This is a genomic window from Micromonospora sp. NPDC049171 (genome assembly GCF_040648275.1).
Lineage (GTDB): Bacteria > Actinomycetota > Actinomycetes > Mycobacteriales > Micromonosporaceae > Micromonospora.
The window spans coordinates 149400-207070 of sequence record NZ_JBEZDJ010000003.1 but is presented as its reverse complement, the minus strand read 5'-3'; the positions used below and the strand labels follow the sequence as shown (position 1 = coordinate 207070).

General features: G+C 75.0%; 9 protein-coding genes (1 of these 9 only partly in view). All 9 read left to right on the top strand.

Annotation, left to right across the window (positions count from 1 at the left end; translation table 11 throughout):
- Positions 1-2727, top strand: the 3' portion of a protein-coding gene (locus AB0B14_RS05460; protein WP_357521473.1) for an AAA family ATPase. It extends 120 nt beyond the left edge of the window; 2727 of the gene's 2847 nt are visible here — the last part of the coding sequence; its start codon lies off the left edge, out of view; it ends in the stop codon at positions 2725-2727.
- A gap of 127 nt (positions 2728-2854) precedes the next feature.
- Positions 2855-3253 (top strand): nuclear transport factor 2 family protein, encoded by a 399-nt coding sequence (locus AB0B14_RS05455; RefSeq protein WP_357064895.1) that lies wholly within the window; start codon positions 2855-2857, stop codon positions 3251-3253.
- Positions 3254-3405: 152 nt separating this feature from the next.
- The gene (locus AB0B14_RS05450; RefSeq protein WP_357521471.1) at positions 3406-18105 is read left to right on the top strand and encodes a type I polyketide synthase; all 14700 of its coding nucleotides are present in this window, start codon (positions 3406-3408) and stop codon (positions 18103-18105) included.
- Positions 18106-18126: 21 nt separating this feature from the next.
- Positions 18127-24408, top strand: coding sequence for a type I polyketide synthase (locus tag AB0B14_RS05445; protein ID WP_357521469.1), 6282 nt, complete (start codon positions 18127-18129; stop codon positions 24406-24408).
- Positions 24409-24410: 2 nt separating this feature from the next.
- A complete protein-coding gene (locus AB0B14_RS05440; RefSeq protein WP_357521467.1) occupies positions 24411-33764 on the top strand; it encodes a type I polyketide synthase in 9354 nt (3117 codons plus the stop codon).
- Positions 33765-33806: 42 nt separating this feature from the next.
- A complete protein-coding gene (locus tag AB0B14_RS05435; RefSeq protein WP_357064901.1) occupies positions 33807-38798 on the top strand; it encodes a type I polyketide synthase in 4992 nt (1663 codons plus the stop codon).
- 62 nt (positions 38799-38860) lie between these two features.
- Positions 38861-49744: a type I polyketide synthase gene (locus tag AB0B14_RS05430; protein WP_357521465.1), complete on the top strand. Its 10884-nt coding sequence runs from the start codon at positions 38861-38863 to the stop codon at positions 49742-49744.
- Positions 49745-49771: 27 nt separating this feature from the next.
- Positions 49772-56713: a type I polyketide synthase gene (locus AB0B14_RS05425; RefSeq protein ID WP_357521463.1), complete on the top strand. Its 6942-nt coding sequence runs from the start codon at positions 49772-49774 to the stop codon at positions 56711-56713.
- A gap of 29 nt (positions 56714-56742) precedes the next feature.
- Positions 56743-57510, top strand: coding sequence for an alpha/beta fold hydrolase (locus AB0B14_RS05420; RefSeq protein ID WP_357521461.1), 768 nt, complete (start codon positions 56743-56745; stop codon positions 57508-57510).
- Positions 57511-57671: the final 161 nt, after the last annotated feature.

The following is a 57671-nucleotide window of genomic DNA, read 5'->3' as shown; positions in this document are numbered from 1 at the left end:
GCGGTCAAGGACCGTGGCGGGGTCGAGGGCTTCGCGATCCTCCAGGCGCGCGGCAGCGAGTTCGAGACCGGATTTCCGTACGGCGTCGTCCGGCAGCTCCTGGAGTACCACCTCTCGTCGATGACCGAGGAAGAACGCGCCGCGGTGTTCACCGGCGCGGCCGCGCTCGCCGCGCCACTGTTCCACCACCAGACGACGCCCGGCCCGCACAGCGGCGAGCCGCACAGTGACGACCCGGCGCGTGAACAGTCGGTGCTGCGTGGGCTCTACCGGATGCTCGTCAACCTCGCCGACCGCCAGCCGCTGCTGCTCCTTCTCGACGACATCCACTGGGCCGACGGCCCGTCGCTGCGCTTCCTGCACTACATCGAGGGTCGGCTCGAGCAGCAGTCGATCCTGTGCGTGGCGACCACGGCATCGGTCGACCGCGGCTACAACGTCGACGTCACGCACGCGTTCGTGACGTCACCCGCCGTGCACCTGCTGCCGGTCGGCGTGCTCAGCGAGGAGGGCGTCCGCGAGGTGCTCGCCTCGGCCCTGGGTTTCCTGCCCGACGACGCCCTGGTCCGGGTCTGCCACCAGGCCACCGGCGGCAACCCGTTCTTCCTGCACGAGCTGATCAGCGAGATCCGGGCGGAGAGCGGCGCCGAGCGGCCGCTGAGTCCCGCCCTGGTGGCCCGGGCCGGCCCACGCAACGTGGCCCGGGTCGTGCACCGCTGGGTGCAGCGCGCTTCCCAGGAGCACGTGGACAACGCCACCACCCTCGCCCGTGGCCTGGCGGTGCTCGGCAACTCCGGGGACTTCGACCAGCTCGCCGGCGTGACCGGCCTGTCCCGCCACGAGGTCGCCGAGGCGGCCAGCGTGCTGATCGACATCGGCGTGGTGGAGTCCGACACCCACCTACGCTACGTGCACCCGATCGTGCGCAACGCGGTCTACGAGCACATGCCCCGCACCACCCGCTACCGAGCACATACCAGCGCGGCGCGCACGCTGGCCAGCAGCGGCGCGCCGCCCGAGCAGGTCGCCGAGCACCTGCTGCACGCTCCGCCGTCCAACGACAGCCGGGTCGCCGAGGTGCTCATCGCGGCCGGGCAACGCGCGCTGCGGCTCGGCGACTTCACGCTCGCGGTGGCGTTGTTCCGCCGGGCCGAGCAGGAGGCCGTGTCGGCCGAGATGCTGCCCCGGCTGCTCGCCCACCTCGGCGAGGCCGAACACCGCGCCCGGGACGCCGGCGCGGTCGAGCACCTGACCCAGGCCCTGGACCTGACGGTCGAGACCGCCGCCCGCGCGTCCATCGCCCTGAACCTCAGCGGCGCGCTCACCGCCGCGGTCCGCTACAAGGAGGCCCTGGACGTTCTCCAGGGCGTCCGGCTGGAGGCTCAGGACCAGCACCCCGAGCTGGCCAACCGACTGCATGCCGAGATCATCAAGATCGCCCAGCTGACCTCGGCGACCCGACCGGTCGCGGAGAGCGCGCTCGCTGAGTTCGGCGACGCGGGCGCGGACGCGGCGGTGGGCGCGCTGGCGCTGCTGCGCGCACAGCAGGCGTTCGAAGCGCTGTTCAACGGCGAACCGGCCACCAACGTCATCCCGCTCTGCGAGGACGCGTTGCTGCAGGGCCCGCTTGTCCGCGAACCCGACGGCGGCGCCCAGGCCGCCTGGTTGATCGCGTTGTGCCTGTACTGCTGCGGCCGGCTGTCGGAGGCGGGCGCGGTGCTCGACGACGCCATCCAGCGGGCCGAGGGACTGCGCCTGGGCCTGGCGTCCGACGACCTGCGATCGCTTCGCGCGTACGTGCACCTCAACCGCGGCATGCTCGCCGAGGCCGACGGTGACGCCACCGGCGTGCTGGCCGGCGCGACGCCCGACGACCTGCCGGCGCTGGGCCGCCCGTTCGCCGTGCTCGCGCTCACCGAACTGCTGTTGCTGCGCAACCAGACAAGCGGCGCGGTGGACGCGTTCAAGCGGTACGGGATGAGCGCCGAGATCCCGCACCAGGTGCTGTTCCTGCCGCTGATGTTGGCCCGCGGCCGGTTCCACATCGCGCAGAACCTGGCCGAGGCCGGCGCCCTCGACCTGCTCCGCACCCACGAGCTGCTGGAGGACTGGGGTGCCCGCTGCCCGGCGTTCAGCCCGTCGGTGCCCGCCGTCGAGGCGCTGGCCGACCTGGGCCGCCGCGACGAGGCCCGCCGCCTCGCGCACCGTCACCTGACCGCGGCGCGCGCGTTCGGTGAGGACCGGGTCATCGGCGCCGCCCTCGGCGCGTACGCCCGGACCGTCACCGACGGCCGGCAACTCGACCTGCTCGAAGAGGCGGCGACCCTGCTGGAGGGCACCGGCGCGCTGATCGACGAGTGCACGGTGCTGATCCAGCTCGGCATCGCGCTGCGTGGGGCGGGGGAGTCGCAGCGGGCCCGGGTCCGGCTGCGGACGGCGAACGACATCGCCGAGGCGACCGGCGCCCGGGTGCTTGCCAAGAAGGCCCGCCAGCAGCTCGCCACGATGGGTGTCCGGGTCCGCGAGTCGGCCCGTACCGGGCTCGCCGGCCTGAGCCCGCGCGAGCACCGGGTGGCGCTGCTCGCCGCCGAGGGCAAACGCAACCGGGAGATCGCCCGGATCCTGTTCGTCACCGTCAAGACCGTCGAGTGGCACCTCAGCCAGGCGTACCGCAAACTCGGCATCACGTCGCGCGAGGAACTGCGCGACGCGCTGGCGCGTACCTGACCCGGCCGGGCCCGGGGCCCCGGGGGCAAACCCTGGGGCCCTGGCTGGGGCCCGACCCGAGCCGCCCGAACACCGGGCCCTCCCAGACTGGCACGGACATCTCACCGACCAGATCCAGGAGGACACCGTGCCGGATGATGCTCAGCGCAAGGCGGTGGTGCTCGAATACTTCGAGCGAGTCAACGCCGGCGACATCGACGGACTGATGAAGCTCTTCTCGCCGGACGCGGTGATCGCCGACCCGGTGGGCATCCCGCTGGTCAGCGGCGAGGAAGGGCTGCGCGCCTACTTCCACCGACTGGTGCACGACTTCGGCACCAAGGACGTGCCCGGCGTGCCCACCGGCGCCCAGGACGAGCGCAGCGTCGCGATCCCGCTGACCGCCACCATCAACAACCCGCAGGGCCCGGCCGGTTCCCGGCTCTCGGTCAACGTCGTGTCCACGTTCGAGGTGGGGCGGGACGGCACCATCGAGGCCATGCACGCCTACTGGGGCGCCACCGACGTGACCCCGGTCGCCGGCTGAGCAAACCCGGGGCGACGAAGGCTGGGGTGGCGGCCGGGGGCCGTCCCCGAGGTGGTGACCGCCGCCCCAGCCCAGGATCAATGCACACCGACTCCACGCCGGCTCGGCGCTACCCGCGAGTCACCCACACCCATCGTCCGGGAGTTGCGTTCATGCCTGCCACGAGTGCCGACGAAGACAAGCTCCGCGATTACCTCAAGCGCGTCACCGCCGACCTGCGCCAGACCCGGCAGCGGCTGACCGCGTCCGAGGAGCGCCGGCGGGAGCCGATCGCGATCGTCGGCATGGGCTGCCGGTACCCCGGCGGCGTCGGCTCGCCCGAGCAGCTCTGGCAGCTGCTGGCGGACGGCGCGGAGGGCATCTCGGCGCTGCCCGGCGACCGGGGCTGGGATCTCGACGGGCTGTACGACCCGGATCCGCTGGCCGGTGGCAAGAGTTACCTGCGCGGCGGCGGCTTCCTGGACGACGCCGCCAGGTTCGACGCCGGGCTGTTCCGCATCTCGCCGCGCGAGGCACTGGCGATGGACCCGCAGCAGCGGCTGCTGCTGGAGACGTCGTGGGAGACGCTGGAGCGCGCCGGGGTGGCCCCCACCGCGCTGCACGGCGGGAACGTCGGCGTGTTCGTCGGCGCGGCCCCCCAGGAGTACGCGCCGCGGCACGGCGACCCGGCCGCCGAGGACCTCGAGGGATACCTCGCGGTCGGCAACACCACAAGCGTGCTGTCCGGCCGGATCGCGTACACCTTCGGGCTGCGCGGCCCGGCCGTGACCGTGGACACGGCCTGCTCGTCGTCGCTTGTCGCGTTGCACCTCGCGGTCCGGGCGCTGCGGCACGGCGAGTGCGAGATGGCGCTGGCCGGCGGTGTCACGGTGATGGCCGCACCGAACTGGATCGTCAGCCTGAGCCGCCAGCAGGGCCTGTCCGCCGACGGCCGATGCCGGGCCTTCGGCGACGCCGCGGACGGTTTCGGACCGGCTGAGGGCGTCGGCATGCTGCTGCTGCAACGGCTCTCCGAGGCGCGCCGGCAGGGCAACCAGGTCCTGGCCGTGATCCGCGGCTCGGCGGTCAACCAGGACGGCGCGTCGAACGGCCTGACCGCGCCGAACGACGAGGCCCAGGAGGACGTCATCCGCCGCGCGCTGGCCGACGCGGGACTCACCCCGGCGCAGGTCGACGCGGTGGAGGCGCACGGCACCGGCACCCGGCTCGGCGACCCGATCGAGGCGCAGGCGCTGCTGGCCACGTACGGGCAGGGCCGCGAGCCGGGCCGCCCGCTGTGGCTCGGGTCGGTCAAGTCGAACATCGGGCACACCCAGGCGGCCGCCGGTGTGGCCGGTGTGATCAAGATGGTCATGGCGATGCGGCACGGCACGCTCCCGCGCACGCTGCACGCCGACCCTCCGTCTTCCCATGTGGACTGGGAGTCCGGCGGCGTGTCGCTGCTGACCGAGGCGCGGTCGTGGCCGGAGACCGGCGAGCCCCGGCGATCCGGGGTCTCGTCGTTCGGCATCAGCGGCACCAACGCCCACATCGTCCTGGAGCAGGCCGATGAGCCCGCCGACGCGGAGGACCCTTCCACCCCGGCCCGCACGCCACTGCCGTTCGTGCTCAGCGCCGACAGCCCGGAGGCGCTGCTCGCGGTGGCCCGGCGGCTGCGCGATTCGACGGCGGACGCCGACCCGGCCACGGTGGCCCGGTCCCTGCTCCGTACCCGGGCCCTGCTGGGTCACCGCGCGGTCGTGGTGGCGTCGACCGGCGAGGACCTGGTCGCCGGCCTGGGCTCGATCGTGCCCGGCGACGGGGTGGCCGAGTCGGCCGCGCGTCCGGTGTTCGTGTTCCCCGGCCAGGGCGCGCAGTGGGCCGGCATGGGTCTGGAGCTGGCGTCCTCCTTCCCGGTGTTCGCGGAGTCGCTGGCCGGGTGTGCCGAGGCTCTGCGACCCGTGGTGGGCTGGGATCTGCACACCGAGCTGGCCGGGGACCTGTCGCGGGTGGAGGTGGTGCAGCCGGCGTCCTGGGCGGTCATGGTGTCCCTGGCCCGGCTGTGGGAGTCCTTCGGGGTGACCCCCGCCGCGGTCGTCGGCCACTCGCAGGGTGAGATCGCCGCCGCCGTGGTCGCCGGCGCACTGTCGCTCGCCGACGGCGCCCGGATCGTCGGCCTGCGCAGCCAGGTGATCGCGGCGCGGCTCGCCGGCCGGGGCGCGATGGCCGCGATCGGCCTGCCGGTGGACGAGGTGCGGGCCGCGCTGACCGGCGGTGTCGCGGTCGCCGCCGTCAACGGCCCCACCTCGGTGGTGATCTCCGGCGACCCGGGCGAGATCGACGCCCTGGTGACGCGTTGGGAGGCCGCGCAGGTGTGGGTGCGCCGCGTCGCGGTGGACTATGCCTCGCACTCACCGCAGGTGGAGGTGCTCCGCGACGAGCTTCTGGACGCGCTGCGGACGATCACTCCGCGCGCGTCGGCGGTGCCCTTCTACTCGACGGTGACCGGGGGTGTGCTCGACACCGAGACGATGGATGCGGCGTACTGGTACCGGAATCTGCGGCAGACCGTGGAGTTCGCGTCCACGGTCGAGGTGTTGCGGGCGGGCGGGTTCGACACGCTCATCGAGTGCAGCTCGCACCCGGTGCTGACCACCGGCATCGGCTCCCTGCGCCGCGACGACGGTGGCGCCCACCGGTTCCTGACCAGCCTGGGGGACGCCTTCGTCGCCGGGGTGCCTGTCGACTTCGCCCGGCTGATCGGCGACGGCCCGATCATCGACCTGCCCACCTACCCCTTCGGCGGGGAGCGCTACTGGCTGCGTCCCACCCCCGGCGGACCGGGCGGTGCCGGCCACCCGCTGCTCACCGCCGCCGTCCGCCTCGCCGGAGCCGACGGCGCGCTGCTCACCGGCCGGGTCTCGCTGGCCACCCACCCGTGGCTCGCCGACCACGCCGTCGACGGGCGCGTGCTGTTTCCCGGCGCCGCCTTCGTGGAACTGGCCACCCGGGCCGGCGACGAGATCGGCAGCCCGGTCGTCGAGGACCTCACCCTGCACACGCCCCTCGAGATCCCCGCCCGCGCGGGTGTCGACGTGCAGATCGCGGTGGGCGCGGCCGAATCCGGCGGCCGGCGTGCCGTCACCGTGCACGGCCGCCGCGCCGCCGACGAGACAGCGGCCTGGATCTGCTACGCCAGTGGCACCCTCATCCCGTCCACCGTCGCGCCCGGGTTCGACCTGCGCGCCTGGCCGCCGGCCGGGGCCCAGCCCGTCCCGCTCGACGACTTCTACCCCGGCCTGCTCGACCGTGGCTACCGGTACGGCCCGGCCTTCCAGGGGCTCACCGCCGCCTGGACCGACGGCGACACCGTCTACGCCGAGGCCACGCTGCCCGACGGCAACCGGCCGGACGGCTTCGGCCTGCACCCCGCGCTGCTGGACGCCGCCCTGCACACCGTGCTGCTCCCGTCCGGCGACTCGGACGGGCTGCGGCTGCCGTTCGCCTGGAGTGGTGTCACCCTGCACGCCACCGGCGCCGAGACGGTACGCGTGCACGTCACCCCGACCGGCGACGGCACCGTCACGGTGCGGCTGGCCGACGCGGACGGCGAGCCGGTGGCCACCGTGGAGTCGCTCGCGCTGCGCGCACCGGGCGCCGCACCGCAGGCGTCCGCCGGCACACTCCTGCACACCGAATGGGTGCCGGTCCCCGCGCTCACCGGCGTCGACGCGCCCAGCGTCGCGGTCCTGCCGGCCGGCGCGACCGGGCCCGCCGACGAGGGGCCCGCCGCCGACGTGGTCCTCGCCGAGATGCCCGCCGACGCCGGCCCGCACCGGGCCGCCGCCCACGCGCTGACGCTCGCCCAGAACTGGCTCGCCGACGAGCGCCACGCGCGCAGCCGGTTGACGTTCGTCACCCGCCGCGGCGACCTCGGCCACGCCGCCGTGTGGGGGCTGATCCGGTCCGCGCAGACCGAACAGCCCGGCCGGTTCGCGCTGCTGGAACTCGACGCCGGACCCGCCGATCCGAGCCTGCCCGGTATCGGGGCCGCCCTCGCCTGCGCCGAACCGCAACTGTCCGTGCGCGACGGCGTACCGCACGCCCCGCGCCTGTCGCCGGTGCCACCGGGAAGCGGTGACCCGCTCGACGTGTCCGGCACCGTGCTCGTCACCGGGGGCACCGGCACCCTCGGCGCGCTCGTCGCCCGCCACCTCGTCGACGCGCACGGCATCCGGCGCCTGCTGCTGCTCAGCCGCACCGGCCCGGACGCGCCGGGTGCCGCCGGCCTCGTCGAAGACCTGTCCGCCCGGGGTGCGCACGTCGACATCGTGGCCTGCGACGTCGCCGACCGGGACGCGCTCGCCGCCGCGCTGCGCCTGGTCGACCCGGGGCATCCGCTCACCGCCGTCGTGCACACGGCCGGCGCGCTCGACGACGGCGTCCTGCCCGCCCTGACCATCGACCGGATCACCGGTGTGCTGCGCCCCAAGGCGGACGCGGCCGCGCACCTGCACGAGCTGACCGCCGACGCGCCACTTGCCGCGTTCGTGCTGTTCTCGTCGGCGGCCGGGACGCTCGGCACCGCCGGGCAGGCGAACTACGCCGCGGCGAACGCCTACCTCGACGCCCTCGCCGCCCACCGCCGCGACCAGGGGCTGCCCGCGGTATCGATCGCCTGGGGTTACTGGGCCGAGGCCAGTGGCCTGACCAGCCACCTCGCGGAGGGCGACCGGCGCCGGTTGGCGCGTACCGGCATCGCCCCGATGTCCACGGCGGACGGCCTGGCGCTGCTCGACGCGGCGCTGACCGCCGGACCGGCGGCGGTTCTCGCCGCCCGCCTCGACCTGGCGGCGATGCGCGAGGCGGGCGACGCCGTGTCTCCGCTGCTGGCCGACCTGGTGCCGGCCGCTCGTCGCCGCGCCGCCGGGGGCCGCCGCGCCGCCGCCGACTCCGAGTTCGGCCGCCGCTTCCACGCCCTCCCGGCCGACCAGCGTGACCTCGCCGCGCTCGACCTGGTGCGCCGGCACGCGAGCACCGTCATCGGCAACGACTCCGTCGGGGCGGTGCCGCCCGACCGGTCGTTCCGGGACCTGGGCTTCGACTCGCTCGCCGCGGTCGAGCTGCGCAACAGGCTCAACGCCGCCGCCGGGATCCGGCTGGCCGCCACCACCGTCTTCGACCACCCCACCCCGGCCCGGCTGGCCGCCCACCTGGTCAACGTGCTCGGCGAGGGTTCCGCCCCGCCGGCCGGCGCCCGCGCGGTCCCGGCGGCGGCCACCGACGAGCCGATCGCGATCGTCGGCATGGCCTGCCGGTTCCCCGGCGGGGTGGGCTCGCCGGACGACCTGTGGCAGGTCGTCGCGGACGGCGCCGACGTGGTCGGCGCGTTCCCGGCAAACCGTGGGTGGGACCTCGACGCGCTGTTCGCCGCGAACGGGGGCGTCAGCACCTCGTACGTCCGGGAGGGTGGCTTCCTGCACGACGCGGCCGACTTCGACGCCGGGTTCTTCGGCATCTCCCCACGGGAGGCGCTGGCCATGGACCCGCAGCAGCGGTTGCTGCTGGAGACGTCGTGGGAAGCCGTCGAGGGGGCCGGCCTCGACCCGGCGACGCTGCACGGCACCCGTACCGGCGTGTTCGCCGGCGTGATGTACCACGACTACGCAAGCCGGGTGACCCGGCTGCCCGCGGGCGTCGAGGGCTACCTGGCGACCGGCACCTCGGCCAGCGTCGCGTCCGGCCGGGTCGCGTACACCCTGGGCCTGGAGGGCCCGGCGGTCACCGTGGACACCGCGTGCTCGTCCTCGCTCGTCGCGCTGCACCTGGCCGTCCGGTCGCTGCGGCAGGGCGAATGCGACATGGCCCTGGCCGGCGGGGTCACGGTGATGTCCAGCCCGACCGTGTTCGCCGAGTTCAGCCGCCAACAGGGGCTCGCCACGGACGGGCGCTGCAAGCCGTTCGCCGACGCGGCGGACGGCACCGGCTGGGCCGAGGGTGTCGGTGTGCTGCTGGTGGAGCGGCTTTCTGACGCGCGGCGTAACGGGCATCGGGTGTTGGCGGTGGTGCGGGGTTCGGCGGTGAACCAGGATGGTGCGTCGAACGGGTTGACCGCGCCGAACGGTCCGTCGCAGCAGCGGGTGATCCGGGAGGCGTTGGCCGATGCGGGTCTGTCCGCTGCCGAGGTGGACGCGGTGGAGGCGCACGGCACGGGTACCACGCTTGGTGACCCGATCGAGGCGCAGGCGCTGCTGGCCACGTACGGGCAGGAGCGCACCGGAGACCGCCCGCTGTACCTCGGCTCGCTCAAGTCGAACATCGGTCACGCCCAGGCCGCGGCCGGCGTCGGTGGCGTGATCAAGATGGTCATGGCGATGCGGCACGGCCAGCTGCCGCGGACGCTGCACGTGGACGCGCCCTCGTCCCGGATCGACTGGGACGCCGGGGACGTCACCCTGCTCACCGAGGCACTGCCGTGGCCGGAGACCGGCGCGCCCCGCCGTGCTGCCGTCTCCGGCTTCGGCGCCAGCGGCACAAACGCCCACGTGGTGCTGGAGTTCCCGGGCCCCGAGGCCGCCCGTCCGGCGCCCGCCGGTCCGCCGGCGATCGGCGACGGCGTGCTGCCGTGGGTGCTGTCCGCCCGCGACCCACAGGCCCTGCGCGCCCAGGCCGCCCGGCTGCGGGCGCACGCCACCGAGCTCGACCCGGCCGCCGTCGGCGCGTCGCTCGTCCGTACCCGGGCCGCGCTGGAACACCGCGCGGTGGTGGTCGGCGCCACCCCGACCGAGCTGCTCGCCGGCCTGGCGGCGATCGAGGCCGGCACCCCGAGCGTGTCGGGGGTGGTGCACGCGGCCTCGCCGGGCCGTCCGGTGTTCGTGTTCCCCGGTCAGGGCGCGCAGTGGGCCGGGATGGGCGTGGAACTGGCCGGGGTGTTCCCGGTCTTCGCGGATGCGTTGGCGGAGTGTGCCGAGGCGTTGCGGCCGGTGGTGGGTTGGGATCTGCTCACCGAGCTCGCGGGTGACCTGTCGCGGGTGGATGTGGTGCAGCCGGCGTCGTGGGCGGTGATGGTGTCCCTCGCCCGGTTGTGGGAGTCGTTCGGTGTCACACCGGCGGCGGTGGTCGGCCACTCGCAGGGGGAGATCGCCGCGGCGGTGGTCGCGGGCGCGCTGTCGCTCGAAGACGGTGCCCGGGTGGTCGGCCTGCGCAGCCAGGTGATCGCTTCCCGGTTGGCCGGCAAGGGCGCGATGGCGGCGGTGGCGTTGCCACCCGAGCGGGTGCGGACGGTGCTGCCGGAGGGTGTCGCGATCGCGGCCGTGAACGCGGCGGAATCCGTCGTGGTCTCCGGCGATCCGGCCGGAGTCGACGCGCTGGTCGCCGGTTGGGAACAGGCCGGGGTCCGGGTCTGGCCGGTCAAGGTGGACTACGCGTCGCACTCGCCGCACGTCGAGGTGCTGCGTGCCGAGCTGATCGACGCGCTCGCCGGGATCGAGCCGCAGCGGTCGCGGATCCCGTTGTACTCGACAGTCTCCGCGTCGGTGGTCGACACGTCGACCATGGACGGGGAGTACTGGTTCCAGAACCTGCGGCAGACCGTGGAGTTCGCGGGGACGGTCGAGGTGTTGCGGGCGGACGGGTTCGACACGTTCGTGGAGTGCAGCTCGCATCCGGTGCTGACCATCGGCATTCCGGAGGCGGTCGGATCGTTGCGGCGTGGTGACGGCGGAGCGCGGCGGTTCGTCACCAGTCTCGGCGAGGCGCACGCCTACGGCATCCCGGTCCGGTTCGACGCGTTGTTCGGCGGCGCACCGCAGGTGGAGCTGCCCACCTACGCCTTCCAGCGCAGCCGTTACTGGCTCCAGGCGGACGCGGCCGGCGCCGCGGTGACCGGCACCGACGAGGTGGAGGCGCGGTTCTGGGAGGCCGTCGACCGCGAGGATCTCGAATCGCTCGCCGATTCCCTACGCGCCGGGCGCGACGACCTCGAACGGGTGCTGCCGGCGCTGTCCGGGTGGCGTCGCCGCCGCCGTACGGACACCACGATCGACTCGTGGCGCTACCGCGTCGAGTGGCGGCCGGTCCCGGTCAGCGCGGTGCCGGTGCTGTCCGGCACCTGGCTGGTGCTGGTCCCCGGCAACCTCACCGACGACCTCGCCGACACGGTCACCGGCGCGATCGAGGCCCGTGGCGCGCGTACCGTCCGGCTCGTCGTCGAGGCGGCCGACACCGACCCCGACACCCTCGCCGGACGCCTGCGCGACGCCCTGACCGACGCGCCCCAGCCACACGGCGTGCTCTCCCTCTGGGCCCTCGACGAGCGCCCGCTGCCCGGCCACCCGGCCGTGCCCACCGGCCTGGCCGGTGCCCTCGCCCTCCTTCGGGCACTGCGCTCGATCGGCGCCGCCGCACCCGTCTGGGCCCTCACCCGGGGTGCGGCCGGAACCGGCGGCGACGACCATCCGACCAGCCCGGTACAGGCGCAGACCTGGGGGCTCGGACGGGTGGCCGCCCTGGAGGACACCGCACTCTGGGGCGGGCTCATCGATGTGCCCGCCACCGTGGACGGCCGCGTCACCCGGCGGATCTGCGGCATCCTCGCCGACGGCGGCGAGGACCAGGTCGCCGTCCGGGACACCGGCGTCCTCGCCCGCCGGATGGTGCGTGACCCGCTCTCCGGCGCGTCCGCCCCAGCTCGCTGGGACCCCGAGGGCACCGTCCTGATCACCGGCGGCCTCGGCGCGCTCGGCGCCCGCATCGCCCGCTGGCTCGCCCACGAGGGCGCCCGGCACCTGGTGCTCACCAGCCGCCGCGGCGGTGCCGCCCCCGGCGCCGACGACCTCCAACGCGAACTCACCGCGCTGGGTGTCCGGGTCACCGTCGCCGCCTGCGACGTCGCCGACCGCGAGTCCGTCGCCGCGCTGCTCGCCCGGCTCGACGCCGACGGCGACCCGGTCCGGACCGTCATGCACGCCGCCGTGCACGCCGAACTCGCCGCCGTCGCGGACGCCACCCCCGAGCACCTGGCCGCCGTGCTCGCCGCCAAGGCGACCGGCGCCGACCACCTCGACGCGCTGCTGCGGCACGACGGCGTCGACGCGTTCGTGCTCTTCTCGTCGATCGCGGCGCTCTGGGGCAGCGGCAACCACGCCGCGTACGCCGCCGCCAACGCCCACCTCGACGCCCTCGCCGAGCGCCGCCGGGCGGACGGCTTCCCGGCCACCTCGATCGCGTGGGGCATCTGGGACGCGTACAACGACTGGGACAGCCTCAGCGCCGCCGACCGCAAGACCATCACCGACCGGGCCCGGGCGCAGGGCCTGCCGCTGCTCGACCCGGACGCGGCCTGCGTCGCGCTGCGGCAGATCCTCGACCGCGACGAGACCAGCGTCGCCGTCGCCGACGTGGACTGGCCCACGTTCACCACGCTGTTCACCGCGTCGCGGCCCAGCCCGCTGCTGGCCGAGATCCCGGAGGCGCTGACCGAGGCCGAGCCACCGGAAGGCAACGACCGGGACACCTCCGCGCTGCTCGCCCGCCTGCGGGGCATGTCGCCGGCCGACCGCGACCGCGAGCTCACCGACCTGGTCCGCGCCCAGGCCGCGGCCGTGCTCGGTCACGGCGCCGACACCGACGTGCCGCCCGAGCGCGTCTTCCGCGACCTCGGGTTCGATTCGCTCACCTCCGTCGACCTGCGCAACCGTCTCGGCGCCGCGACCGGGCTGCGGCTGCCCGCCACCCTCACCTTCGACTACCCGACGCCGGCCGCGCTCGCCGCCCACCTGCACGAGCGCTGCTTCGGCGCCGACGGGGCCGATCAGGTCGCCGTGGCGCCGGTCACCGTGGACAGCGCAGAACCGATCGCCATCATCGGCATGGCCTGCCGGCTGCCCGGTGACGTCAGCTCCCCGGAGGAGCTGTGGCAGCTGCTCACCGAGGGTCGGGACGCGATCACCCCGTTCCCCCGCGACCGCGGCTGGGACGTGGACGGCCTCTTCGACCCCGACCCGGCTGCCACCGGCAAGACGTACTCCCGCGACGGCGGCTTCCTGGCCGACGCCGCCGGCTTCGACGCCGGATTCTTCGGTGTCGCGCCGCGCGAGGCCACCGCCATGGACCCGCAGCAGCGGCTTGTGCTGGAGGTGTCGTGGGAGGCGATGGAGCGGGCCGGCATCGCCCCGGCCACGCTGAAGGGCAGCGCCACCGGCACGTTCATCGGCTCGAACCCCTCCGACTACCGCTCCTCGGTCGGCCGTGTCCCGGACGGGTACGAGGGACACCTGCTCACCGGCGGGCACACCAGCGTCGTCTCCGGTCGGATCGCCTACACGTTCGGCCTCGAAGGCCCGGCGATCACCGTGGACACCGCCTGCTCGTCGTCGCTCGTCGCGCTGCACCTGGCCGCACAGGCGCTGCGGCACGGCGAGTGTTCGCTCGCCCTGGCCGGCGGGGTCGCCGTGATGTCCACCCCCCAGGGCATCATCGGGCTCAGCCGCCAGAGCGGGCTCTCCCGCGACGGCCGCTGCCGCACCTTCTCGTCCGACGCGGGCGGCATCGGCATGGCCGAGGGCGTCGGCGTGGTGATGCTCGAACGGCTCTCCGACGCCCGCCGCAACTCCCACCGGGTGCTCGCCGTCATCCGCGCCTCCGCCACCAACCAGGACGGCGCGTCCAACGGCCTCAGCGCCCCCAACGGGCTGTCGCAGCAGCGGGTGATCCGGCAGGCCCTGGCCAACGCCGGGCTCACCTCGGCGGACGTGGACGCGGTCGAGGCACACGGCACCGGCACCACGCTGGGCGACCCGATCGAGGCGCAGGCGCTGCTGGCCACGTACGGGCAGGATCGCGCCGCCGACCCGCTGTATCTCGGGTCGCTCAAGTCGAACATCGGCCACCCCCAGGCCGCGGCGGGCATCGCCGGAGTCATCAAGACCGTGCTCTGCCTCCAGCACGGGTGGCTGCCGCAGACGCTGCACGTCGACGAGCCGTCGCCGGAGGTGGACTGGGAGTCCGGCCGGATCGAGCTGCTGACCGCGCCCCGGCCGTGGCCGCGCACCGGCCGCCCCCGGCGCGCGGCGGTCTCCGCGTTCGGCATCAGTGGCACGAACGCGCACGTGGTGCTGGAAGCGGCGCCGATCGAGGAGCAGGCCGAGGAGTTGGACGCCGCGACGCCCGAGCCGCCGTTGGTGGCCTGGCCGGTGTCGGCCCGCTCACCGGAGGCGCTGCGCGGCCAGGTGGACCGTCTGCGCGAGGTCACCGGGCTGTCCGCCACCGACGTCGGGTTCTCGCTGGCGACGACCCGGCAGGAGTTCGCGTACCGCTCGGTCCTGGTCGGTCCCGATCGTGGTGAGGTCTCCGGCGCCGTGCCGACGGCCGGCCCGGACGGGGTGGGTTTCCTGTTCGCCGGTCAGGGTTCGGAGCGTCTCGGGATGGGCCGGTCGCTGGCGGCGACGTTCCCGGCCTTCCGGGCGGCCTGGGACGAGGCGTGCGCGGCGATGGACGCGGTGACGGGCCGGTCGACGGCCGAGGACGCGTGGGGCGACGACGCCGAAGCCCTGTCCCGCACGGACGTCGCGCAGCAGGCGTTGTTCGTCTTCGAGGTGGCGCTGTTCCGGCTGCTGGAGTCCTGGGGTGTGCGGCCTTCGGTGCTGGCCGGGCACGGTGTGGGCGAGGTCGCGGCGGCGCACGTGAGCGGGGTGCTCTCGCTTGCCGACGCCGCCCGGTTGGTCGCGTCCCAGGGCGCGGCGGCCGCGGAGCTGACCTTCCACCGTACGGCGCTTCCGGTTGTCCGCGCGGCGGCCGGCGAGTGGTCGGATCCGGCGTACTGGACCGGCCGTCAGTGGCTCACCGATGCGGCCCCGGCCCTGCCCGCGATGCGCGCCTACCTGGGGATCGCGGGCGGTGGCGGGACCACCGCCCCGCCGGATCTGGCGGTGATCGCGTTGTGCGCCGCGGACCGCGACGAGAGCGTGTCCACCCTGGAGGCGGTCGGCCAGGCGTGGACCCAGGGTGTGCCGGTGGACTGGGTCGCCGTGAACGGCGGCACCGGCCGGGTCGTGGACCTGCCGACCTATGCGTTCCAGCGCCAGCGGTACTGGCTGTCCGGGCTGCCCGGGTCGGCCGTCGGAACGGACGGCGCCGCGGCGCTCGGGCTGGACGCGGCGGGACATCCGCTGCTGGGTGCCGCGGTGACCATGGCCGGCGGTGGCGGTGCGCTGCTGACCGGGCGGGTGAGCCGGTCCGAGCAGCCGTGGCTGGCCGACCACGAGGTCTCCGGCCGGGTGCTGGTGCCGGGAACGGCGATGGTGGAGATGGCGATCCGGGCCGGTGACCAGGTGGCCGCCGGTCGGATCGACGAGCTGATGTTGCAGACGCCGATGGTGCTGCCGGACGTGGGCGGGCTGCAGGTGCAGGTGACCGTCGACGGCGAGCGGAACGTCCGCATCCATTCGCGCGCCGACGCCGGTGCCGAGCCGTGGACGCTGCACGCCACCGGCCGGATGACCACCGACACCGACGCCCCGGTCGCCGCGCCGGACCAGGCCTGGCCACCGGCCGGTGCCGAACCCGTCGACCTGACCACCTTCTACCCGGCGCTGGCCGAGCGGGGATACGCGTACGGGCCCGCGTTCCGGGGCCTGACCGCGGCGTGGCGGCACGGCGACGAGTTCCTCGCCGAGGCCGTCCTGGCCGAGACCACCGACGCGGCCGGCTTCGGCGTGCACCCGGCCCTGCTCGACGTGGCCCTGCACCCCGCCCTGCTCGGCGACCCGGCGGACGGCCGGGTGCAGTTGCCCTTCGCGTACAGCGGTGTCTCGCTGCACGCGTCCGGCGCCACGACCGTTCGGGTACGCATGACCCGGCCCCAGCCGGACACCGTGACCCTGACCCTGACCGACCCGGCCGGCATGCCGGTGCTCACCGTGGACGCCCTCACCTCCCGGCCGCTGTCCGGTGACGCCGCGTCGGAGCCGCTCTACGAGCTCGGCTGGGAACGCGTGGCCGGCGTCGACCGGCCCGGCGGGGCCCGGCCCGGCGACGAGTGGGCGGTTCTCGACCCGGGTGGCCTCGGCCTCCTGCACGACCTCAGCTCGCTCCCGGGGGTCCAGGAGTACGCCCACCTCGAGTCCCTGGCCCGGCAGGTGGCGACCGGCGGGGCGGTGCCGGCGACAGTCATCCGCACCGTGCCCGGGCACGGGCCGGACGACGCCGGGGCCGACGACGCCGTCCACCGGGTCACCCGGCAGTTGCTCGCCGACGTCCGGCAGTGGCTCGCCGAGCCCAGCTACGACGGCGCCACCCTCGTCGTCGTCACCCGCGGCGCGATCTCCACCGCCGGCGAGGACGTCACCGACCTGGCCGGTGCCGCCGCCTGGGGGCTCGTGCGCTCCGCGCAGACCGAGCACCCCGGCCGGTTCGCGCTGCTGGACACCGACGGGGACACCGCCTCCCGGGCCACCCTGGCCGCCGCGCTCGCCGCCGGTCACCCGCAGGCCGTCCTGCGCGGCGGCGCGCTGCTCACCCCGGCGCTGCACCGGGTGACCCCGGCCGCCGAGCCGGCCGGCGTCGTGCCGTTCGACCCGGAGGGCACCGTCCTGGTCACCGGCGGCACCGGCACCCTCGGCCGGCTCCTCGCCCGCCACCTGGTCACCGCCCACGGCGTACGCCGCCTGCTGCTCCTGAGCCGCACCGGCGACCCGAGCGGCGACCTCGCCGCCGAACTCCGCGACGCCGGAGCCACGCACGCCGACGTGGTGGCCTGCGACGCCGGCGACCGCACGGCCCTCGCCGCGGTGCTGACCCGGTTCTCGCCGGACAACCCGTTGACCGGTGTGGTGCACGCCGCCGGTGTGGTCGACGACGGCGTCGTGGAGGCGCTCACCCCGGACCGGCTCGACCGGGTGCTGCACGCCAAGGCCGACGCGGCGATCCACCTGCACGAGCTGACCCGGCCACTGCGCCCGGCGACGTTCGCGCTGTTCTCGTCGCTGTCCGGGATTCTCGGCAACGCCGGGCAGGCCAACTACGCCGCGGCCAACACCCTGCTGGACGGGCTGGCGGCGCACCGGCGGGCCGCCGGGCTGCCCGCCGTCTCGCTGTCCTGGGGGCTGTGGGAACCGGCCAGCGGCATCACCGGCGCCCTGGGCGCGGCCGACCTCGCCCGCGGGGCCCGCTCCGGCATCCGGCCGCTGCCCGTGCCGAACGCGCTGGCGCTGTTCGACGCGGCGGTGCGCGGGGACCGGGCGCACGTCGTCCCGGTGCGGCTCGACCTGGCGGCGCTGCGCGAGCAGACCGTGCCGGCCGTGCTGCGCGGCCTGGTGCCGACGGCCACCCGCCGGGCCACGGCCGCCGCGGCCGGATCCGAGCCGGCCCTGCCCCGGCAGCTCGCCGCGATCCCGTTCGACCGCCGGCCGGACTGGATGGTCGGCACCGTCCGCACGTACGCGGCAGGTGTCCTCGGCCACGACGCCGCGCACCGGGTGGATCCGCAGATCGGTTTCATGGAGCAGGGCTTCGACTCGCTGATGGCTGTCGAACTGCGCAACCGCATCGCCGCCGACGCCGGGCTGCGGCTGCCCGCCACCCTGATCTTCGACTTCCCGACCCCCGACGCGCTCGCCCGGCACCTGCTCGCCGAGTTGGCGCCGGCGCCGGCCACGAACGGCGACGACGAGATCCGGCGGGCGCTCGCGGACATCCCGATCGGCCGCCTCCGCGACGCCGGGGTGCTGGACACCCTGCTGCACCTGGCCGGCCGGGCCGTCACCACCACGGAACCCGCGATCACGCTCGCCGCCCGCGACCGGGTCGACGACATCAGCATCGACGACATGGACCTCGACGCCCTCGTGCAGTTCGCCGACGACCTCGAGCGCTGAGCGCCCGGAAGGAAGAGCACCGTGCCGAACGGAACCAGCCCGACGCCCGCCGCACCCGACCGGGTCGTCACCGCGCTGCGCAACGCCCTGAAGGAGAGCGACCGGCTCCGCCGCCGCAACGAGGAGCTGACCGCGGAGCCCATCGCGATCGTCGGCATGGCCTGCCGGCTGCCCGGCGGCGTCACCTCACCGGAGCAGCTGTGGGACCTCGTGGACGCCGGGCGGGACACGGCCGGCGATTTCCCCACCGACCGGGGCTGGCCACTGGACCGGCTGTTCAGCGACGACCCGGACCTGCCGGGGACCTCATACGTCCGGCAGGGCGGCTTCCTGTACGACGCCGGTGACTTCGACCCCGCGTTCTTCGGAGTGTCCCCACGGGAGGCGCTCGCCATGGACCCGCAGCAGCGGCTGCTGCTGGAGACGTCGTGGGAGGCGATGGAACGCGCCGGCATTGACCCGGGCACCCTGCGCGGCAGCCGGACCGGCGTCTACGCCGGAATCATGTACCACGACTACGGCGCCCCGATGGATCAGGTGCCGCCGGACGTCGAGGCGTTCATCGGCACCGGCAACGCGGGCAGCGTGTTCTCCGGCCGGATCGCGTACACGTTCGGTTTCGAGGGCCCGGCGGTCACCGTCGACACTGCGTGTTCGTCGTCGCTCGTCGCGCTGCACCTGGCGGCGCAGGCCCTGCGCCAGGGCGAGTGCTCGCTCGCCCTGGCCGCCGGCGTCACCGTGCTGGCCACCCCGGACGTGTTCATCGGCTTCAGCCGCCAGCGCGGGCTTGCCCCGGACGGGCGGTGCAAGGCGTTCGCCGCGGCGGCCGACGGCACCGGCTGGGCGGAGGGCGCCGCCGTGCTCCTGGTCGAGCGACTCTCCGACGCCCAGCGCAACGGGCACCGGGTGCTGGGTGTGGTACGCGGCACCGCGGTGAACCAGGACGGCGCCTCCAGTGGCCTGACCGCGCCGAACGGGCCGTCGCAGCAGCGGGTGATCCGGCAGGCGCTGGCGGCCGCTCGGCTGTCGGCGGCGGACGTGGACGCGGTGGAGGCGCACGGCACCGGCACCCGGCTGGGCGATCCGATCGAGGCGCAGGCGATCCTGGCCACCTACGGGCAGGAACGCGACGGCGACCGGCCGCTCTATCTCGGGTCGCTGAAGTCGAACATCGGCCACGCCCAGGCCGCGGCCGGCGCCGCCGGGGTGATCAAGATGGTGCTGGCCATGCGCCACGGCCGGCTGCCCCGCACCCTGCACATCGACCAGCCGACGCCCGCCGTGGACTGGGACGCCGGCCGGGTCGAGCTGCTCACCGACGCCATCGCGTGGCCGGAGACCGGGCGTGCCCGCCGCTGCGCGATCTCGTCGTTCAGCGCCAGCGGCACGAACGCCCACGTGATCCTGGAGGCCGCGCCCGACGCCGCGGACGTCCCGCCGTCCGGCCCGGAGCCGGCCGTGGTGGCGTGGCCGGTGTCGGCCCGCTCGGCGCCGGCGCTGCGCGGCCAGGTGGACCGGCTGCGCGACCACATCGCCGCCGCGGACGTCTCCGGTGTGGACGTCGGCTTCTCCCTCGCCACGACCCGCCAGGCGTTCGCGCACCGCAGCGTGCTCCTCGGGCCGGGCGGCCGGGAGATCTCCGGTGTCCTGCCCTCTACCGGCACCGGTGACGTGGGTTTCCTGTTCGCGGGTCAGGGTTCGCAGCGGCTGGGGATGGCCCGGGCGCTGGCCGGGTCGTTCCCGGCGTTCCGGGCGGCGTGGGAGCAGGCGTGCGCGGAGGTGGACGCGGTCCTGGGGCGTTCGTTGGCCGCGGTGGTGTGGGGCGACGACGCCGAGCTGCTGGCGCGTACGGAGTTCGCGCAGCCGGCGCTGTTCGTGTTCGAGGTCGCGTTGTTCCGCCTGCTGGAGTCGTGGGGCGTGCGGCCCTCGGTGCTCGTCGGTCACTCGGTGGGGGAGATCGCCGCCGCGCACGTGGCGGGCGTGCTGTCGTTGCCGGACGCGGCCCGGCTGGTGGTGTCGCGGGGTGCGTTGATGCAGGCGCTGCCCGCCGGCGGGGTGATGCTGTCGGTGGCGTTGCCGGAGGCGGAGGTGGCCCGCTTCGACGATGTGTCGGTGGCCGCGGTCAACGGTCCGTCGTCGGTGGTGCTGTCCGGTGCCGGTGACCGGCTCGCCGCCATCGAGGCGGTGCTGCGGGACGAGGGTGTGCGGGTACGCCGGCTGCGGGTGTCGCACGCGTTCCACTCGTCGTTGATGGACCCGATGCTCGACGACTTCCGGGCGGTGGTGTCGCGGCTGACGTTCGGCCCGGCGCGGATCCCGTTCGTGTCCACGGCGGCCGGTGACTGGTCGGATCCCGGGTACTGGGTCGGTCACGTCCGGCAGACGGTGCGGTTCGCCGATGCCGTGGCGGCCTTGCCGCCGCTGCGGACCTGTCTCGAGATCGGCCCCGACGCCACGTTGACCGGGCTGGCCGGGCAGTCGGATGTGGCCGCGATCGCGTTGTGCGTCAAGGACCGGGACGAGGACGTCGCGGTCGTCGAAGGTGTGGCCCGGGCGTGGACGGTCGGCGTCGCCGTCAACTGGGCGGCGGTGAACGCCGGTGGCCGGGTGGTGGATCTGCCGACGTACGCGTTCCACCGGGAGCGGTACTGGCTGCTGAACCGGACCGGCGCCGCCGATCCGGCGGATCTGGGGCTGGCCGCCGCCGGGCATCCGTTGCTGGGTGCGGCGGTGGCGATGGCCGACGGTGGCCAGGTGGTGCTCACCGGGCGGGTCAGCCGCTCCGGGCAGTCGTGGCTGGCCGACCACCGGATCGCGGGCCGACTGCTGGTGCCGGGCACGGCGCTCGTCGAGATGGCGATCCGGGCCGGCGACGAGGCCGGCGTGGGCCGGGTCGACGAGTTGACCGTGCAGGCGCCGATGGTGCTGCCCGACTCGGGTGGGCTGCAGGTGCAGGTCGGCGTGGACGCCGACGGCCACGTCCGGATTCACTCCCGGCCGGATGACGAGCAGCCCTGGACGCTGCATGCCGCCGGGACGCTCGCCGAGGACACCGGGCCGTCGCCGGCCACCGGGCAGGCATGGCCGCCGCCGGGTGCGGAGCCGGTGGACCTGGACGGGTTCTACGAGCGGCTGGACGCGGCCGGTTCGGTCTACGGCCCGGCGTTCCGAAACGTGCGGACGGCGTGGCGATCGGGCAACGAGGTGTGGGCGGAGGTCGTCGCGCCCGCCGACCTGGACCTCGCCGGGTTCGGTATCCACCCGGCCGTGCTGGATGCCGCGTTGCACCCGGTCGCGCTGACCGGCGTCGGCGCCGGCCGCCCGATGGTGCCGTTCGCGTTCGACGGTGTGCGCCTGCACGCCACCGGCGCGCGGAGCCTGCGGGTGCACCTGACGGCCACCGGCGCGGACACACTCAGCCTCACCGCGACCGACCCGGCCGGCACGCCGGTCGTCGCCGTCGACGCGTTGACCCTGCGGCCGATCGCCGACCCCGCGGCCGCGCCGGTCGCCAACCTCTACCGGGTGCGGTGGACGCCGCTCGCGGCGACCGGCGGAAACGCCCCGGTCGTCGCCGCGCTGCCGGTCGGCGCCACGGACCTGTCCGCGCTGGCCGTGGACCCGGTGCCGGACCTCGTCATCGCGTACGTCGAACAGGCGATCGACCCGCGCGCCGCGGTCAACGACGTGGCCGGCCTGGCCCGCGCCTGGCTCGCCGACGCCCGCTTCGCCGACGCCCGCCTCGCCTTCGTCATCCGCTCCGGGGACCTGGCACACGCCGCCGCGGGCGGTCTCGTCCGCTCCGCGCAGGCCGAGCACCCGGGCCGCTTCGCGCTTGTGGAGAACGACCGGGCGAAGCTCACCGCCGAGGACATCGCCGAGGCGGTCGGGCGCGGCGAGGAGCACGTCCGCATCGGCGAGGCCGAGGTGCGCGCGCCGCGGCTGACGCCGGCCGGGCAGGGCGACACCCTCGAACCGCCGGCCGAGCGGCCGTGGCGGCTGGAGAGCACCGGCGCCGGCACCCTCGACGCGCTGCACCTGGCGCCCGCCGGCGCGGACGTCACCGGCCCGCTCGCCCCGGGCCACATCCGCGTCGAGGTCCGCGCCGCCGGGGTCAACTTCCGGGACGCGTTGATCGCCCTGGGCATGTACCCGGGCGAGGCCGCGCCCTGGCTCGGTGACGAGGGCGCCGGCGTGGTCACCGAGGTCGCCCCGGACGTCACCGGTCTCGCCGCCGGTGACCGGGTGCTGGGCCTGATCCCGCGCGCGTTCGGCACCCACGCGGTCGCCGACGCCCGCATGATCGTGCCGCTGCCGGCCGGGTGGTCGTTCGAGACCGGGGCATCGGTGGGCATCGTCTTCGCCACCGCGTGGATGAGCCTGGTGGAGATCGCCGCGGTGCGTCCGGGTGATGTGGTGCTGGTGCACGCGGGCGCCGGTGGGGTGGGCATGGCGGCGGTGCAGCTGGCCCGGCACCTGGGGGCGGAGGTCTTCGCGACGGCGAGCCCCGGCAAGTGGGACGTGCTGCGCGGACTCGGGTTGGACGACACGCACATCGGGTCGTCCCGGTCGCTGGAGTTCCGGGACCGGTTTCTGGCCGCGACCGGCGGCCGGGGCGTGGATGTGGTGCTCAACGCGCTGGCCGGCGAGTACGTGGACGCGTCGCTGGACCTGCTGCCCGGCGGCGGCCGATTCGTGGAGATGGGCCGCACCGACATCCGGGACCCGGCCGTGATCGCCGCCGACCGGCCGGGTGTGACGTACCGGGCGTTCGACCTCATCGAGGCCGGCCCGGCCGCGATCGGAACCATGCTCCGCCAGGTGGTCGAGCTGGTGACCGCCGGTGCGCTGCAGGTCCTGCCGGTGGCGTCGTGGGACGTGCGGCAGGCGCCGGAGGCGTTCCGGTTCGTCGCCCAGGCCCGCCACGTCGGCAAGGTGGTGCTGCGGGTACCGCCCGCCTGGGACCCGGACGGCACGGTCCTGGTCACCGGCGGCACCGGCACCCTGGGCGCGGCTCTGGCCCGGCACCTGGTGTCCGCGCGCGGGGTCCGCCGGCTGGTGCTGGCCGGGCGGCGGGGGCCGCAGGCGCCTGGCGCACCGGAGCTGCGGGCCGAGCTGGAGGCGGCCGGCGCCGAGGTGACGATCGTTGCCTGCGACGTCGCTGATCGTGATCAGGCCGCGGCGCTGCTGGCCGGACGGCGGCTGACCGCGGTGATCCACGTCGCCGGGGTGACCGACGACGCGGTGCTCGGGTCGCTGACACCGGAGCACGTCGACCGGGTGCTGCGGGCCAAGGCGGACGCCGCGTGGCACCTGCACGAGCTGACCGCGGGCCAGGATCTCGCCGCGTTCGTGCTGTACTCGTCCGCGTCCGGCATCGTCGGCACACCCGGGCAGGGCAACTACGCCGCGGCCAACGCGTACCTCGACGCGCTCGCCGCCCACCGCCGTGCCCGCGGCCTCCCCGCCGTCTCGCTGGCCTGGGGGCTGTGGGACGCGGAAAGCACGATCACCGGCAAGCTCGGCGACGCCGACCGGGCCCGCGTGCAGCGCTCCGGCGCGCGTCCCCTCACCACGGCCGAGGGACTGTCGCTGTTCGACGCGGCGCTGCGCCTCGACGAGCCGCTGGCCGTGCCGATCGGCCTCGACCTCGGCGCCCTGCGCGCGACCGCCGCCGCCGGCAAACCCGTGCCCGCGCTGTTCCGCGCGCTCGTCCGGCCCGCCACCCGCCGCGCGACCGCCGGCTCCACGGCGGCGCCGGACGGGCGGGAGTGGTTGCGGCGGGTGGAGTCGGTGTCCGGGGAGGAACGGCTCCGGCTGGTGGTGGAGCTGGTCCGGGAGCAGGCCGTGGCGGTGCTCGGATTCGGTGACGTGACCGGGGTTCCGGTGGACCGGCCGTTCCGGGAGGTGGGGTTCGACTCGCTGACCGGCGTCGAACTGCGAAACCGGTTGAACGCGGTGACCGGTCTGCGGCTGGCGGCGACGGCGGTGTTCGACCATCCGACGCCGGGTGAGTTGTCGGCGCACGTGATCACCCACCTCGATCCGGCCGACGAGAGCCGGGCGGTGCCCCGGATCCTCAACGACCTCGGACGGCTGGAGGCGGAACTCGCCGGCCTCGTCGCCGGGGACGCCGCACGCCTCGAGATCAGCCTGCGGCTGCGCACCATCCTCGCCCGCTGGGACGACACCCCGGACCGGCCCGCCGACGCGGTCGGTGACGTGGCGACCGCCACCGACGACGAACTGTTCAGCTTGCTCGACGACGAACTTCGCACTCCTGACGCGGCCCGGGACAGGTGACCATGAGCAACGAAGAGAAGCTCCGTTCGTACCTCAAGCGGGCCACCGCCGACCTGCGGGACGCGCGCCAGCGCCTCGCCGATCTGGAGGAACGCGACCAGGAACCGGTCGCGATCGTCGGCATGGCCTGCCGCTACCCGGGCGGCATCGCGTCCCCCGAGGACCTGTGGGACCTGGTCGCCGCCGGCCGGGACGCGATCGGCGGCTTCCCGGTGAACCGCGGCTGGGACCTCGACGCGCTCTACGACCCGGACCTGCGGACACCGGGCACCTCGTACGTCCGCGAGGGTGGCTTCCTGCACGACGCGGGCGAGTTCGACGCCGGCCTGTTCGGCATCTCCCCCCGCGAGGCACTGGCGATGGACCCGCAGCAGCGGATCCTGCTGGAGAGCTCCTGGGAGGCGCTGGAACGCGCCGGGATCGACCCCGGCACGTTGCGCGGCAGCGACACCGGCGTGTTCATCGGCGCCGGCCACCCGGGGTACGGCGCCAAGTTCGGCAGCACGCCGCAGGAACTCGAGGGCTACTCGATGACCGGCAAGGCGGCCAGCGTCATCACCGGGCGGATCAGCTACACGTTCGGGCTGGAGGGTCCGGCGGTCACGGTGGACACCGCGTGCTCGTCCTCGCTTGTCGCCCTGCACCTCGCGGTCCGCGCGCTGCGCCAGGGCGAGTGCTCGCTGGCGCTGGCCGGTGGGGTCACCGTGATGCCCTCGCCGGAACTGTTCGCCGAGTTCAGCCGGCAGCGCGGGCTGGCCCCCGATGGGCGCTGCAAGCCGTTCGCGGGTGCGGCGGACGGCACCGGCTGGGCCGAGGGTGTCGGTGTGCTGCTGGTGGAGCGGCTGTCCGACGCGCGGCGTAACGGGCATCGGGTGTTGGCGGTGGTGCGGGGTTCGGCGGTGAACCAGGATGGTGCGTCGAACGGGTTGACCGCGCCGAACGGTCCGTCGCAGCAGCGGGTGATCCGGCAGGCGCTCGCCAGCGCCGGGCTCGCCTCCAACCAGGTGGACGCGGTGGAGGCGCACGGCACCGGCACGACGCTTGGCGACCCGATCGAGGCGCAGGCGTTGCTCGCGACGTACGGGCAGGGCCGCGAGCCGGACCGGCCGCTCTGGCTCGGCTCGCTCAAGTCGAACATCGGGCACGCCCAGGCGGCGGCGGGCGTCGGCGGCGTGATCAAGATGGTGCTGGCGCTCCGCCACGGCTTGCTGCCCCGCACCCTGCACGTCGACGAGCCGACGCCCCGCGTCGACTGGGCGTCCGGCGCGGTGTCCCTGTTGACCGAGGCCCGTCCCTGGCCGGCCGGTGACCGCACCCGGCGTGCCGCGGTCTCGTCGTTCGGCGTGAGCGGCACCAACGCCCACGTGATCGTGGAGGAGGCCCCCGACGAGGAGGCCCCCGAGGAGGCAGCAGTCGCACCGGCGCGGGTCGGCGGCGGGATGCTGCCCTGGGTGCTGTCCGCCCACGATCCCGAGGCGGTGCTCGCCCAGGCGCAACGACTGCGTGCGGCCGCGGCGACGGCCGCGCCGGACGCCGTGGCCCGCACCCTGGCGCGGGGCCGCGCGGTGCTCGGCCGGCGCGCGGTGGTCGTCGGATCGACCCGGGAAGAGCTGCTGTCCGGCCTGGGCACTGTCGTTCCCGGGGGTGGCATCGCGGAGGCGGCGTCGCGTCCGGTGTTCGTGTTCCCGGGTCAGGGTGCGCAGTGGGCCGGGATGGGTGTGGAGTTGGCGGAGGCGTTTCCGGTGTTCGCGGATGCGTTGGCGGAGTGTGCGGAGGCGTTGCGGCCGGTGGTGGGTTGGGATCTGCGCAGCGAGCTCGCAGGTGATCTGTCGCGGGTGGATGTGGTGCAGCCGGCGTCGTGGGCGGTGATGGTGTCGCTGGCCCGGTTGTGGGAGTCGTTCGGTGTCACACCGGCGGCGGTGATCGGTCACTCGCAGGGTGAGATCGCCGCGGCCGTGGTCGCCGGTGCGTTGTCGCTCGCCGACGGTGCCCGGGTGGTCGGCCTGCGCAGCAGGGTGATCGCTTCCCGGTTGGCCGGTAAGGGTGCGATGGCATCGGTGGCTCTGCCGGTGGATGAGGTGCGGGCGGTGCTGCCCGATGGTGTCGCGGTCGCGGCGGTGAACGCGGCGGAGTCGGTGGTGGTGTCCGGTGATCCGGCGGGTGTCGACGCTCTGGTCGCCGGTTGGGATGCCGCTGGGGTGCGGGTGCGGCGGGTCGCGGTGGATTACGCGTCGCACTCGTCGCACGTCGAGGTGCTGCGTGCGGATCTGGTCGAGGCGCTCGCCGGGATCGAGCCGCGGCGGTCGCGGGTGCCGTTCTATTCGACGGTGACCGGGGGTGTGCTCGACACGGCGACGATGGATGCCGGGTACTGGTACCGGAACCTGCGCCAGACTGTCGAGTTCGCGGCGACGGTCGAGGTGTTGCGGGCCGACGGGTTCGACACGTTCATCGAGTGCAGCTCACATCCGGTGTTGACGGTGGGTGTTCCGGAGGCGGTCGGCTCGTTGCGCCGCGACGACGGTGGTGCCCGTCGGTTCGTGACCAGCCTGGGTGAGGCGTACGTCGTCGGGGTGCCGGTGGACCTCCGGTCGTTGGTGGGGGAGGGGCCACTGGCCGAGCTGCCCACGTACGCCTTCCAGCGCCGGCACTACTGGCTCGTCCCGGCCGAGGCGGCGACGAGCGGCGGCGACGACGACGGCTTCTGGACGGCCGTCGAGAACGGGGACGTGGCCGCCCTGGCCGGCTCGCTGGCGACCGCCGAGGACGACCTGCGGCGGGTGCTGCCCGCCCTGACCGGATGGCGCCGCCGCCGGCAGGAGCAGGCCACGCTCGACTCCTGGCGCTACCGCATCGACTGGCGTCCGGTCACCGTCACCGGCCCCGGCACCCTCACCGGCGCCTGGCTTGTCGTCATCCCGGCGGGCCCCACCCAACCGTGGGCCGCGGAGGCCGTACGCGCCCTCCGCGACGCCGGTGCCGACGTCACCGAGTTGGTGCTCGACGCCGCCACCGCCGACCGCGCCGCCCTCGGCGGCGACCTCGCCGGACGGGACGGCCTGACCGGCGTCCTGTCCCTCCTCGCCCTCGACGAGCACCCGCTGCCGGACCACCCGGCCGTCACCGCCGGGTACGCCGCGAACCTCGCGCTCGCCCAGGCGATGGCCGACGCCGGCACCGGGGCCCGCCTGTGGTGCGCCACCCGGGGCGCCGTCGCCGCGACCCCCGGCGAACGACCCGCCAGCGCGTCGCAGTCCGCGCTGTGGGGGCTTGGCAGGGCCGTCGCCCTGGAACACTCCGACCTCTGGGGTGGCCTGATCGACCTGACCGCCACACCCGACGCGGACGCCCGCGACCGGCTCACCGCGGTCCTCGCCGGCCTCGGCGATGAGGACCAGGTGGCGCTGCGGCCCACCGGCGTCCTGGCCCGCCGGATGGTCCGTGCGCCGCTGCACGGCGCGACGCCGGGCCGCACCTGGCGTCCCGACGGGACCGTCCTGGTCACCGGTGGGACCGGCGCGCTCGGCGCCCATGTCGCCCGGTGGCTGGCCCGGGCCGGCGTACCGCACCTGCTGCTCCTCAGCCGCCGGGGAGCCGACGCGCCCGGCGCCGCGGAACTGCGCCGCGAACTCACCGCGCTCGGCACCGAGGTCACCCTCGCGGCCTGCGACATCACCGACCGCCACCAGCTCGCCGCGCAGCTCGACGCCATCCCGGCCGACCGCCCGCTGACCGCCGTCGTGCACACCGCCGCGGTGCTCGACGACGGCATGGTCGACGCGCTGAGCCCCGCCCGCGCCGACCGGGTGCTGCGGGTCAAGGCCCTGGGCGCCGTACACCTGCACGAGCTGACCCGGCACCTCGACCTCTCCGCCTTCGTACTCTTCTCGTCGTTCTCCGCCACCTTCGGCACGCCGGGCCTCGGCAACTACGCGCCCGGCAACGTCTTCCTCGAAACCCTCGCCGCGCAGCGCCGCGCGGACGGCCTGCCCGCCACCGCCGTCGCCTGGGGCACCTGGGCCGGCGCCGGGATGGCCGAGGGTGCCGTCGGTGACCGGGCACGGCGGCACGGCATCTTCGAGATGTCCGCCGACGCCGCCACCCGGGCTCTGCAGCAGTCCCTCGACCACGACGAGACCTGTCCGATCGTGATCGACCTGCGGTGGGACCGGTTCGCCGTGGTCTTCACCTCGGAACGGCCCAGCCGGCTGCTCGACGAGATCCCGGAGGCCCGGGCGGCGTTCACCACCGTCGAGGTGCCGGAGGCAGAAGAGACCGGGACGCTGACCCGGCGGCTGCGGACCCTGTCGCCGGAGGCGCAGACCCGCGAGCTGACCGAGCTGGTCCGGGTCAACGCCGCGCTGGTGCTCGGCCACGACGGGCCCGCCACGATCGACCCCCGGCACGCGTTCCGGCAGATCGGCTTCGACTCGCTGACCGCCGTCGAGCTGCGCAACCGGCTCAACGGCCTGACCGGGCTCCAACTGCCCGCCACCCTGGTGTTCGACTACCCGACGCCCCGGGTGCTCGCCGAGCACCTGCGGACCGCCCTGACCGGCGGCGACCACACGCCGGAGTCGGCCGCCGCCGTGCACACCGGCGCGGAGGACCCGATCGTCATCGTCGGGATGGCCTGCCGCCTGCCCGGCGGGGTCGCCTCGCCGGACGACCTGTGGCGGCTCGTCGATTCCGCGGGCGACGCGATCACCCCGATGCCCACCGGCCGCGGCTGGGACGTCGACGGCCTGTACGACCCGGACCCCGACGCGCCCGGCCGCACGTACGTCCGGGTCGGAGGTTTCCTGCACGACGCGGACCGCTTCGACAGCGACTTCTTCGGCATCTCCCCGCGCGAGGCGCTCGCCATGGACCCGCAGCAGCGGCTCCTGCTCGAGGTCGGCTGGGAGTTGTTCGAGAACGCCGGCATCGACCCGGAGACCCTGCGGGGCAGCCGGACCGGCGTGTTCGCCGGGCTCACCCACCACAACTACGGCATCACCGACCCCGGCGTGCCGGTGCCGGCGGGGCTCGAGGGCTACCGGATGACCGGCAGCACCGCGAGTGTCGCGTCCGGCCGCATCGCGTACACGTTCGGCTTCGAGGGCCCGGCCGTCACGGTGGACACCGCGTGCTCGTCGTCGCTGGTCGCCCTGCACCTCGCGGCCCAGGCGCTGCGCAGCGGCGAGTGCGCGATGGCGATCGCCGGCGGTGTCACCGTGATGTCCTCCCCGGCCGCGTTCACCGAGTTCAGCCGTCAGCGCGGCCTGGCCCCCGACGGGCGCTGCAAGCCGTTCGCCGAGTCCGCCGACGGGTTCGGGCTCGCCGAGGGGATCGGGCTGCTGCTGGTCGAGCGGCTTTCTGACGCGCGGCGTAACGGGCATCGGGTGTTGGCGGTGGTGCGGGGTTCGGCGGTGAACCAGGATGGTGCGTCGAACGGGTTGACCGCGCCGAATGGTCCGTCGCAGCAGCGGGTGATCCGGGAGGCGTTGGCCGATGCGGGTCTGTCCGCTGCCGAGGTGGACGCGGTGGAGGCGCACGGCACGGGTACCACGCTTGGTGACCCGATCGAGGCGCAGGCGCTGCTGGCCACGTACGGGCAGGACCGCGACCCGGACCGGTCGCTCTGGATCGGCTCGCTGAAGTCGAACATCGGGCACACCCAGGCCGCCGCCGGTGTGGCCGGCGTGATCAAGATGGTCCAGGCCATGCGGCACGGCACCCTGCCGAAGTCGCTGCACGTCGACGCGCCCTCCTCGCACATCGACTGGTCCGCCGGCGGGGTGACAGTGCTCGACGAGGCCCGGCCCTGGCCGCAGACCGGTGCGCCGCGCCGCTTCGGCGTCTCGTCATTCGGCATCAGCGGCACGAACGCCCACATCCTGTTCGAGCAGCCAGAGCCCGCGACGACTCCGGCCGAGCAGCCGGCGGCCGCTGTCGTGCCGTGGGTGCTCTCCGCGCGCGGCGGCCGGGCCTTGCAGGCCCAGGCGACCCAGCTCCGTGAGCACCTGGCGGACGCGGACCCGGCCGCCGTCGCGCGGTCACTGGTCCGCACCCGGGCGCAGCTGAGCCACCGCACCGTCGTGGTGGGCGCGGACCTGCCCGAGCTCGTCGCCGGCCTGGACCGGGTCGCCGCCGGAGTCGCCGACATCGTCGGTACGGCGAGCGCGGCCTCGCCCGACCGTCCGGTGTTCGTGTTCCCGGGTCAGGGTGCGCAGTGGGCCGGGATGGGTGTGGAGTTGGCGGAGGCGTTTCCGGTGTTCGCGGATGCGTTGGCGGAGTGTGCGGAGGTGTTGCGGCCGGTGGTGGGTTGGGATCTGCTGGCCGAGTTGTCGGGTGATCTGTCGCGGGTGGAGGTGGTGCAGCCGGCGTCGTGGGTGGTGATGGTGTCGCTTGCCCGGTTGTGGGAGTCGTTCGGGGTGACACCGGCGGCGGTGGTCGGCCACTCGCAGGGGGAGATCGCGGCGGCCGTGGTCGCCGGTGCGTTGTCGCTCGAAGACGGTGCCCGGGTGGTCGGCCTGCGGAGCAGGGTGATCGCGTCACGGTTGGCCGGTAAGGGTGCGATGGCATCGGTGGCTCTGCCGGTGGATGAGGTGCGGGCGGTGCTGCCCGATGGTGTCGCGGTCGCGGCGGTGAACGCGGAGTCGTCGGTGGTGATCTCGGGGGACCCGGGGGAGGTCGATGCGCTGGTCTCGGCGTGGGATGCCGCTGGGGTGCGGGTGCGTCGGGTGGCGGTGGATTACGCGTCGCACTCGTCGCAGGTGGAGGTGCTGCGTGCGGATCTGGTCGAGGCGTTGGGTGGGATTGAGCCGCGGGGGTCGCGGGTGCCGTTCTATTCGACGGTGACCGGGGGTGTGCTCGACACGGCGACGATGGATGCCGGGTACTGGTATCGGAATCTGCGCCAGACTGTGGAGTTCGCCGCGACGGTGGAGGTGTTGCGGGCCGACGGGTTCGACACCTTCATCGAGTGCAGCTCACACCCGGTGTTGACCCTCGGCATTCCGGAGGCGGTCGGGTCGTTGCGCCGCGACGACGGTGGTGCCCGCCGCTTCGTGACCAGCCTGGCTGAGGCGTACGTCGCCGGGGTGCCTGTGGACTTCCGGTCGTTGGTGGGGGAGGGGCCACTGGCCGACCTGCCCACGTACCCGTTCCAGCGGGAGAGCTACTGGCTGCGGGCCGAACCGGCCGAAACCCCGGCGAGCGCCCGGGACGACGTCGAGGCGAAGTTCTGGGAGGCGGTCGAACGCGAGGACCTGGAGTCCCTGGCCGACTCGCTCAGCGCCGGTCCGGACGACCTCGAACGGGTGCTGCCGGCCCTGTCCGGCTGGCGTCGCCGGCACCGCGAGCACAGCACCATCGACTCCTGGCGCTACCGCATCGACTGGCGGCCGCTGCCCGGCGCCGTCACGCCGCCGCTCACCGGCGCCGTCCTGGTCGTCGCGCACCGGGCGGAGCCGGCCGGCGACGCGCTCGCCGCGCACCTGGCGGCCGGCGGTGCCGACGTGCACCGCCTCGACGTCACCGCCGGGGACCTGGACCGTGCCGTGCTCACCGCCCGGATCGGCGAGCTGGCCGCCGCCGGGACCACGATCGGCCGGGTGGTCGGTCTGTGGGCGCTGGACGAGACTGCCCACCCGGAGCACCCCTGCCTCAGCGTCGGCGCCGTCGGCAGCCTCCACCTGCTGCAGGCCCTGCACGAACTGGGAATCGAGGCGCCGCTGTGGCTCCTCACCCGGGGCGCGGTCAGCACCGGCGGCGGCGAGCCGGTCACCGCGCCCGGCCAGGCGCAGGTGTGGGGCTGGGGCCGGGTCGCCGCGCTGGAGCACCCCCGCCTCTGGGGCGGCCTCATCGACCTACCCGAGCACCTCGACGACCGGGCGCTGCGCCAGGTCGCACGGGCGCTCACCGCGCCGGACGGCGAGGACCAACTGGCCGTCCGGCCGGGCGGCACGTTCGTCCGCCGGCTCGCCCGGGCGCCGCTGGCCGGGCGTACCCCGACGCGGCCCTGGCAGCCGCGCGGGACCGTCCTGGTGACCGGCGGCGTCGGCGGGATCGGCAGCCACCTCGCCCGGTGGCTCGCCCGCAACGGCGCCGAGCACCTGGTGCTGATCAGCCGCCGTGGCACCGACGCGATCGGCGCGCCCCAGTTGGCCGCCGCGATCACCGAGCTGGGCGCCCGGGTGACTGTCGCCGCCTGCGACATCACCGACCGGGACGCGCTCGACGGCCTGGTCGGCGGCCTGCGCGACGCCGGAGAGAAGATCACCGCCGTGGTGCACGCCGCCGCGCACATCGGCCTCGGCTCGCTCGCCGACCTCGACGCGGCCACGCTCGCCGAGATCTGCCGCGCCAAGGTCGTCGGCGCCCAGCACCTCGACGAGATCTTCGCCGGGGCCGACCTGGACGCGTTCCTGCTGTTCTCGTCGATCGCCGGGTTCTGGGGCAGCGGCGACCACGGCGCGTACGCCGCCGCCAACGCCCACCTCGACGCGATCGCCGAACGCCGCCGCGCGAACGGTTCCGCCGCCGCCTCGATCGCCTGGGGCATCTGGGACGCCGCCAACGACTGGGACGAGCGGAACACCCGCATCCGGACCCTCAAGAACGAGAAGTCCAGCCGGCACGGCCTGCCGTTGCTCGACCCCGGCCCGGCGTTCACGGCGCTCCAGCAGATCGCCGGCCACGACGAGACAGTCGTCGCCGTCGCCGACGTCGAATGGGACCGGTTCACCGCGCTGTTCACCATGGCCCGCGGCAACCGCCTCCTCGCCGACCTTCCGGAGGCGCAGATCGCCGCCGACGAACCTACCGGCGGCGACGCGGCCGAGGGCACCGGCGAGTTCGCCGCGAAACTGTCCGGCCGGCCCCGGGTGGAGCAGCAGCACCTGGTGCTCGACCTGATCCGGGCGCAGGCCGCGGCGGTGCTCCGCCACGGTGGCGGCGCCGAGGCGATCGACACCGGGCGCGCCTTCCGCGACATGGGGTTCGACTCGCTGACCGCCGTCGAGCTGCGCAACCGGCTGCGGACGGCGACCGGCCTCACCCTGCCCGCCACCCTCGTCTTCGACCACCCGACACCGGCCGAACTGGCCGCCCAGCTTGTCGACCGGCTGGTGCCGGACCAGGACTGTCATCCGATGCTCGGCTCCCTGTCGGCGATGGAGGCGGCACTGGGCGCCACACCGCCCGACCCGGAGACCGGCGCACTGATCGCCAAGCGCCTGCAGAGCCTGGTCTGGAGCATCACCGGCACGAACGGCGACCACGCGGTCGCCCGGGAGACCGCCGTGGACGTGTCGTCCGCATCCGCCGACGAACTGTTCGACCTGATCGACCGGGGCCTCACCACCCCCTGAGCGCCGCCCGGCACGAGCCCTCGCACCGAACTGGAGAAGACCATGTCGGACACCCCTACGTCGGCGAACGAACAGAAGCTCCTCGGCTATCTGCGCAAGGTCACCACTGACCTGCAGCAGGCCCAGGCCCGGCTGCGCGCCGCGGAGGACCGCGACCAGGAACCCGTCGCGATCGTCGCCATGGCCTGCCGCTTCCCCGGTGGTGTCCGCGACCCCGAGGACCTGTGGCGACTGCTCGGCGACGGCGGTGACGCGGTCTCGGCGTTCCCCGCCGACCGGGGCTGGGACCTGGCCGCCCTGCACGACGACGACCCGGACGCGGAGGGCCGCACGTACGTCGAGCGCGGCGGTTTCCTGGACGACGCCGGCCGGTTCGACCCGGCGCTGTTCGGCATCTCCCCGCGCGAGGCCCTCGCCATGGACCCGCAGCAGCGGCTCGTGCTGGAGACCACGTGGGAGGTGTTCGAGCGGGCCGGCATCGACCCACTGTCGGTACGGGGCCAGCGGATCGGCACCTTCCTCGGTGCGAACCCGCTCGACTACCGCTCCGGGGTCACCGAGGTGCCGGCCGGTTTCGAGGGGCACCTGATGACCGGCGCGGCGGCGAGCGTGGTCTCCGGGCGGGTGGCGTACACGTTCGGCCTGGAGGGTCCGGCCATCACCCTCGACACGGCGTGCTCGTCGTCGCTCGTGGCACTGCACCTGGCGACGCAGGCGCTGCGCCAGGATGACTGCACGCTGGCCGTCGCCGGCGGTGTGGCGGTGATGTCGACGCCCGCCGAGTTCGTCGGGTTCAGCCGGCAGCGCGGGTTGTCCCGCGACGGCCGCTGCCGGGCCTTCTCGGCCGACGCCGACGGCATGGGGCTCGGCGAGGGCGTGGCCGTGCTGCTCGTCGAGCGGCTCTCCGACGCCCGCCGCCACGGGCACCCGGTGCTCGCCGTCGTCCGCGGTTCCGCGATCAACCAGGACGGCGCCTCCAACGGCCTCACCGCGCCCAGCGGCCCGGCCCAGCTGCGCGTGATCGAGGCCGCGCTGGCCGACGCCCGGCTCGCCCCGGACCAGGTCGACGCGGTCGAGGCGCACGGCACCGGCACCCGGCTCGGCGACCCGATCGAGGCGCAGGCCCTGCTCGCCGCGTACGGCCGGACCCGCCCCGCCGACCGGCCTCTGTGGATCGGGTCGCTCAAGTCCAACATCGGTCACGCCCAGGCCGCCGCCGGTGCCGGCGGGGTGATCAAGATGGTCCAGGCGATCCGGCACGGTGTGCTGCCCCGCACCCTGCACGCCGAGGTCCCCACCCCCGAGGTGGACTGGAGCAGCGGTGCGGTCCGGCTGCTCACCGACGAGGTGCCGTGGCCCGGCTCGGGCCGACCGCGCCGCGCCGGCGTCTCCGCGTTCGGCATGAGCGGCACCAACGCCCACCTCATCCTGGAACAGGCCGAGAGCGCACCCGAGGCGCCGCCGGTGACGCCGGCCTTCGGCGAGCCGGTCGCCTGGGTCGTCTCCGGCCGTACCGCGGAAGCCCGCCGCCGCCAGGCCGCCCGCCTGCACGACTACCTCGCCGGCGCCGGCGCCGGCGCCGAGCTGGCCGGCGCCGAGCTGGCTACCGCCGGCGCTGACTCGGCCGCCGCCGACCTGGCCGACGTCGATCCGGCCGATGTCGGCTGGTCGCTGGCCACCACCCGGGCCGCGCTCGAGCACCGGGCCGCGGTGATCGGCACCGGCCGGGCGGAGCTGCTCGCCGGTCTGGCCGCGATCGCCGACCCGGCGTCCGCCCCGGCCGCCGACACGACGCTCAGCGGGGCGGCCGTGGCCGGCGCGGGACGGCCGGTCCTGGTCTTCCCCGGACAGGGCGCCCAGTGGACCGGCATGGCGGTCGAGCTGGCCGCGGCGTACCCGTCGTTCGCGGCGTCCCTGCGTGCCTGCGCGGACGCGCTGCGCCCGCACGTGGACTGGGACCTACTGACCGAGCTTGGCGGCGACCTCACCCGGGTCGACGTGGTGCAGCCCGCCTCGTGGGCGGTGATGGTGTCGCTGGCCGCGCTGTGGCGCGAGCACGGCGTCGAGCCGGCCGCTGTCGTCGGCCATTCCCAGGGCGAGATCGCCGCTGCCGTGGTGGCCGGCGCGTTGACGCTCGCGGACGGCGCCCGGATCGTCGCCCGCCGGAGCCGCGTCATCGCCGAGCGGCTCGCCGGCCACGGCGCCATGGGCTCGGTCGCGCTCGGCCAGGCGGAGGTGGCGCAGCGGCTGGCCCCGTGGGCGGGCCGACTCGGCGTCGCGGTGGTCAACGGCAGCCGTTCCACAGTCGTCGCCGGCGAGCCCGCGGCGCTCGACGAGTTCCTCACCGCGGCGGCTGCCGACGGCATCCGCACCCGGCGCCTGCCGGTCGACTACGCCTCCCACTCGCCGGCTGTCGACACGATCCGGCCGGAGCTGCTGGCCGAGCTCGGCGAGATCCGCCCCCGGGCGACCACCGTCCCGCTCTGGTCCACCGTGCAGCCCGGACCGATCGACACCCTGATGGACGCCGACTACTGGGTCCGCAACCTGCGGCAGACTGTCGAGTTCGAGGCCGTCACCAGGCTGCTGCACGACGCCGGGCACACGGTGTTCATCGAGGTCAGCGCGCACCCGGTGCTCACCGGCGCGATCGAGGAGACGGCCGGGACCGACGTGGTCACGGTGGGCTCCCTGCACCGCGGCGACGGCGGCCGGGCCCGCTTCCTCGCGGCGCTGGCCGAGGCGCACGTGCACGGCGTCGCGGTCGACTGGGCGCCCTCCTTCCCGGGCCGGCGGAGGGTGCCGCTGCCCACGTACGCGTTCCAGCACAAGCACTACTGGCTCGAATCGCCCGCCCCCACCGCCCGGCCCACCGTCACCGGCGACGCCGAGGTGGACCGCTTCTGGGCCGCCGTCAACGGCCGTGACGTCGCCGCCGTCGCCGGCATGCTGAAGGTCGGTGACACCGAGACCCTCGGCGGTGTGGTGGACGCGATGTCCGGCTGGCACCGCGAGCGCGGCCGACGCGCCGCCCTGGACGACCTCCGCTACCGCGTCGACTGGCGGCCGGCCGGCGCCGTGGCACCCGGTGCGCTGACCGGCACCTGGCTGATGGTCGTGCCGGAGCCGGCCGCGGACGGCGAGTTCGCCACCGGGGTCGCCGCCGCACTGCGCGACGCCGGCGCCGACGTCGTCACGCTCACCGTCGCGCCGGCCGACGCCGACCGCGGCAAGCTCGCCGTCCGGCTCGCCGAGACCCTCGGCGACGGCACCGGCCTCGGCGGTGTGCTCAACCTCTGGGCGCTGGAGACCGCCGACCACCCCGACCGCCCCGGCGTCCCCGTCGCCGGCGCCGGGACGATGTGCCTGTTGCAGGCGCTCATCGACTCCGGCCTGCCGGGCCCGCTGTGGTGCGTCACCCGGGGCGGCGTCGCGGTGGACGACGCCGACCCGCTGGCCGACCCCGTGCAGGCGCAGCTCTGGGGCATCGGCCGGGTCGCCGCGCTGGAGAACGCCCGCCTCTGGGGCGGTCTGGTGGACCTGCCCGCCGTGGCGGACGCCGGACAGCTCGCCGGAGCGTTGCGCCGCACCGACGGCGAGGACCAGCTCGCGGTACGCGGCGAGCGTGTCCTCGCCCGCCGGATGGTCCGCGACCGGCTCCCCGACCGCCCGCCGGTACGGGAGTACCGCCCGCGCGGCACCGTCCTGATCACCGGCGGCACCGGCGCGCTCGGCCGGCTGCTCGCCCGCTGGCTGGCCGGCAACGGCGCCGAGCACCTGGTGCTCACCAGTCGCCGTGGCCCGGACGCGCCGGGCGCCCGGGAGCTCGCCGCCGAACTGGGCGAGCTCGGGGTGCGCGTCACGAACGCTGCCTGCGACATCACCGACTACGACGAGCTGTCCGCGGTGGTCCACCAGGTGACCGCGGACGGGCCGCCGATCACCGCCGTCGTGCACACCGCCGCGCACATCGACCTCGGCTCGCTCGAGGAGACGACGATGGAGCAGTACGCCGACACGTACGCCGCGAAGGTGGCCGGCGCGGAGAACCTGGACCGGCTGTTCGCCGCCGACACCCTCGACGCGTTCGTGCTGTACTCGTCGATCGCCGCGTTCTGGGGCAGCGGCTACCACGGCGCGTACGCGGCCGCCAACGCCCATCTCGACGCGCTCGCCCACCGCCGCCGGGCCCGCGGACTCACCGCCACCTCGGTGGCCTGGGGCGTCTGGCGACCGGTGGACATCCAGGAGAGCTACGTCGCCGAGCGGATGGCGATCAGTGAGCGGGCCCAGGCCCAGGGCCTGCCGTTCCTGGAGCCGGACCTGGGGGTGGCGGCGCTGATGCAGGCGCTGGACAACGACGACACGTACGTGGCGCTGGCCAACATCGAGTGGGAACGCTTCGTCTCGCTGTTCACCATGGCGCGGCCCACGCACCTGCTGGACGAGCTGCCCGAGGCGGTCCAGGCCCTACGCCGGCAGAACGAGCCCGCCGAACCGGACGAGGCCGCCGACGCGTCACCGCTGCTCCGGCAGCTCACCGGCATGCCTCCCGCCGACGCCCAGCGGCACCTGGTGGACCTGGTCCGGGACCACGCCGCCGCCGCGCTCGGCCACGACGGCACCGGTGAGGTGGCGGCGTCGCGGGCCTTCAAGGACCTCGGGTTCGACTCGCTGACCTCGGTCGACCTCCGGAACCGGCTGGGCCGGGCGACCGGCCTGCGGTTGCCGGCCAGCCTGGTGTTCGACCACCCGACCCCGGCGGCCATCGCCGCCCTGCTCCAGCGGGAACTGCTGGCGGAGACCCTGGTCACCGCCGAATCGCTGCACGCCCAGATCGACCGGCTGGAGACCGCGCTCGGCGGCGTGACGCTCGACGACCTGGAACGCGGCCCGCTGGCCGACCGGCTGCGCGGGCTCCAGGAGCGGTGTGCCGGCCAAGCGGCGGCCGGCGCCTCCGTCGCCCAACGGCTGGAGTCGGCCTCCGATGACGAGATGTTCGATTTCATCCGGCGTGAGCTGGGCCGTTCCTGACTCGGCGGGCCCCCGTACGACCTCTCAGACGACACCCTCGGCGACCTTCGCGGGAGACACCAGTGGCAAGCAACGAAGACACCCTCCGTGACTACCTCCGGTGGGTCACCGCCGACCTGCACGAGGCCAAGCAACGGCTCCGGACCCTCGAGGACGCGGCCCACGAGCCGATCGCGGTGATCGGCATGGCCTGCCGCTTCCCCGGCGGGGTGGCCTCACCGGAGGAGCTCTGGCGGATGGTGCTCGACGGGCAGGACGCGGTCTCCGGCTTCCCGGTCGACCGCGGCTGGGACGTCGACGGCCTCTACGACCCCGACCCGGACGCGCCCGGCAAGTCGTACGTGCGCCACGGCGGTTTCCTGCACGACGCCGCGCAGTTCGACCCCGACCTGTTCGGCATCTCGCCGCGCGAGGCCCTCGCCATGGACCCGCAGCAGCGGCTGCTGCTGGAGACCTCCTGGGAGGTGTTCGAGCGGGCCGGCATCGATCCGCAGTCGGTGCGGGGACGCCGGATCGGCACGTTCATCGGCGCGAACCGCCCGGACTACGCGAACAACCTCGCCCGCGTGCCGGACGGCATGGAGGGGCACCTGCTCACCGGCAGCAACGCCAGCGTGGTCTCCGGGCGCATCGCGTACACCTTCGGGTTGGAGGGGCCGGCGGTCACGCTGGACACCGCGTGTTCGTCGTCGCTCGTCGCCGTGCACCTGGCGAACCTGGCGCTGCGGCACGGTGACTGCGGCATGGCGCTGGCCGGCGGTGCCGCGGTGCTGTCCGGCCCGGAGGGTTTCGTGGCGTTCAGCCGCCAGCGCGGGCTCTCCAAGGACGGCCGCTGCAAGGCGTTCGGCGCGGGCGCCGATGGGCTCGGCCTCGCCGAGGGCATCGGTGTCCTGCTGCTGGAACGGCTCTCCGACGCCCGCCGCAACGGGCACCCGGTGCTCGCCGTGGTCCGGGGTTCCGCGGTCAACCAGGACGGCGCCAGCAACGGGCTGAGCGCGCCGAACGGGCCGGCCCAGCAGCGGGTGATCCGCCAGGCCCTGACCAACGCCCGGCTCACCGCGAGCAACGTCGACCTGGTGGAGGCGCACGGCACCGGCACCACGCTGGGCGACCCGATCGAGGCGCACGCGTTGCTGGCCACGTACGGGCAGGACCGCCCGGCCGGCCGTCCGCTGCACCTGACCTCCTTCAAGTCGAACATCGGCCACGCTCAGGCGGCCGCCGGTGTCGCGGGTGTGATCAAGACCGTGCTCGCCCTCCAGCACGGCGTGCTGCCCCGGACCCTGCACGCCGACGAGCCGTCGCCGCACATCGACTGGACCGCGGGCGACGTCTCGCTGGTCACCGAGTCGGCGCCGTGGCCGGAGACCGGCGAACCGCGCCGCGCCGGCGTGTCGTCGTTCGGCATCAGCGGCACGAACGCGCACGTCATCCTCGAACAGGCCGGCAGCGACGACGTCGCGGACGAGCCGGACGCCGGCCCGCCCGCGCCGGCCGTGGGTGGGGGAGTGGTGCCGTGGCCGCTGTCCGCGAAGACCGCCGACGGCGTCCAGGCCCAGGCCACCCGGCTGCTCGACCGTCTGCACGACGATCCGAAGTGGACTCCGGCGGGCGTCGCCCGGTCCCTGGCCGAGCACCGGGCGAAACTGGAGCACCGGGCGGTGGCCGTCGGCGCCGACCGGGACACGCTGCTGTCCGGCCTGCGGGCGGTGGCCGGCGCAACCGCCGCGGCCGAGGCGGTGTCCGGTGCCGGCGTACGCGGCGACCGTGCCGTGTTCGTGTTCCCCGGTCAGGGCGCGCAGTGGTCCCGGATGGGCCTGGACCTCGCGGCCGCGTTCCCGGTGTTCGCCGACGCGCTGCGCGAATGCGCCGACGCGCTGCGCGAGGTGACCGACTGGGACCTGCCCGAGGCCCTGGCCGGCGACCTCGCCGACGTCGACGTCGTGCAGCCGGCGTCGTGGGCGGTGATGGTGTCGCTCGCACGGTTGTGGGAGTCGTTCGGCGTCAGCCCGGCCGCGGTCATCGGGCACTCCCAGGGCGAGATCGCCGCCGCGGTGGTGTGCGGCGCGCTGTCGGTCGCCGACGGGGCCCGGGTGGTCGCGCTGCGCAGTCGGATCATCCGCGAGCGGCTGGCCGGCTCCGGTGCCATGGCCTCCGTCGCGCTCTCCGCCGACGAGGCACGGGACCGCCTGGCCGGGTACGCCGGGACGGTCGCGGTCGCCGCCGTCAACGGCCCCCGCTCGGTGGTGCTCTCCGGCGAGCCCGCCGCGATCGACGAGGTCACCGCCGCGCTGGCGGCCGACGGCGTGCGCGTCCGGCGGGTCCCGGTGGACTACGCCTCCCACTCGCCGCAGGTGGCCGCCCTGGAAGCCGAACTGCTGACCGCCCTCGACGGGATCAGCCCCGGCGAGTCGCGGATCCCGTTCTTCTCCGCGGTGGACGGCGCCACGATCAACACGGCGGGCCTCGGTCCCGCGTACTGGGTGCGCAACCTGCGGCAGGAGGTCCGCTTCGAGGCCGCCGTGCGGGCCGCGGCCGGCGCGGGGCACAGCGTTTTCGTCGAGTGCGGCGCGCACCCGGTGCTGTCCTTCGGCATCACCGAGACCGCCGACGACGCCGGCGTCGAGGTGGCCGTGGTCGCCTCCTTGCGCCGCGACGACGGGGGCCCCGGCCGGTTCGTCACGTCGCTCGCCGAGGGATTCACCGCCGGTCTGCCGGTCTCGTTCGCGCCGCTGTCCGGCGACGCCGCCACCGTCGACCTGCCCACGTACGCCTTCCAGCGCGACAGGTACTGGCTGGAGGCACCGGCCGGCGACCCGCCCGCCCGCACCACCGATCCGGCCGAGGACCGGTTCTGGCAGGCCGTGGAGGACGAGGACCTGCCGTCGCTCGCGGAGTCGCTGGACACCGGCGCCGACGACCTGCGCCGGGTGTTGCCGGCCCTGTCCACCTGGCGGCGCCGGCAGCGGGAACGCTCCCGTCTCGACTCCTGGCGGTACCACCTGACCTGGCAACCGCTGCCGGACACCGACCGGCCCACGCTGACCGGCACGTGGCTGCTCGTCACGCCGGACACCCCGGCCGCCACGGCACTCGCCGCGGACATCGACGCCGTGCTGGGCGAGCACGGCGCCGAGGCCCGCCGGGTCACCGTGGACGCCGCCACCACGACGCCGGACGCGCTGGCCGCCGCGCTGGGCGAGGCGGCCGGCGACACGAGCGTCGCCGGTGTGCTGTCGCTGCTGCCGCTCGACACCCGCGACCACCCCGGCTTCCCGGCGCTCACCGTGGGTACCGTCGCCACGCTCGCGCTGGTCCGCCGGGTCGCCGAACACGCGCCCTCGGCCCACCTGTGGACCATCACCCGGGGTGCGGTCGCGGTCTCCGCCACCGACCCGCTCGACGAGCCCGACCAGGCACACACCTGGGGCGTGGGCCGGGTCGCCGCGCTCGAGTACCCGGAGCGTTGGGGCGGGCTCGCCGACCTCCCGCAAGCACCCGACGGCACCGCTCTGCGCCGGCTCGTCGCGACGCTCGCCGCCACCGACGGCGAGGACCAGATCGCGATCCGCGGCACCGGCCGGCTCGCCGCCCGGCTCGCCCGCGCCACCCGCCCGACCGGGCCCGCCGACGTGTGGCAGCCGCACGGCACCGTGCTGGTCACCGGCGGCACCGGCGCGCTCGGCGCGCACGTGGCGCGCTGGCTGGCCCGCTCCGGCGCCGCGCACCTGGTGCTGACCAGCCGGCGGGGCGCGGACGCGCCCGGCGCCACCGAACTGCGCGACGAGCTGACCGCCCTGGGCGCCGAGGTGACCCTGGCGGCCTGCGACGTCGCCGACCGGGACGCGCTGGCCGCGCTGCTGCGGTCGCTGCCGGCGGCGCACCCGCTGACCGCCGTGTTCCACGCGGCCGGCATCACCGACGACGCCATCCTGGACACCCTCACCCCGGACCGCGCGCAGACCGTCGCGGCCGCCAAGTCGTTGTCCGCCCGGCACCTGCACGAGCTGACCGCCGATCTCGGACTGGACGCGTTCGTCACGTTCTCGTCGTTCGCCAGCGTCTTCCCCAACATCGGGCAGGCCAACTACGCCGCCGCCAACGCCTACCTGGACGCCCTCGCGCAGCACCGCCGCCGGGCCGGGCTGCCGGCCACCTCGGTGATGTGGGGTTCGTGGGGCGGCGGCGGGCTGGCCGACGGCGCCATCGGCGAACGGCTGCGCGCCGCGGGTGTCCCTCCGATGGACCCGGAGGCGGCGGTCGCCGCGCTCGCCGACGCGCTGGCCGGCGACGAGACCGTGCTCGCCGTCGTCGACATCGACTGGGCAAAGGTCGCGCCGGACGCCGCGTCGGTGCGGCCCTACCCGTTGCTCACCGGCATCCCGGAGGCCGCGCGCGCCATCTCGGCCGCCACCGCGGGGCAGCCGGAGACCGACGGCGACGGCTCCGCGCTGACCCGCCGGCTGGCCGCGCTCAGCCCGGCGGACCGCGACCGTGAGCTGCTGACGCTGGTCCGGGAACAGTCCGCGGCGGCGCTCGGCCACCGCAACGCCGACACGATCCCGGCCGGCCGCCCGTTCAAGGACCTGGGCGTCGACTCGCTCATCGCGGTCAACCTGCGCAACGGCGTCAACGTCGCCACCGGGCTCAAACTGCCCGCGACACTCGTCTTCGACCACCCGACCCCGCAGGCGCTGGCCCGGCACCTCGCCGAGCGACTGTTCACCGGCGAGAGGGCGGAGCCGGTACCGGCGGCGCTGGCCACCGCCGCCGCGGACACCGAGCCGATCGCCATCGTCGGCATGGCCTGCCGGCTGCCCGGCGGCATCACGTCGCCGGAGGAGCTGTGGGACCTGGTGGCGAACGGGCGGGACGCGATCACGCCGTTCCCGGACAACCGCGGCTGGGACATCGACCGGCTCTACCACCCCGACCCCGACGTGCCCGGCACCACGTACGTGCGGGAGGGCGGTTTCCTGCACGACGCCGCCGACTTCGACGCCGCGTTCTTCGGCATCTCGCCGCGTGAGGCCCTGGCGATGGACCCGCAGCAACGGCTGCTGCTGGAGACGTCGTGGGAGGCCGTCGAGCGGGCCGGCCTCGACCCGGAAACGCTTGCCGGCACGCCCACCGGCGTGTTCATCGGCGCCGGGCACCGCGGTTACGTCAACAGCCTGGAACAGCTGCCCGAGGGCGCCGAGGGCTACGTGATGACCGGCAACGCGTCGAGCGTCGTCTCCGGCCGCATCTCCTACACGTTCGGCTTCGAGGGCCCGGCCGTCACCGTCGACACGGCCTGCTCGTCGTCGCTCGTCGCGCTGCACCTGGCCGGCCAGGCCCTGCGCCAGGGCGAGTGCACGCTCGCGCTTGTCGGCGGGGTCGCGGTGATGCCGAACGCCGAGGTGTTCGTCGAGTTCAGCCGCCAGCGCGGGCTGTCCGCGGACGGCCGGTGCAAGGCGTTCGCGGCCGCCGCGGACGGCACCGGCTGGGCCGAGGGTGCCGGCGTTCTGGTGGTCGAGCGGCTGTCCGACGCGCGCCGCCACGGGCACCGGGTGCTCGGGCTGGTCCGCGGCACCGCGGTCAACCAGGACGGCGCGTCCAACGGGCTGACCGCGCCCAACGGCCCGTCGCAGCAGCGGGTGATCCGCCAGGCGCTCGCCGGCGCCCGGCTGTCCCCGGCGGATGTCGACGCCGTCGAGGCGCACGGGACCGGCACCCGGCTCGGCGACCCGATCGAGGCCCAGGCGCTGCTGGCCACGTACGGGCAGGATCGCGACCCGGCCCGCCCGCTGCTGCTCGGCTCGCTGAAGTCGAACATCGGGCACACCCAGGCGGCGGCCGGCGTGGCCTCGGTGATCAAGATGGTCATGGCGATGCGCGCCGGTGTCCTGCCGAAGACCCTGCACGTGGACAGCCCCACTCCCGAGGTCGACTGGGAGGCCGGCGCGGTCACCGTGCTCACCGACTCGACGCCCTGGCCGGACACCGACCGGCCGCGCCGGTGCGCGGTCTCGTCGTTCGGCGTCAGCGGCACCAACAGCCACATCGTCCTGGAGGCGGCGCCGGCCGAGCAGCCGGTCCCGCCGTCCCCGGAGCCGCCGGTGGTGGCGTGGCCGGTGTCGGCGCGCTCCGCCGGGGCGCTCGCCGGCCAGCTGAGCCGGTTGCGGGAGTTCGTGGCGACGGCCGGGCTGCCGAGTGTGGACGTGGGCCGGTCGCTGGCGGCGACGCGGCAGGCGTTCGCCCATCGCACGGTGCTGATCGCGCCGGATCGCGGTGAGGTGTCCGGTGTGGTGCCGGAGACCGGCCCGGACGGGGTGGGTTTCCTGTTCGCGGGCCAGGGTGCGCAGCGGCTCGGGATGGGACGCGACCTGGCGTCGTCGTTCCCGGTGTTCCGGCAGGCGTGGGACGAGGTCTGCGCCGCGGTGGACGCGGTACTGGGCCGGTCGTTGACCGAGGTGGTGTGGGGCGAGGACGCGGATCTGCTGGCCGAGACCCGCTTCGCGCAGCCCGCGCTGTTCGTGTTCGAGGTGGCGTTGTTCCGGCTGCTGGAGTCGTGGCGGGTGCGCCCCTCGGTGCTGGCCGGCCACTCGGTGGGCGAGGTCGCCGCCGCCTGTGTCTCGGGTGTGCTGTCGACCGCCGACGCGGCCCGGCTGATCGTGGAACGTGGCCGGTTGATGCAGGCCCTGCCGCCGGGTGGGGTGATGCTGGCGGTGGCGGTGCCGGAGACCGAGGTCGCCCGTTTCGCGGGCGTGTCGGTGGCGGCGGTCAACGGCCCGTCGTCGGTGGTGCTCTCCGGCGACGCGGGCGTGCTCGCGGACGTCGAGGAAACCCTCACAAGCGAGGGGGTACGCGTCCGCCGCCTCCGGGTGTCGCACGCCTTCCACTCGGCGCTGATGGAGCCGATGCTCGACGACTTCCGCGAGGTCGTGTCGGGGCTGAGCTTCGGCACGCCCAGCATTCCGGCCGTGTCCACGGTGACCGGTGCGGTGGTGGACGGTGAGTGGTCGGATCCGGAGTACTGGGTGTCGCACGTGCGGCAGACGGTCCGGTTCGCGGATGCCGTCCGGGCGCTGCCGCCGCTGCGTACGGTGCTGGAGATCGGCCCGGACGCGACCCTGACCGGCCTGGCCGGGCAGTCCGACGTGGACGCCATCGCGTTGTGCCGCAAGGACCGGGCGGAGGACGTGTCGGTCGTGGAGGGCGTCGGCCGGGCCTGGACCGTGGGGATTGTGGTCGACTGGGCGGCGATGAACCAGGGCGGCCGGCTGGTCGAGCTGCCCACCTACGCGTTCCAGCGGGAGCGCTACTGGCTGCCGAAGGCGACAGCCGCCGATCCGGCCGCGCTCGGCCTGGGCGCGGCCGGGCACCCGCTGCTGGGCGCGGCGGTGTCGATGGCCGACGGTGGTGGTGTCGTGCTGACCGGCCGGGTGAGCCGGTCCGCGCAGTCGTGGCTGGCCGAGCACGAGATCGGCGGGCGCGTGCTGGTGCCGGGCACCGCGTTGGTGGAGATGGCGATCCGGGCCGGCGACGAGGCCGGGTACGACCAGCTGGACGAGCTGACCCTGCGGGAGCCGATGCTGGTGCCCGACGGCGGGGCGTTGCAGGTGCAGGTGGTGGTGGACGGGGCCGGTCAGGTTCGGGTCCACTCGCGCCCGGACGCCACCGGCGACCGGCCGTGGACCCTGCACGCCACCGGCACGCTCACCGAGGCCGGCGCACTCACCGCCGCCGGCGGGGCGCCCACGGCGGCGGCAGCCTGGCCGCCGGCCGGCGCGGAACCCGTCGACCTCACCGGCTTCTACGAGCGGCTGCACGCCGCGGGCTCGGCCTACGGCCCGGCGTTCCGGGGCATGCGCGCCGCCTGGCGATCCGGCGACGACGTGTGGGCCGAGGTCACCGCACCGGCCGACCTCGACGTCACCGGCTACGGCATCCACCCCGCGGTCCTCGACGCCGCCCTGCACCCGGTCGCCCTGGCCGGCGCCACGGGCGCTGGCGCGAGGCCGATGGTCCCGTTCTCCTTCGAGGGTGTGCACCTGCACGCCACCGGCGCCCGGACCCTGCGGGTACACCTCACCGCGGGCGCCGGCGACACGCTCACCGTGACCGCCACCGACCCGGCCGGCGCTCCGGTGGCGACCATCGCCACGCTGACCCTCCGCCCGATCGCCGACCCGGCCACCGCGCCCGTCGCCAACCTCTACCGGATCCGGTGGACGCCCGTCGGCCGCACTGGCGAGGCGCCGGCCGGCGTCGCGGTCCTGGACGGCGACGATCCGGCCGCACTGGGTACGCCGATCCCGCAGTTGGTCGTCAGCTACGTGGACCCGGACGGCGCGGCCCGGGACGCGGTGCACCGCACGCTCGCCCTGCTCCAGCGGTGGCTGGCCGACGAACGTGCCGCCGACGCCACCCTCGCCGTGGTGACCCGTGCCGGGCTGCTCTCCCACGCCGCCGCCGCCGGCCTGGTCCGCAGCGCGCAGACCGAGAACCCCGGACGGTTCCTGCTCGTCGACGCCGACGAGGACCGGCCCGCCCCGGACCGGATCGCCGCGGCGTCCGCGACAGGTGAATCCGAGATCCGCCTGCGCGGCGACGAGTTCCACGGTCCCCGGCTCACCCCCGCCGCCGGGCCGGACACCCTGCCCGTGCCGGACGCCGCCGACTGGCGGCTCGCCGTCCGCGGCGGCACCGGAGCCCTCACCGACCTGACGCTCGCACCCCGCGAGGAGGCTCCGGACGCCGGCCTGCGGGACGACGAGGTCCGGGTCGCGGTCCGCGCGGCCGGGGTGAACTTCCGAGACGTGCTCATCGCGCTCGGCATGTACCCCGGCGACGCCCCGCCCGCGCTCGGCAACGAGGCCGCAGGTGTGGTCACCGCCGTCGGCCCCGGCGTCACCGACCTGGTACCCGGGGACCGCGTTCTCGGCCTCATGCCGGACTCCATCGGCCCGATCGCCCGTACCGAACGCAGCTTCGTCACTCCGCTGCCCGCCGGCTGGTCGTTCGAGACTGGCGCGTCGGTGGGTGTGGTGTTCGCGACGGCGTGGATGGGTCTGGTGGACATCGCCGGCGTCGGCCCCGGCGATCGGGTGCTGGTGCACGCGGGCGCCGGTGGTGTGGGCATGGCGGCGGTGCAGGTGGCCCGCTCGCTGGGTGCCGAGGTGTACGCGACCGCGAGCCCCGGTAAGTGGGAGGTGTTGCGGGGTCTGGGCCTGGACGAGGAGCACATCGGGTCGTCGCGGTCGGTGGAGTTCCGGGACCGGTTCCTGGTGGCGACCGGCGGCCGTGGGATGGACGTGGTGCTGAACTCGCTGGCGGGTGAGTTCGTGGACGCGTCGCTGGACCTGTTGCCGCGTGGGGGCCGGTTCGTGGAGATGGGCAAGTCCGACATCCGGGACGCGGAGACGGTCGCGGCGGCCCGCCCGGGGGTGCGATACCGGGCGTTCGACCTCATCGAGGCCGGCCCGCGGCGGATCGGCGAGATTCTGCGGCAGGTCGTCGAGCAGTTGACCGCGGACACGTTGCGGCCGCTGCCGGTGACCTCGTGGGACGTACGGCGGGCGCCGGAGGCGTTCCGGTTCATCTCCCAGGCCCGGCACGTGGGCAAGGTGGTGCTGACCGTGCCGTCGGCCTGGGACCCGGCCGGCACGGTGTTGATCACCGGCGGCACCGGGACCCTGGGCGCCGCGCTGGCCCGGCACCTGGTGACCACGCGGGGGATGCGCAACCTGCTCCTGGCCGGCCGGCGGGGCCTGCGGGCGCCGGGTGCCGCGGACCTCAGGGCCGAGCTGGAGGCCGCCGGCGCCGAGGTGACGGTGGCCGCCTGCGACGTGAGCGACCGCGACCAGGTCAAGCAGTTGCTGGCCGGTCGCCGGGTGACGGCCGTGGTGCACGCGGCGGGAGTGACCGACGACGCGGTGCTCGGATCGTTGACGCCGGAGCAGGTGGACCGGGTGCTGCGGGCCAAGGTGGACGCGGCGTGGCACCTGCACGAGCTGACCGCCGGGCACGACCTCGCCGACTTCGTCATGTACTCCTCGATCGGCGGAGTGTTCGGCGGGGCGGGGCAGGGCAACTACGCCGCGGCGAACTCCTACCTGGACGCGCTCGCCGCCCACCGGCACGAGCAGGGATTGCCGGCCACGTCGCTGGCCTGGGGACTCTGGGCCGAGGAGAGCGGCATGACCGCCCGGCTGGGCAGCAGTGACCGGGTACGCGCCGACCGGTCCGGTGTCCGTCCGATGCCCACCGCCCAGGGCCTGGCGCTGTTCGACGCGGCCCTGCGTCTCGGTGAACCGCTCGCCGTACCCGTCGACCTCGACCTGGCGTCGCTGCAGGCCCGCGCCCGGGACGTCACAAGCGTCCCCGGCCTGTTCCGGTCCCTGATCCGGGTCTCCGCCCGGCGGACCGCCGGGGCCGCGGGCGCGACGGACGCGCAGGAGTTGCAGCGGCGGCTCGCGGCGGCCTCTGGCGACGAACGACGCCGCCTCGTGCTCGAACTGGTCCGCGAACAGGCCGCCGCGGTGCTCGGTTTCACCGACACCGCCGCCATCCCGGCCGGCCGGCCGTTCCGCGACGTCGGTTTCGACTCGCTGACCGGCGTCGAACTCCGCAACCGGCTCAACACCGCCACCGGCCTACGCCTGCCCGCCACCGCGGTCTTCGACCACCCCACGCCCACCGAACTCACCGATCACCTGATCACCCACCTCGACCCCGCCGACGCGGCGCCCGCCGGCATCGAGCAGTCCGAGATCGAGTTCCGGCGGGCACTCGCCGACATTCCCCTCTCCGCGTTGCGGGACGCGGGTGTGCTCGGCGCCCTGCGCAGGCTGACCGGGTTCGACGACTCCACCGCCGAGGCGGAGGCCGACGTCGCCGCCATCGCCACGATGGACGTCGCCGCACTCGTCGACATGGCGCTGAACACCAAGGACTCCTGAACCGTTTCCGAGAGCGGAGCACGCAACATGACCACATCGGCCGACCGGCTCGTCGACGCCCTCCGGGCATCGCTGACGGAGACGGAGAACCTGCGGCGGCAGAACAAGGAACTGGTCGCCGCGCTCAGCGAACCCGTCGCGATCGTCGGGATGGCGTGCCGCTACCCCGGCGGCGTCCGTACCCCCGAGGACTTGTGGCACCTGGTGACCGACGAGGTCGACGCGATGTCGTCGTTCCCGGGTGACCGCGGATGGGACCTGGACGCGCTGTCCGACCCGGAGTCCGGCAGTTACGTGCAGGAGGGCGGCTTCGTCCACAGCGCCGCCGAGTTCGACGCCGAGTTCTTCCGCATCTCGCCGCGCGAGGCGCTCGCCATGGACCCGCAGCAGCGGGTGGTCCTACAGGCCGCCTGGGAGGCGATCGAACGCGCCGGCATCGACGCCGCCTCACTCAAGGGCACCCGTACGGGGGTGTTCATCGGCGCCGGCAGCCCCGGCTACGCCACCGATCTGAAGGAGATACCGCAGGAGGTGCAGGGATACACCCTGACCGGCCTGGCCACCAGCGTGGTGTCCGGCCGCATCGCGTACACCCTGGGCCTGGAGGGACCGGCGGTCACCGTCGACACCGCCTGCTCCTCCTCACTCGTCGCCCTGCACCTCGCCGTGCAGTCTCTGCGGCAGGGTGAGTGCGGCCTGGCACTGGCCGGCGGTGTCACCATCATGTCCAGCCCCGGCGTGTTCCAGGAGTTCAGCCGGCAGCGCGGGCTCGCACCGGACGGGCGGTGCAAGGCGTTCGCCGCTGCGGCCGACGGGACGGGCTGGGCCGAGGGCGTGGGTGTGCTGCTGATCGAGCGTCTCTCGGACGCCCGCCGCAACGGGCACCGGGTTCTCGCGGTGGTACGCGGCTCCGCGGTCAACCAGGACGGCGCGTCCAACGGCCTGACCGCCCCCAACGGGCCGTCGCAGCAACGCGTCATCCGGCAGGCCTTGGACAACGCCCGCCTCACCACCGACCAGATCGACCTGCTGGAGGCGCACGGCACCGGCACGACGCTGGGTGACCCGATCGAGGCGCAGGCGCTGCTGGCCACGTACGGGCAGGGCCGCGCGACCGGCCGTCCGCTCTGGCTGGGCTCGCTGAAGTCGAACATCGGCCACGCGCAGGCGGCGTCCGGTGTCGGCGGCGTCGTCAAGCTCGTGATGGCGCTGCAACACGGTGTGCTGCCGAAGACCCTGCACGTCGACGAACCGACCCCGCACGTCGACTGGGAGTCCGGCGCGGTGTCCCTGCTCACCGAGGCCCGGCCCTGGCCGGAGACCGGCGAGCCCCGCCGTGGCGCGGTGTCGTCGTTCGGCGTCAGCGGCACCAACGCGCACGTCATCATCGAGCAGGCGGAGCCAGCCCCGGCGGTGCCCACCGAACCGCCGCCAACCGGCGCCCCGGTCCCGTGGGTCCTCACCGCGCGCGACGGCGACAGCCTGATCCGCGTCGCCCAGCAGACCCGCGCGTTCCTGGAGACCCGGCCTCACCTGGGCATCCGTGAGATCGGCGGTGCCCTCGCCGGCAGCCGGGCCGCCCTGGAGCACCGCGCGGTGGTGGTCGGGGCGGACCGCGCCGAACTGCTCGTCGGCCTGGACGCGGTGGCGGCCGGCACACCTGCGGTGTCCGGCGTGGCCGAGTCGGCGTCGGCGTCGCGTCCGGTGTTCGTGTTCCCGGGTCAGGGTGCGCAGTGGGCCGGGATGGGTGTGGAGTTGGCGGAGGCGTTTCCGGTGTTCGCGGATGCGTTGGCGGAGTGTGCGGAGGTGTTGCGGCCGGTGGTGGGTTGGGATCTGCTGGCCGAGTTGTCGGGTGATCTGTCGCGGGTGGAGGTGGTGCAGCCGGCGTCGTGGGTGGTGATGGTGTCGCTTGCCCGGTTGTGGGAGTCGTTCGGGGTGACACCGGCGGCGGTGGTCGGTCACTCGCAGGGGGAGATCGCGGCGGCGGTGGTCGCGGGTGCGTTGTCGCTCGCCGACGGTGCGCGGGTGGTCGGCCTGCGGAGCAGGGTGATCGCGTCACGGTTGGCCGGTAAGGGTGCGATGGCGGCGGTGGCCCTGCCGGTGGGTGAGGTGCGGGCCGCGTTGACCGGTGGGGTGGCGGTGGCGGCGGTGAACGCGGAGTCGTCGGTGGTGATCTCGGGGGACCCGGGGGAGGTCGATGCGCTGGTCTCGGCGTGGGATGCCGCTGGGGTGCGGGTGCGTCGGGTGGCGGTGGATTACGCGTCGCATTCTGCGCAGGTGGAGGTGCTGCGTGCGGATCTGTTCGAGGCGTTGGGTGGGATTGAGCCGCGGGGGTCGCGGGTGCCGTTCTATTCGACGGTGACCGGGGGTGTGCTCGACACGGCGGTGATGGATGCCGGGTACTGGTATCGGAATCTGCGCCAGACTGTGGAGTTCGCCGCGACGGTGGAGGTGTTGCGGGCCGACGGGTTCGACACCTTCATCGAGTGCAGCTCACACCCGGTGTTGACCCTCGGTATTCCGGAGGCGGTCGGCTCGTTGCGCCGCGACGACGGCGGGGCCCGCCGCTTCGTGACCAGCCTGGCTGAGGCGTACGTCGCCGGGGTGCCCGTCGTCCTCACCGGCCTGGTCGGTGACGGCCCGGCCGTCGACCTGCCCACCTACCCCTTCCAGCGCAGCCGGTACTGGCTGCACGCCGACCCGGCGCAGACCCCGACCCGCACCGACGCCGACGAGGTGGAGGCACGGTTCTGGGAGGCCGTGGAACGGGAGGACCTGGAGTCGCTGGCCGGCTCGCTGCGCACCGACCAGGACGACCTCGAACGGGTGCTGCCGGCCCTGTCCGGCTGGCGCCGCCGCCACCGCGAGCACAGCACGATCGACTCCTGGCGCTACAAGACCGCCTGGCGGCCGGTCGCCGAGTCCGGCACGCCGGTGCTGTCCGGCACCTGGCTGCTCGCCGTGGCGGAGTCGCTCACCGACGCGCCCTGGCACGACGCCGCCGAGACCGCACTCCGCGCGCACGGCGCCCGCGTCGTTCGCCTGCCCCTCGACGCCGGCGCCGGTCGCGACTACTACACCGCCGTGCTGCGCGCCACGCTCGCCGCCACGCCCGACGTGACAGGCGTGCTGTCCCTCCTGCCCCTCGACGACCGGCCGCACCCCGAGCACCCGGCCACCGTGCGCGGGCTCACCGGCACGCTCGCCATGGCGCAGGCACTCGGGGACGTGGACATCGACGCGCCGTTCTGGTGCGCCACCCGTGGCGCCGTGTCGGTCGGCGCCTCCGACCCGCTCACCGCCGCCGCGCAGGCCACGGTCTGGGGCCTCGGCCGGGTGGTCGCCGAGGAGAGCCCGCACCGCTGGGGCGGCCTCGTCGACCTGCCCGCCGTCGCCGACAGCCGGGCGGGCGCCCGGCTGGCCGCCGTCCTCGCCGGGCTCGACGACGAGGACCAGGTGGCGATCCGCCGGTCCGGCGTCTACGCCAACCGCCTGATCCGTGCCGACTGGGGCGATGGCCGGCCCCGCCGGGACTGGCGGCCGGACGGCACCGTGCTGGTCACCGGCGGCACCGGCGCGCTCGGCGGGCACGTCGCCCGGTGGCTGGCCGCCTGCGGCGCCCCGCACCTGCTGCTGCTCAGCAGCCGCGGCCCGGACGCGCCGGGCGCCGACGACCTGCGCCGCGAACTCACCGAGCTGGGCGCACGGGTCACCATCAGCGCCTGCGACGTCGCCGACCGCGCCGCGCTCGCCGCCGTCCTGGCCGACGTGCCGGCCGAGTACCCGCTGCGCGCCGTCGTGCACACCGCGGCTGTACTGGACGACGGCGTCCTCGACGCGCTCACCCCCGGCCAGCTCGACCGGGTGCTGCGGGTCAAGGCCCTCGGCGCCGTGCACCTGGACGAACTGACCCGTGACCTCGACCTCACCGCCTTCGTGCTGTTCTCGTCGTTCGCCGGCACCTTCGGCGTCGCCGGGCAGGGCAACTACGCGCCCGGCAACGCCTTCCTCGACGCGCTGGCCCGCGCCCGCCGCGCCGGCGGACGGCCCGCCACCTCCATCGCCTGGGGGCACTGGTCCGGCGGCGGCATCGCGTCCGGCGCCGCCGAGGCCCAGCTACGCCGCCGCGGCGGTTCCGAGATCGACCCGCCCACCGCGCTGCGGGCCCTCGGCGAGGTGCTCGACCACGACGAGACGGTGGTGGCACTGGCCCTGATCGAGTGGGAGCGGATCGCCGCCGGCGCCCGTGAGCTCGCCAGCCGGCCGCGTCCGTTCCTGCGCGAGCTGACCGACGTCCGGCGGCTGCTCGCCGGCGAGGGCGCCGCGACCGGGCCGACCCCGGCCGCCGGCGGCACCCCGCTGGCCGACCGGCTCGCCGCGCTGCCCGAGGCCGAACGGGACCGGGCCGTGCTGGACCTGGTACGCGGCCAGGTCGCCGCCGTGCTCGGTCACGGCTCGCCGGACGCGGTGCACGGCGGCCGCCCGTTCCGGGAGCTCGGCTTCGACTCGCTCACCTCGGTCGAGCTGCGGAACCGGCTGAGCACCGTCACCGGCCTGAAACTGCCGGCCACCGTCGTCTTCGACCACCCGACGCCCGACGCGCTGGCCCGCCATCTCCGGGCGATCGCGACCGGCGGAAACGAGCCGGCCGGCGTCGCGGAACCACCGACCCCGGCGGCCGCGAACGGCGACGACCCGGTCGTCATCGTCGGCATGAGCTGCCGGCTGCCCGGCGGCGCCGACACCCCCGACGACCTGTGGCAGCTCATCGCCGACGAACGCGACGCGGTCGGCGGCCTACCGACCGACCGCGGCTGGGACGTCGAGACGCTCGTCGCCGCCGGCGTCGACGTGCCAGGCATGCGTTTCGTCCGGCAGGGCGGCTTCCTGCGCGACGCCGCGTCGTTCGACGCCGGGTTCTTCGGCATCCCCGACCACGAGGCGCTCGCCATGGACCCGCAGCACCGGCTGCTGCTGGAGATGTCCTGGGAGGCGATCGAACGCGCGGGCATCGCACCCCGCACCCTGAGCGGTGAGTCCGTCGGTGTGTTCGTCGGCACCTTCTCCCAGGGCTACTGGACCGGCATGCAGGAGGTGCCCGAGGAGACCCGGCCGCACCTCAGCGGCGGCATCTCCCCGGCGCTCGCCGCCGGACGGATCGCCTACGCGCTCGGCCTGGAGGGCCCGGTGCTGACCCTCGACACCGGCTGCTCGTCCTCCGCCGTCGCGCTGCACCTGGCCGTGCAGGCGGTCCGGGCCGGCGAGTGCGACCTGGCGCTCGCCGGCGGCGCGTCCGTGCTGGCGAACCCCGCCGTCTCACCCGACATGGGGGTCGGCGCCGCCGGCGACGGGCGCTGCAAGTCCTACTCCGAGGCCGCCGACGGCACCGGATGGGGCGAAGGCGCCGGCGTGCTTGTCGTCGAACGACTCTCCGTGGCCCGCCGCGCCGGCCACCCGGTCCTCGCGGTGATCCGCGGCACCGCCGTCAACCACAACGGCGGCGGCAATGGCCTGGGCGCGCCCAACGGCCCGTCGCAACGCCGCGTCATCCGCCAGGCCCTGACGAACGCCGGTCTCACGCCCGCCGACGTCGACGTCGTCGAGGGACACGGCACCGGCACCCCGCTCGGCGACCCGATCGAGGCCGAGGCCCTGATGGCGGTCTACGGCGCCGGCCGTGACCCCAGCCGGCCGCTCTGGCTCGGCACCGTCAAGTCGAACCTCGGACACCCGCAGGCCGCGTCCGGCGTGGTCGGGGTGATCAAAACCGTGCAGTCCATGCGGTACGGCATCCTGCCGCGATCGCTGCACTCCGACGAGCCGAGCGGTTACGTCGACTGGACCGCCGGCGGCGTCCGGCTGCTGACCAAGACGGTGCCCTGGCCGGCGACCGGCCGCCCACGTCGGGCCGGCGTCTCGTCGTTCGGCGCCAGCGGCACGAAGGTCCACGTCATCCTGGAACAGGGTGACAGCACGGAGCAGGTCGACCGTCCGGAGCGGACGGTCACGAACCCGCCCCAGGTGGTCCCGGTCGTGCTGTCCGCGCGCGACGGTGTCGCGCTGCGCGCCCAGGCCGCCCGGCTGCACGGCCATCTCGCCGCACGGCCGGCTCTGGCCGTGGCGGACGTTGCCTGGACCCAGGCCGTGGGCCGCTCGGTGCACCCGCACCGGACCGTGCTGCTCGCCACCGGGCGTGCCGGGCTGCTCGACGGCCTCGCCGCCGTCGCGGCCGGCCACCCGGACACGACAGCGGTGTCCGGTGAGGCACCCCCTAACGAGCCGGCGGTGACCTGCGTGTTCCCCGGGGAACCGGTCGACGCGGCAGCGGTCCGGCGGCTGCATGCCATGTACCGTCCCTTCGCGGACGCGGTCGACGTCGTCGCCGCGCACCTCGATCCGGTCCTCGACCGGCCGTTGCTCGACGTGCTCCTCGACGCCGGCGAGCAGCCACCCGCCCCCGGTTCGATGCTGGCCCACGCGGCTTCCCTGGCCGTCGAGTACGCGCAGTTCACGCTGCTGCGGTACGTGGGTGTGCCGGTCACCGCGGTCACCGGGCGTGGGCCCGGCGCGGTCGCCGCGGCCCTCGCCGCCGAGGCCATCGGACCCCAGGACGCGGCGCGACTCCTGACCGCGCTCGCCGAGGGACGGCCGGCCCCGGCCGACGGCTGGCGGACGCCGGTGTTGCAGGTGCTGTCGCCCACCGGGCCCGACGACCTGGCCGACGCGTGGGACGCGGACACCGTGACCGTCGCCGAGGACGGCGTCACCGTCCGGGCCGGCGTACCGGACGACGGCGTACTGCGCACGCTCGCCGCTCTGCACGTCGCCGGGGCGCCGGTCGACTGGGCCCGGGTGCTCGGCACCGCCGCCGGCCGGCTGGTCGACCTGCCCACATACCCCTTCCAGCGGGAACGCTACTGGCTGCGTACCCCACTGGACGGGCTCCTCAGCGGCGCCGCTGCCGAGTGAACCGCTCCGCCACCTTCGGGAAGGACGTCATGTCGCACAGTCTCCGTACCAGCCGATGGATTCAGAAGCTGGGCACGCAGCACGGCGACCGGCCGCGTCTGCTGTGCCTGCCGCACGCGGGCGGGTCCGGCTCGTTCTACCACCCGCTCAGCGTCCACCTCGGTGCCACCGTCGACGTGTTCGCCGTGCAGTACCCCGGCCGCCAGGAGCGGCGCATCGAACCGCCGCTGGTCACGATCGACGAGTTGGCCGAACGGATCCACGCCGAACTCACCACCTGGACGGACCGGCCGCTTGTGCTGTTCGGGCACAGCATGGGAGCGGTGATCGGGTATGAGGTCGGCCGCCTGTTGCAGCGCGACGGCATCCCGCCGGCCGGCCTCATCGTGTCCGGCCGGCGGGCTCCCTCGGTGCACGTCGAGGAGAGTCTGCACCGCCGCGGCGACCAGGCGCTCATCGCGGAGGTGCGGCAGCTCAGCGGTACCGCCGCCGCCCTGCTCGACGACGCGGAGCTGCTGGAGATGATCCTGCCGGCGCTGCGCGCCGACTACCGGGCCATCGAGACCTACCGGCACCGGCCGGGCCGCGAACTCGACTGCCCGGTCACCGCGCTGGTCGGCGAGGACGACCACCGGGCCTCGGTCGACCACGTCCGGGCCTGGCAGGGGCACACCACCGGCGCGTTCGACCTGCGCACGTTCCCCGGGGGCCACTTCTATCTGAACAACCGCTGGCCCGACGTCGCGGCCGCGATCCGCGGCGCCGTCACGTCGTTCACCGCACCGGTCCTTCCGTGACCGGGCACCCCGCTCGCCGCCGCGGCACGCGCCCAGACTGAATCCGACAAGAGACCGGACCGGCGGGCGCCGTCGCGGGCGGCGGGCCCGTGGTGCCGGGGGGGGGGGGGGGGGGGTTTGGGGCCGGGGGCGCGGGGGGGCGCCCGGGCCCCCGAGGGCCC

Coding starts and splice junctions, on each gene's coding strand:
- AB0B14_RS05450 (WP_357521471.1), top strand. CDS start 3,406: ATGCCTGCCACGAGTGCCGACGAAGACAAGCTCCGCGATTACCTCAAG.
- AB0B14_RS05440 (WP_357521467.1), top strand. CDS start 24,411: ATGAGCAACGAAGAGAAGCTCCGTTCGTACCTCAAGCGGGCCACCGCC.
- AB0B14_RS05435 (WP_357064901.1), top strand. CDS start 33,807: ATGTCGGACACCCCTACGTCGGCGAACGAACAGAAGCTCCTCGGCTAT.
- AB0B14_RS05425 (WP_357521463.1), top strand. CDS start 49,772: ATGACCACATCGGCCGACCGGCTCGTCGACGCCCTCCGGGCATCGCTG.
- AB0B14_RS05420 (WP_357521461.1), top strand. CDS start 56,743: ATGTCGCACAGTCTCCGTACCAGCCGATGGATTCAGAAGCTGGGCACG.